The organism is Mesorhizobium sp. M1078 (assembly GCF_040318615.1).
Lineage (GTDB): Bacteria > Pseudomonadota > Alphaproteobacteria > Rhizobiales > Rhizobiaceae > Mesorhizobium.
This window is the reverse complement of sequence record NZ_JAMYMP010000033.1, coordinates 1-57,671: the sequence shown is the minus strand read 5'-3', so window position 1 is coordinate 57,671 and position 57,671 is coordinate 1. Positions and strand designations below refer to the sequence as shown.

Annotated in this window: 47 protein-coding genes and 1 pseudogene (1 of these 48 running past the window's edge); 28 read left to right on the top strand and 20 right to left on the bottom strand. The window is 59.8% G+C overall.

The genetic code is table 11. The features are described from left to right. The 4 genes from NKH38_RS27615 to NKH38_RS27600 form a co-directional block, all read right to left on the bottom strand. On the bottom strand, positions 1 to 2,379 hold the 5' portion of the coding sequence (locus NKH38_RS27615; protein ID WP_352764475.1) for a M48 family metalloprotease. The gene continues 195 nt to the left of window position 1, outside the view; the window shows 2,379 of its 2,574 coding nt (coding positions 1-2,379); it begins with the start codon at positions 2,377 to 2,379; its stop codon lies beyond the left edge, outside the window. Beyond that, complete coding sequence (locus NKH38_RS27610; RefSeq protein ID WP_352764472.1) at positions 2,376 to 4,094, bottom strand: type IV secretory system conjugative DNA transfer family protein; 1,719 nt, start codon at positions 4,092 to 4,094, stop codon at positions 2,376 to 2,378. The genes NKH38_RS27615 and NKH38_RS27610 overlap by 4 nt, the downstream gene beginning before the upstream one ends. Before the next feature lie 265 nt (positions 4,095 to 4,359). Further along, positions 4,360 to 4,662, bottom strand: a complete 303-nt coding sequence (locus NKH38_RS27605) for a type 2 periplasmic-binding domain-containing protein (RefSeq protein WP_352764469.1) — start codon at positions 4,660 to 4,662, stop codon at positions 4,360 to 4,362. Beyond that, positions 4,662 to 5,534, bottom strand: coding sequence for a phage integrase N-terminal domain-containing protein (locus NKH38_RS27600; RefSeq protein WP_352764466.1), 873 nt, complete (start codon positions 5,532 to 5,534; stop codon positions 4,662 to 4,664). Before NKH38_RS27600 ends, NKH38_RS27605 begins: the two co-directional genes overlap by 1 nt. 922 nt (positions 5,535 to 6,456) lie before the next feature. Between NKH38_RS27600 and NKH38_RS27595 the strand changes: the two genes are divergently transcribed. From NKH38_RS27595 to NKH38_RS27585, 3 genes are all read left to right on the top strand, one after another. Continuing rightward, positions 6,457 to 6,672: a hypothetical protein gene (locus tag NKH38_RS27595; protein WP_352764463.1), complete on the top strand. Its 216-nt coding sequence runs from the start codon at positions 6,457 to 6,459 to the stop codon at positions 6,670 to 6,672. Between the two features lie 9 nt (positions 6,673 to 6,681). Then, the gene (locus NKH38_RS27590; protein WP_352764460.1) at positions 6,682 to 7,038 is read left to right on the top strand and encodes a DUF2958 domain-containing protein; all 357 of its coding nucleotides are present in this window, start codon (positions 6,682 to 6,684) and stop codon (positions 7,036 to 7,038) included. A 178-nt stretch (positions 7,039 to 7,216) separates the two neighbouring features. Then, a complete protein-coding gene (locus NKH38_RS27585) occupies positions 7,217 to 8,311 on the top strand; it encodes a DUF4238 domain-containing protein (RefSeq protein ID WP_352764457.1) in 1,095 nt (364 codons plus the stop codon). 31 nt (positions 8,312 to 8,342) lie between these two features. On the opposite strand, the gene NKH38_RS27580 is transcribed toward NKH38_RS27585, so the two are convergent. From NKH38_RS27580 to NKH38_RS27570, 3 genes are all read right to left on the bottom strand, one after another. Beyond that, positions 8,343 to 9,278, bottom strand: a complete 936-nt coding sequence (locus NKH38_RS27580; RefSeq protein WP_352764454.1) for an HNH endonuclease — start codon at positions 9,276 to 9,278, stop codon at positions 8,343 to 8,345. Between the two features lie 112 nt (positions 9,279 to 9,390). Then, the gene (locus NKH38_RS27575; RefSeq protein ID WP_352764451.1) at positions 9,391 to 9,744 is read right to left on the bottom strand and encodes a hypothetical protein; all 354 of its coding nucleotides are present in this window, start codon (positions 9,742 to 9,744) and stop codon (positions 9,391 to 9,393) included. Then, positions 9,698 to 10,468 (bottom strand): hypothetical protein, encoded by a 771-nt coding sequence (locus NKH38_RS27570; protein WP_352764449.1) that lies wholly within the window; start codon positions 10,466 to 10,468, stop codon positions 9,698 to 9,700. The genes NKH38_RS27575 and NKH38_RS27570 overlap by 47 nt, the downstream gene beginning before the upstream one ends. A gap of 386 nt (positions 10,469 to 10,854) precedes the next feature. Between NKH38_RS27570 and NKH38_RS27565 the strand changes: the two genes are divergently transcribed. After that, positions 10,855 to 11,118, top strand: coding sequence for a Y4lK-related protein (locus tag NKH38_RS27565; protein ID WP_352764446.1), 264 nt, complete (start codon positions 10,855 to 10,857; stop codon positions 11,116 to 11,118). Between the two features lie 199 nt (positions 11,119 to 11,317). On the opposite strand, the gene NKH38_RS27560 is transcribed toward NKH38_RS27565, so the two are convergent. Then, entirely contained in the window at positions 11,318 to 12,058 is a 741-nt protein-coding gene (locus NKH38_RS27560; RefSeq protein WP_352764443.1) for a DUF4760 domain-containing protein, read from the bottom strand. 738 nt (positions 12,059 to 12,796) lie between these two features. Here NKH38_RS27560 and NKH38_RS27555 point away from each other — a divergent pair. Then, a complete protein-coding gene (locus NKH38_RS27555) occupies positions 12,797 to 14,737 on the top strand; it encodes a ParB/RepB/Spo0J family partition protein (protein WP_352764441.1) in 1,941 nt (646 codons plus the stop codon). Positions 14,738 to 14,879: 142 nt separating this feature from the next. On the opposite strand, the gene NKH38_RS27550 is transcribed toward NKH38_RS27555, so the two are convergent. From NKH38_RS27550 to NKH38_RS27540, 3 genes are all read right to left on the bottom strand, one after another. Beyond that, positions 14,880 to 15,632 carry a hypothetical protein gene (locus tag NKH38_RS27550; protein ID WP_352764438.1) on the bottom strand — a complete coding sequence of 251 codons (753 nt, stop codon included), beginning with the start codon at positions 15,630 to 15,632 and terminating at the stop codon, positions 14,880 to 14,882. Between the two features lie 208 nt (positions 15,633 to 15,840). Next, positions 15,841 to 16,269 carry a hypothetical protein gene (locus NKH38_RS27545; RefSeq protein ID WP_352764435.1) on the bottom strand — a complete coding sequence of 143 codons (429 nt, stop codon included), beginning with the start codon at positions 16,267 to 16,269 and terminating at the stop codon, positions 15,841 to 15,843. Then, positions 16,269 to 17,153 (bottom strand): hypothetical protein, encoded by an 885-nt coding sequence (locus NKH38_RS27540; protein ID WP_352764432.1) that lies wholly within the window; start codon positions 17,151 to 17,153, stop codon positions 16,269 to 16,271. Before NKH38_RS27540 ends, NKH38_RS27545 begins: the two co-directional genes overlap by 1 nt. A gap of 327 nt (positions 17,154 to 17,480) precedes the next feature. On the opposite strand from NKH38_RS27540, the gene NKH38_RS27535 reads away from it, so the two are divergent. Continuing rightward, positions 17,481 to 18,026, top strand: coding sequence for a recombinase family protein (locus NKH38_RS27535; protein ID WP_352764429.1), 546 nt, complete (start codon positions 17,481 to 17,483; stop codon positions 18,024 to 18,026). A 35-nt stretch (positions 18,027 to 18,061) separates the two neighbouring features. On the opposite strand, the gene NKH38_RS27530 is transcribed toward NKH38_RS27535, so the two are convergent. The 3 genes from NKH38_RS27530 to NKH38_RS27520 form a co-directional block, all read right to left on the bottom strand. Next, entirely contained in the window at positions 18,062 to 18,928 is an 867-nt protein-coding gene (locus tag NKH38_RS27530) for a DUF5677 domain-containing protein (protein ID WP_352764426.1), read from the bottom strand. Positions 18,929 to 19,057: 129 nt separating this feature from the next. Next, on the bottom strand, positions 19,058 to 19,453 hold the full coding sequence (locus NKH38_RS27525; protein ID WP_352764424.1) for a hypothetical protein: 396 nt from the start codon (positions 19,451 to 19,453) through the stop codon (positions 19,058 to 19,060). Positions 19,454 to 19,534: 81 nt separating this feature from the next. Next, entirely contained in the window at positions 19,535 to 20,908 is a 1,374-nt protein-coding gene (locus tag NKH38_RS27520; protein WP_352764421.1) for a tyrosine-type recombinase/integrase, read from the bottom strand. A 377-nt stretch (positions 20,909 to 21,285) separates the two neighbouring features. Here NKH38_RS27520 and NKH38_RS27515 point away from each other — a divergent pair, with 377 nt between their 5' ends. Genes NKH38_RS27515 through NKH38_RS27505 form a run of 3 tightly spaced genes read left to right on the top strand, consistent with a single transcriptional unit; the run spans position 21,286 to position 26,171 of the window. Continuing rightward, a complete protein-coding gene (locus NKH38_RS27515) occupies positions 21,286 to 21,849 on the top strand; it encodes a hypothetical protein (protein ID WP_352764418.1) in 564 nt (187 codons plus the stop codon). Between the two features lie 50 nt (positions 21,850 to 21,899). Continuing rightward, positions 21,900 to 24,872, top strand: coding sequence for a TrlF family AAA-like ATPase (locus NKH38_RS27510; RefSeq protein ID WP_352764497.1), 2,973 nt, complete (start codon positions 21,900 to 21,902; stop codon positions 24,870 to 24,872). 33 nt (positions 24,873 to 24,905) lie between these two features. Next, positions 24,906 to 26,171, top strand: a complete 1,266-nt coding sequence (locus NKH38_RS27505; protein WP_352764415.1) for a YiiX/YebB-like N1pC/P60 family cysteine hydrolase — start codon at positions 24,906 to 24,908, stop codon at positions 26,169 to 26,171. Positions 26,172 to 26,203: 32 nt separating this feature from the next. On the opposite strand, the gene NKH38_RS27500 is transcribed toward NKH38_RS27505, so the two are convergent. Genes NKH38_RS27500 through NKH38_RS27490 form a run of 3 tightly spaced genes read right to left on the bottom strand, consistent with a single transcriptional unit; the run spans position 26,204 to position 30,428 of the window. Beyond that, positions 26,204 to 26,857 carry a hypothetical protein gene (locus NKH38_RS27500; RefSeq protein ID WP_352764412.1) on the bottom strand — a complete coding sequence of 218 codons (654 nt, stop codon included), beginning with the start codon at positions 26,855 to 26,857 and terminating at the stop codon, positions 26,204 to 26,206. Next, entirely contained in the window at positions 26,857 to 29,955 is a 3,099-nt protein-coding gene (locus tag NKH38_RS27495) for an HsdM family class I SAM-dependent methyltransferase (protein WP_352764410.1), read from the bottom strand. Before NKH38_RS27495 ends, NKH38_RS27500 begins: the two co-directional genes overlap by 1 nt. Beyond that, positions 29,952 to 30,428 (bottom strand): hypothetical protein, encoded by a 477-nt coding sequence (locus NKH38_RS27490; RefSeq protein ID WP_352764407.1) that lies wholly within the window; start codon positions 30,426 to 30,428, stop codon positions 29,952 to 29,954. The genes NKH38_RS27495 and NKH38_RS27490 overlap by 4 nt, the downstream gene beginning before the upstream one ends. Positions 30,429 to 30,743: 315 nt before the next feature. Here NKH38_RS27490 and NKH38_RS27485 point away from each other — a divergent pair, with 315 nt between their 5' ends. The 4 genes from NKH38_RS27485 (at position 30,744) to NKH38_RS27470 (ending at position 36,646) form a co-directional block, all read left to right on the top strand. Then, positions 30,744 to 32,810: an N-6 DNA methylase gene (locus NKH38_RS27485; protein ID WP_352764405.1), complete on the top strand. Its 2,067-nt coding sequence runs from the start codon at positions 30,744 to 30,746 to the stop codon at positions 32,808 to 32,810. Beyond that, positions 32,807 to 34,366, top strand: coding sequence for a hypothetical protein (locus NKH38_RS27480; RefSeq protein ID WP_352764403.1), 1,560 nt, complete (start codon positions 32,807 to 32,809; stop codon positions 34,364 to 34,366). Before NKH38_RS27485 ends, NKH38_RS27480 begins: the two co-directional genes overlap by 4 nt. A 12-nt stretch (positions 34,367 to 34,378) precedes the next feature. Next, positions 34,379 to 35,470 (top strand): hypothetical protein, encoded by a 1,092-nt coding sequence (locus NKH38_RS27475; protein ID WP_352764400.1) that lies wholly within the window; start codon positions 34,379 to 34,381, stop codon positions 35,468 to 35,470. A 282-nt stretch (positions 35,471 to 35,752) separates the two neighbouring features. Next, a complete protein-coding gene (locus NKH38_RS27470) occupies positions 35,753 to 36,646 on the top strand; it encodes an ArdC family protein (RefSeq protein ID WP_352764398.1) in 894 nt (297 codons plus the stop codon). Between the two features lie 116 nt (positions 36,647 to 36,762). Here the strand turns inward: NKH38_RS27470 and NKH38_RS27465 are convergent, their stop codons facing one another. Further along, the gene (locus NKH38_RS27465) at positions 36,763 to 37,020 is read right to left on the bottom strand and encodes a hypothetical protein (protein WP_352764395.1); all 258 of its coding nucleotides are present in this window, start codon (positions 37,018 to 37,020) and stop codon (positions 36,763 to 36,765) included. Between the two features lie 634 nt (positions 37,021 to 37,654). Here NKH38_RS27465 and NKH38_RS27460 point away from each other — a divergent pair. The 11 genes and pseudogenes from NKH38_RS27460 to NKH38_RS27410 all read left to right on the top strand — a co-directional run bounded on the left by NKH38_RS27460 (position 37,655) and on the right by NKH38_RS27410 (position 52,010). Then, positions 37,655 to 38,119, top strand: a pseudogene (locus NKH38_RS27460) (Hsp20 family protein). Between the two features lie 73 nt (positions 38,120 to 38,192). Further along, the gene (locus NKH38_RS27455; RefSeq protein WP_352764393.1) at positions 38,193 to 38,660 is read left to right on the top strand and encodes a hypothetical protein; all 468 of its coding nucleotides are present in this window, start codon (positions 38,193 to 38,195) and stop codon (positions 38,658 to 38,660) included. A 489-nt stretch (positions 38,661 to 39,149) separates the two neighbouring features. Further along, positions 39,150 to 39,353, top strand: coding sequence for a preprotein translocase subunit SecE (gene secE / locus NKH38_RS27450; protein ID WP_023667439.1), 204 nt, complete (start codon positions 39,150 to 39,152; stop codon positions 39,351 to 39,353). Positions 39,354 to 39,380: 27 nt separating this feature from the next. After that, on the top strand, positions 39,381 to 39,908 hold the full coding sequence (nusG, locus tag NKH38_RS27445) for a transcription termination/antitermination protein NusG (RefSeq protein WP_006333333.1): 528 nt from the start codon (positions 39,381 to 39,383) through the stop codon (positions 39,906 to 39,908). 171 nt (positions 39,909 to 40,079) lie between these two features. Then, positions 40,080 to 40,508, top strand: a complete 429-nt coding sequence (gene rplK, locus NKH38_RS27440) for a 50S ribosomal protein L11 (RefSeq protein ID WP_006333334.1) — start codon at positions 40,080 to 40,082, stop codon at positions 40,506 to 40,508. Between the two features lie 4 nt (positions 40,509 to 40,512). Further along, the gene (rplA, locus tag NKH38_RS27435; protein ID WP_023667438.1) at positions 40,513 to 41,211 is read left to right on the top strand and encodes a 50S ribosomal protein L1; all 699 of its coding nucleotides are present in this window, start codon (positions 40,513 to 40,515) and stop codon (positions 41,209 to 41,211) included. A gap of 374 nt (positions 41,212 to 41,585) precedes the next feature. Beyond that, complete coding sequence (rplJ, locus tag NKH38_RS27430) at positions 41,586 to 42,104, top strand: 50S ribosomal protein L10 (RefSeq protein WP_023667437.1); 519 nt, start codon at positions 41,586 to 41,588, stop codon at positions 42,102 to 42,104. A gap of 54 nt (positions 42,105 to 42,158) precedes the next feature. Continuing rightward, entirely contained in the window at positions 42,159 to 42,536 is a 378-nt protein-coding gene (gene rplL / locus NKH38_RS27425; RefSeq protein ID WP_023667436.1) for a 50S ribosomal protein L7/L12, read from the top strand. A 248-nt stretch (positions 42,537 to 42,784) separates the two neighbouring features. Then, positions 42,785 to 46,921 (top strand): DNA-directed RNA polymerase subunit beta, encoded by a 4,137-nt coding sequence (rpoB, locus tag NKH38_RS27420; protein ID WP_023748781.1) that lies wholly within the window; start codon positions 42,785 to 42,787, stop codon positions 46,919 to 46,921. Between the two features lie 147 nt (positions 46,922 to 47,068). After that, on the top strand, positions 47,069 to 51,265 hold the full coding sequence (gene rpoC, locus NKH38_RS27415; RefSeq protein WP_023667434.1) for a DNA-directed RNA polymerase subunit beta': 4,197 nt from the start codon (positions 47,069 to 47,071) through the stop codon (positions 51,263 to 51,265). 79 nt (positions 51,266 to 51,344) lie between these two features. Next, positions 51,345 to 52,010 (top strand): O-methyltransferase, encoded by a 666-nt coding sequence (locus NKH38_RS27410; RefSeq protein WP_023667433.1) that lies wholly within the window; start codon positions 51,345 to 51,347, stop codon positions 52,008 to 52,010. 46 nt (positions 52,011 to 52,056) lie between these two features. On the opposite strand, the gene NKH38_RS27405 is transcribed toward NKH38_RS27410, so the two are convergent. Both NKH38_RS27405 and NKH38_RS27400 read right to left on the bottom strand, forming a co-directional pair. Further along, a complete protein-coding gene (locus NKH38_RS27405; RefSeq protein ID WP_352764387.1) occupies positions 52,057 to 52,992 on the bottom strand; it encodes a Gfo/Idh/MocA family protein in 936 nt (311 codons plus the stop codon). A 106-nt stretch (positions 52,993 to 53,098) separates the two neighbouring features. After that, positions 53,099 to 53,380, bottom strand: a complete 282-nt coding sequence (locus NKH38_RS27400) for a transcriptional regulator (protein ID WP_352764385.1) — start codon at positions 53,378 to 53,380, stop codon at positions 53,099 to 53,101. Between the two features lie 495 nt (positions 53,381 to 53,875). Here NKH38_RS27400 and rpsL point away from each other — a divergent pair, with 495 nt between their 5' ends. The 4 genes from rpsL to NKH38_RS27380 all read left to right on the top strand — a co-directional run. Beyond that, on the top strand, positions 53,876 to 54,247 hold the full coding sequence (rpsL, locus tag NKH38_RS27395; RefSeq protein ID WP_006333356.1) for a 30S ribosomal protein S12: 372 nt from the start codon (positions 53,876 to 53,878) through the stop codon (positions 54,245 to 54,247). Positions 54,248 to 54,323: 76 nt separating this feature from the next. Beyond that, positions 54,324 to 54,794: a 30S ribosomal protein S7 gene (gene rpsG / locus NKH38_RS27390; protein ID WP_008875664.1), complete on the top strand. Its 471-nt coding sequence runs from the start codon at positions 54,324 to 54,326 to the stop codon at positions 54,792 to 54,794. 30 nt (positions 54,795 to 54,824) lie between these two features. Continuing rightward, a complete protein-coding gene (gene fusA, locus NKH38_RS27385; RefSeq protein WP_023667430.1) occupies positions 54,825 to 56,915 on the top strand; it encodes an elongation factor G in 2,091 nt (696 codons plus the stop codon). A 65-nt stretch (positions 56,916 to 56,980) separates the two neighbouring features. After that, positions 56,981 to 57,671 (top strand): GTP-binding protein (locus NKH38_RS27380; protein WP_352538176.1); only part of this gene is annotated, 691 nt, incomplete at its 3' end.

Sequence of the window (57,671 nt, the reverse complement as noted above, 5' to 3'; positions counted from 1 at the left end):
GCCGCCGCTGAACTGGCCGCACTCGGCCAGCGCTGCATCCGCCGCCTCCTGTTCGGTCTGGAAGCTCCGGTCGGTCAGGATCACGGTACCGTTGCCTGCCACCGCGAGTGCCCCGTAGCCCCCTGTCGGACCTGACGGGGCAGCCTGGACGACCGACAGCTCGTCACCCGCCCCGGCACCGGGCTGGCCGGCGCTCAGACTGTCGATCCGGCTTTTGAAGTCGTCCAGCTGCTTCTGGATTTCGAGCCGCGCCATGTCGCCGGTGGCGATCTGCCCTTTCAGCTCCAGGTTCATGCTGCGAAGTACATCGTTGCGGCGGGTCATCTCATCGCGGTCGGCCGTCATTTTGGCCAACTGGTCGGTGAGGGACGCGATTTGATCTGGCAGGGTCGTCTGGTTTTGCTGCTGTGCAAGCTGTGCTCTCAGCCTCTCGCGGTCGGCATTGGCTGCATCAAGTTGCAAGAGCAAGTTGTTGGTGCTGGCGGGGGCCGGGCTTTGTTGCAGTGCCAGCTGGCGCTTGAGGTCAAGGATCGTATTTCGAAGGTCATCCCTCTCTGACGTGAGGGCTGCCACCTTCCTGTTTAGCGGGTCGATCTGTGCCCGCAGCGAATCGGCGAGCGGGTCGGTGGCAACCGGTGAGGCCGCATGTGTACGTGACGCTTCGTTCGCAAGGGCCGCGCGATCGGCTGCAAGCCCCTGGCGATCCGCGCCTAACTGGGCCTCGGCCACTTTGAGGGCCTGCTCGCGCTGCTCCAGTTGTGAGACGCGGGCCTTATCATCAGCATGGCCCATCCATGCCCCCGTCCTGCCAGCTACCCAGGACCAGGACGATGACAGCGCGTGACCCGTCGAGGCCGTGGCGTCGTTGAACCGGCGATCGAGCGCGTAATAATTGATAATCGCGGGTGCCACCAGCAGCAGGACCACGCATGCGATGACCCCCATCCCGACACGCCGCATATTCACTTTGGACACCAGCTTCACACCGGCTCGCCGCGTTGCGCGGAGGAGGCGGGATGTTACGGCACCCAGCTTCGACCAGAGTGGTGATGGCGCTGACGGGGTTGAAAACCCCAAGCTGCGGGAACCTGCAACGGGTTCGTTGACTGCCGTACCCGCTGCGGGTTCCAAGATCGCCGCCTTTGCGGGTTCGGATGCACGTGCATCCAAGGCCCTGAGCCGCGCCTGGAGCGTGGGGTGAGTGGAAAAGAGGTTGCCGAAAGCGGCGCCCCGGAACATCAGGTAGCCATAGTGGTGCTCCTGCGCGGTCGGCTTGGCCGACATGCCATGGATGCGCCGGAGGGCGCCGGCCATTGCCTCTGTGGACGTGACGTGCGCCCCGACCGCGTCGGCATGGAACTCGCGGTTGCGGGAAATGCCCTTGGCGACAAGCTCGGAGGCAACAAAGACGGTTTTGCGGACAACGACGCCGCTGCCCCAGGCGAGGTGTGCGTTCACGCGGCCCTTGGCGCGTTTCCTGGAGGCGGATGCGGCCATGAACATCCCGAACACGGTCAGGACGTTGACCACGCCGACCAGCATGCGCTGGAAGCCCTCGGCAAACTGCATCCGCGCCACATCGTTATGTAGGATATGGCCGAGTTCGTGCCCGATGATGGCGTCCAGCTCATCCTTCTCGAATTCGAACAGCGGTTTGCCGATGACCACCATGGACGACTTCCTGCTCGCGCCCATAGCGAAGGCGTTCATGACGTTCGTGATCCCGACCGCAGGCCTGGGCAGTTTCAGCTGGTCGGCGAATCCATGCACCCGCAGGGCCAGCCAGTGGTCATCCGCCACGGGGACCACCCCGAAACTGGTGCTGACATCGCCGGAGGCCCGGGCGATGTAGCGGCCGCCGAACATCAGGCCGAGCAACGACAGGCCCAAGCCGACCAGCAGCGGTGGGTTGGCGTACGGGCTCCACATCAAAAAGTCGAAGGGTGCCCATTCCCTGAACCAGACCATCACCGCGAGCCACGTCAGCATGCAGCAGCTCAAGATCAGGATTGCGGAAAGCTGAAGCGCTGTTGGCAACCAGGACCGGTTGCGGGGTGTCGGGTGCTCCCCGGTCTCGATGGGGGCCGCGGAAAGCCCCAGAAAGGCAGCAGGCCCCGGCGCGTATCTTAACAGCAGCAGTCGGCCGGTGCGTATGCCTGCGCGTAATTGGTAGAACACCAGCGTGAGGTCGGCACCCCAGACGATCCATGAATGCATGGGCCATGGCCACGGGATCACAGCCCACCCCAGGGAAAGGATGTCGGGATAGCGGATGTTGATTGCCAGCCATCCGGCACGCAGGGCCGTCAGGACCAGCACGGCCTTGACCAGCGGACGCAACCGGGTTTCCGTGCCAAAGACCGAAGCTGCCAGCGTCATGGTTGAGGCTCCGCAATGGTGCCGATCCGCTTCATGCAGGTCTCGCTCTCGGTGTAGGACACCATCCGTGTTTTAAACGGGCGCGCGCCGCGCGCGTAGTTGATGCCCCAGCGCCAGCCGTTGCGCTGCCAGCCGGAGAGCAACTCCATAATTTCGTCGGGGGTCATCAGCGGCCGCCCAAGGAACTGGACGCTTTCGCTGCCGGAGGTGCCCGTGTTCACCGAGGCGTCCCCGTACCAGCGTCCCAGATGGGACGAGCCAGTGTGGCCGCTGGAGCGGCTCAGGTAGGCGAGCGTTTCATGGCCGAGGTACTTGCCGATCAGCTCGCCGGTGATGGGGTCGTCGATGCCATAGAACTGTTTGACGGAGCAGGTCAGGAACGGCTGCCAGCTGTTGCCCGGATATTGCTCCTGCAAGGACATGACGTCCTGGAGGAAAAACCACAGGCGGACGCCGGCGCTGGCATGGGTGCGGATCGCGGCGCGGAACTCCGGGAATGGGCCGAGGTTCAGGAACTCATCGAGGATGAAAAGCACCGGGATGTCGGGTGTGCGGCGGTTGCTCTCCATCGCATCTAGGGCCGATTTGAGGAGTATCCGCAGCCAAGGCGAAAACGGTTCCATCTTGCCGAACGGAACGTCGATGTAGACAGTGATCGGCCGGTCTTTCAGGTCTTCGAAGGAAAAGTCCGTACCGCTCAGGCTGCGCTGGATATCGCGGTCGCGCCAGAGGGCGAGCTTGCTTTCCAGCGTCGCCTCTAGAGTCTGCAGGCCTCGATCCCGCGTCTTCTCAAGGATGGCCTTGCCTGCTTCCGCCGTCGACGGGAATTCAGCGAGCTTCTTGGCAATATTGAGCAAGTCTCGCCCCTTTTGGGAGGCTAACTGGCAGACGGTCGTAAGCGTCCGCCTATCCTGCGGCGCGTTTGATTTTACGTAGATCATCGCTGCCGTCAGGAAACCCGCCGCGTCGTCATTGAAGAAGGACGAGGCATGTCGATCGCGGGGAAACATCTGTTCCGCGAGCGATCGGGCGTCTGACTGGGAGCGCACGCGCGCCAGGGGATTATAACGGTGTCTTACCCATCCTGAGCCCCTGTCGAAGGGCGCAATGCGGTAGATTTCATGGCCGATCGACTTCCGCCACGCGGATGTTTTTTCGAAATGTTCGCCCTTCGGATCGATGACGACGCAACTGCCCCGGTAGCGCAGCAGGTTCGGCACGATCGACGTCACCGCCTTGCCCGACCGGGTGGGGGCGATGGTCAGCAGGTGGCCGTCGTCATCCCAATGGACGAACTGCGGTTCGGGGTTGCTTTCGTCATCCGAGTATCCGCCGAGCAGGATGGAGGAGGGATTGTCGAAGGCGGAGCGGTCGGCAAGGTACAGCTTGCCGTTGGGGATTGTTCGCAGTTCCTGCGGCGCGGCCCAGCGTCCCGACCCGTAGAGCGGCGGCGGATTTTCCAGGAGCCGCTCGCGTTCCTCGCGCGCTTCAAGGTCGCGTCTGGCGGCCTCGATAATCGGCCCGGGATCCCGGCCGGAGCGTATCGCCGCCTCGACCTGGTCAGCAACCTCGGGACCGTAGAGCTGTTCAACCTGCTTTCGAGCACTTCTCGCGCGAATATGGCGCCCGATTTTCAGGCCATACTGGCCCCACTTCATGCCGTTCGAAATCTCCCTGGACAAATCGCCCAAGGGATCGAATTTAAAATCGCCCATAACCCAACCCCGACCCGGCGGGGAGAGTAACAAGCAAGGTGGGGAATGCAACCAGCACTGAAGCAGATATTTACTGAAGGTGACGGGTTGACGGAGCACCACAACAGTATTGCATCACCATTTCTGGCTGCATGACAGCAGAACTGCTGTCTCCCAAGCCTCCGGAAGCGGAGGCCAACCAGCATAAGAGGGGATGGACATCCCCTGCCTCTCAACGGGCAGACGCCCCGTTGTTCAGCCCTTCGACCCTTCGTGTCTGATCATTTCACCACGAAATCTCAAGTTCCGGGTATTCCGCCAGGATCGACGGGCGATACGCATCCTGTTCGAGACGCGTCGGACGCCAGACGTATTCGAACTGCTCGGAATCGAGCCATTTCTCAAGCGCCCGGGCGGCCTCCGTGTCGGAGAGATCGAACGGGAACTCCTGCACGATGCGGTAACGGCGGTGGCCCTGCATCGCCGCCTCATCGATGGCGGTGGCGACGGTCAGGGGTTTGAACAGCCTTTCGGCGTATTTCGTCCGCATGGTGGAGGCCATGAGGAAATTGCCTTCCGAACGTTTCATCAGAAGGCACTCCCGAGGTAAGTATCCGTGATCTTCAGGCGGCCATGGCCCAGTTCGGCCGATATGTGATGGCGCGCCGCGCGGTCGGCGGCACGTTCGGTGCCATCCATGTCGGCCCAGCGCTTGCCGCCCGCCAAGGGGCAGGGCTGGCCGGTCAGCACCGCATAGCGTTGCTGGGCATACGCGTGCCGGAACCCGTGGGTGTTGCGCAGGCCCGCCTTGAGGGTCTGGTATTCGAACCGCTTGAGCTGTTCGACGTAGCTCAGGTGCGCGGGGATCAGCGACCCGCCGCCGGGGACGAGGCGGATGATGTGTTCGAGAACCTGCCGCTGTTCCAGCGTGGTCACGGGCACGGTTCGCGCCCGGCCGCCCTTCGTCCAGCTCGCCTGCAAGGAGATCTGGTCCGCGCGGATGGCCGCCTGCGGCTGGAACTTCATGGCTTCCTCGCGCCGGAGGCCGAAGGCCACCTGGAGGAGCACCGAAGCCTTGATGTAGGGGCATTCGATGGTGGCGAGCTTGGCAGGGTCGAGGGTTTGCGCACGGTTGCGCGTGACCTCGCCGCGTTCGGCGACGCCGTACGTGGCGTTGTCGCGGTTGACGACGTTGACCTTGTTGATTTTCTCGGCCCACCAGCGCAGCCAGGTGAGGCGGTTGCGGATACTTGCGTCCGAGGTGTCCGTATCGAGCCATCGCTCGACGAGGGCCTCGACATGCTTGGGTTTGAGGGAGGTCGCGGACGGCAGCTTGTAGCCGAGGTCCGTGAGGTCGTTGGCCATTGCGGACAGGCCGCGCCGGCGGTTGTTCTGCGTGCCATAAGAGCCGTCCCGGTTGCGTTGGCACAGCCGCACCAGGTCCATGGTTAAATCGTCCATCTTGCTCGCTTTTTTATTTTTGGCTGAGTGTTGATGGCCGATGCACGTCCGTAGATCGTGACACCCCGCGAAGGTCATTCGCGGCAGGGCCGGAATGCGTAGTTTTCTTTACGGTATAAGCCTCCCTAGCCAGCCGGGTGGCTGGCCGAATTGGTTTGCCCTGTTGGGCGTCCGGTTACCGAGAGGTCGAAACCGGAGGTGTGCCCGCCGCGGCGGCGCACGTATTCGATGAGCTAGCATTCTGCTCTCCTTTGGTTGGGGAAATGGTCGGGTGAGATGGTTCAGGCGTTTTTTGGCCCGCCGGGATAGTGGACGGTGTCGCCCATTAATGGCCAGCGTGTTGCGCCGAAAATGATCAGCGAAGCGCAGCGTCATTTGCAGGTCGTGTGGCGGCGTTTGCGCGAACCCTGCATCCACCGTGGGTTTGGTGGCGGTCTGTCACTCCCCAATGCATTGGCGAGTGACAGACCGCCGGCCGCCCGCATTGTCGGACATTCCATGCCCGACCATGCTCGTCACGCTGCTCCGCGTTCCTGGCCACGGGTGTTGGCCGGACCCCGTATTGCGTTCGGCGCGGCAATCGGTGGCCCTGTGTCAGGGCCGGGCTCGTTTGTCCCGACCGCCCACGCCGTCGTGGGTGTGTCGGCGCGCTTGCATCCCGCCCGGGATGCCCCCGACCGCCGCCGCAGGGTGCGTGGTGTCGAACGCGTCTCGTTCGGTCCGGTTTTGCGGATGGTCCTGGGTTTTCCGTCGATGGTCTGCCCGGAGGTGATGACTGTTCCCGTCTAGCCGGCGCGGCCGTCTTGTCCCGTTCCTGCCCGCTCCTTCGCTGCGCTCCCGTGTTGGGGACAAGCCAGCCCTGCGCGCCGTCTCCTTTGGAACCGTCCTCCGGGACAGAACCCATCAACCAAAGGAAAACACCATGACCCTCAAACGCAACACCCAGACGAAGCCCGAGCCGAAGTCCCCGATCTACCACGCCTACACCGTGCGGGACGGCAAGGACGGCCAGAAGGGCTTCTGGACCCGCATCGGCGCCTTCTTCGCCCACGATGACGGCGAAGGCGGCACGCTCCTCCTCGACGCCCTGCCGCTCGACGGACGCATCGTCCTTCGCGCCCCCAAGGACGAAGAATAGGAGGCCGCCATGCAGCTCTTGACCCAAGACCTGCGGAACAAGCTGCTGGCGAACGGTCGCCAGCAGCTTCCTCTCCGCGGCACCAACGGCGAGATCGACTTTGTCCCCGTTGTTAAACTGTTCACGCCGGATGCTGGTGCGACCTGGCTTCTGACGGAGATCGATCCGGAAGACCCGGATATCGCCTTCGGCCTGTGTGACCTTGGGCTGGGATGTCCCGAGGTTGGCAGCGTCAGCCTTTCCGAACTTGCGTCGGTGCGTGGCCGTCTCGGTCTACCGGTCGAACGTGACCGGGATTTCAAGCCGACTAAGCCGCTCTCGGCCTATGCCAGCGAGGCTCGACGCGTCGGCCGCATCCGAACCTAAGGCTCTTCGTTAAGCAACGCCACCGAATGGTGGCGTTGTCTTGTCTTCCATTGAAGCCAGGAAGCGCAGGCCTGTGAGGGACATTTCCGCATTTCGCTCTGTGTGATAGGCAACGGCTTGGCGCGGGTGGGCTCGGGTGTCCCAACGGCAGTACCTGAATGGCGGATCACTCGACTGGATGGCCGAGAACAAGAACCAACATTTTGTTCCCAGGGTGCATCTAACGCCTTTCAGCGTTGGTGCGGAAGGCAACGCTATTCACCTCTTCAACCTTGACCGGAAGAAAGTAATTTTCGACGCACCGGAGAAAAACCAGTGCTCCAAGGATTACTTCTATGGGCAGGACCCCAAGCTCGAAGACGCAATCCGGGCTGTGGAGGGATACTACGGACGTTGCGTTTCCTCCCTCCACAAATCAGGCGCGATCATCAACGAGTCTCATGCCACAGTCCTCAGGCGTTTCGCGTACCTGCAGCATGTCCGCACAGAAGCTGCTGCGCGTCGATCAGCGGAGTTCATTTTCGCAGCTACATCCGTCAACGGTACCGGCATCGAACAGCCGCCCTTCAAGGAGGCGGTGAAGGCTGCCGTCATCGCGGCAATGCGCCACTACGCCAGCACGATGACTGTCGTTGACGATCTAAAGGTCCGCATCGTTCGAAACCTCACATCAGTGCCGTTCCTCACGTCAGACGATCCCGCCGTTCTTGCCAACCGCTGGCATCAACAGCGCGCGAAGGACAGATCTTTTGGCGTCTCCAGCGCTGGAGCCCTGATGTTCCTGCCGCTTACGCCGAGATTTCTAGCTATTTTCCTGGATGGGGACGTCTATCAAGCTGAGCACGCCGGCGGCTGGATCAACGTATCAAATCCGGTGGATATTCTTGCCTGCAACCACCAGCAGGTATTGAACTGCGCAGCAAATTTGTACTTTGGCGATCGGAGTTGCGGAAGCGATGTGCAGGAGATGGCGGCCTCGGTGGCGCAGTTCAGGCCGCCGACCCGGGTTGACGTGGTGATGGCTGTAGCCGACGGTGGAACCGAAACTCACACCCGCTACGCAGTCGTAGAGACACCCGACGTCCGGGAACATGACGACGTTCTTATCCATGTGAGAACTGTCAGGCCGGTTCCGCCAAAGTGGCCATCGTTTCTGAAATTTCGGAACAATCGTTTCGTCTTCACCAACGATACGGGCGCGGGCTTCCGCCGTCGAACGACTGCGACGTCGAGTCTTTCGGGCAGTCCGCCTTGGCGAAAGGTTCGAGGTTAAAGAGACCGATGCTATTCTGGCGCTTCGCGCATCAACTGCTGGCGTTTTCGGGTTGCACGGTTTCATCGAAGACCAGGAAGAGGGTGTCGTCATCCTCCTTCAGCCGGACCTCGGTTCGAGAGGACAAAGACTCGTTGGGAGTCCTGTAGACCGTGTGTGCCTTCAAACGCGGCAGGCTGTTGACAATCGCTTGGGCGGGTTCGCGTTCGCCGAAGAAGCCGACCAGGCGGCGGTTGTGGTTCCATTCGATGGCCCAGGCCCAGGTTTCAGCGGATGGGTGTTTGCGGGTAATCAGCTTAAAAAAGCCGTCAGCCGAGATCGCAAGCATGCGGCAATCCCAAGTCTCGACCGTGCGCATAAATCCGGCCATCAACGCGTTGCCCCAATCGCTGCGGACGACGGTCATGAGCGGATGATAGTCGTGAGGCCAGTAGCTGCCGCGACGGGTCTCGCGTTTGTAGGTCTGCATGTAGAAGAACGCCATTAGTTGCAGGCGCGCCAGTTCGAATGCCCGGTCGTCATCAATCTGCGGCTGGCTGGAAAACTGAAACGATAAGTTGATGCCGGGTCCGAGGTTGGCGCGGATTTTTATCTCTTCGCTACTGTCCTTGACCGCCTTCCGAGTACGACGACTGCGTGAATCCTTCGCCTTACGCTGGGCGTCCTCGATCGCGGCCACATCATCATGCCCATAATTCCCCCAAGGATCGGGTTGGAGAGTGATCGCGGAAATGTCGTCCTCAAGATCGGCCTTGCGCGAGTTGCAGCGGCGGCAGGCATTGAGAATTAGGTTCCATTGGCCGTGTAACTTGCCCTTGGGCACGAAGCGGCGCCCGATTACATGCTCACGTGAGATGTTGCTGGCTGAAAGCCCAACGCCGCAATAGACGCAGGTGCGGTTGTCGAGCGTTTTCGGACGCTCAGGCGACATCTCAATCAGGTCGGATCGAGCTTCGGATGATTCCATCTGCAAAGGATAGCGCTGAAGACCAACGGAGGCTAAATCTCTTTTCTAGTGACGGATGGCGTCGCCTTAGGCGGCGCTCTCGAGCTTCCTGGTTCAAGACTTGCCGAATGATCTATTCGTCCAACTGCCGGTTAACCTCCTTGGAAATCTTCCTCGCAGCAGCCGCAATTTTGCCTGCCCGGGCATAGCGCTCCTTGCCGTAGGCGGCGATGAAGGCAGATGGATCTCCCTTGCCTACAATGTCGATGTATTGGGTAATCTCCTCGGGTCGAACCACGTCAGGAACTTTCGCATCGCAACTTTTTTGGATTGCGTCGGCAATCTCTCCTTTGCCAAATTCCGGCTGGGGATAGAGCCAATAGTTGAAGGTAATGCAATCAAACTTCAAGTCGTCGTCCGCGATGGCCGAAGTCACAAAACTAGCGGCAATCGCTATCGTCAGGCCACATCTTGCAATAATTGACATTCGTTTCAATCGCCCTTTTATTATGGTATTCTAACGCAGTTTCACCTCTTCCTTCAATATATTTCTTACCGCGCTCTTCCTCTTTGTTCACATATAAATCGACAGAAAAGGAGGCCAAATTGTTATTCAGTAGATGTTTCGCGACTTCGGCGACGGTGTCGTCAACAATCTTCTTAAGATTGATCTCGATCCCCTTCAGTCTCCCCACCTCTTTCTTTTGTAGATCGGCAATCTGCTTCGAGGAATCGGCCTGTGGCGCCCAAGGGTTGGGCTTGGGGTCCTGAGGAGCCTTATGGTCGGGAGCAACCGATTGGGCGTCCTGATTGCCGCAGAAATTGAACCGCATCGCGTCCGTGGCTTCGCCATCAAATACATTTGTTATCTGCAAAACACGATCGTTACCGACGACAACGGCCACGTCGACCGAGTATGTGCTCTGCTGCGCTGCATAGTACAGATCAATGGAAAGTTCTGCAGTCGTATCGGTGCTGCTCTTGACGCCATATCGAACGGGTTTGATGTAAATGTTGTCAGATATGATGTTGTGAGTCTTGTAGTAATTGAAAACAGACAGCGCTATATCGTCATTTTCAAACGGAATACATGGCATGTCGCTCTCTGTCGCTATCCCGGATGTTTTCTGGGATTGAGCAAAGCCTATCGGGATCCGGGCCAAACAAGCGAAAAATATCAGTGCGCCAATGAAAACAATTGGTTTTAGCACAAATCACCCACCCTGAACGTCTATCGCATGATATCTGAGAAGCGCAGGAATTTCGCTAACAATTTGGTAAAAGCCGCAGTTCCAAATAGCGCCCTTCGCCGGGGGCGGTCGGTCCCGCATCCGCCTGATGGCGGCGCTATGCTGATGCTCCTTCGGCCACCTGTTAAACCGGTCTCAGGGCCACGAACTTTCTTCAGCACCGAACTGACTTGATCCCGCTGGCGGGCATTTCGGTACTTCCGCCTTGTGCGCCCTTGTTCGTTATGGCCGCGAGCGGCCAAGCTGGTTGAGTTGCCTGTCGGATGCGGCTACGAAGGCGTTGTAGCCACACGGCATGGTTGCAAGCTGAGAACGTTGTGGTCGGCAGTGCGAGAAGAGGCTTTGAAATGAAGCAGATGCGAGAAGGCGACATTCCCGCGTTTGTGCGGGACGTGGCCGCAACCGGCTGCGATATCTGTGCCGTTGGCCCGGGTCACTATGTCATGGGCGATGCCGACGTTCCGCGCGGCAAACGCAGGGGCCTGTACAAGAAGCTCAGCGAAATCGACGCGCGCTACGGCACACGGGATCACTTGCGTCGCAAGATCGCGGCATACCTAGTTTCGATTGGCCGTTATATCGAGGCGCCTCCATCGCAACCGGAAGTCTAGACGGTTCTCACTTCCGATCGCAGGATTGGGTGGGGGCGTGGCTTGGGACTTGGCGTCGTTTCCGCGCCAGGGGGGCAGTCCCGCGTCCCGCCTGCGGCGGCATCCCGAAAGGCGGACGAGCGGCGTAAGAGGCGTTCTTCATTGGTTTCGGCGTAGCAGGCTTTCGGATGTGATGTCCAAGGTCGGGAGCCATCCGCCATCAGAAATGATAAGGCCCAAAAAATAGAAATGCCAGAAAGAATGCAACAATGCCAAGTTCTATGAAAGACAAAATCCATATGCGTTTATTGTATAAATCGTGGGCGTCATTATTTATATAATCGATATCGGTAGGGAGACGGCGATAAGTGACCATTTCGACAAGGAAAGAAATTAAACTTTTATCCTTCGTTAGCAAATGACTTGAAAATATCGATGCAGATTTTTTGAAGTCAGGGCACACCTTAAGGTATTCAAGAACGCTTAGTATAAAAGGCCTTTTGCTGTAATGTATCCTAATGTACATCGCTTCTAAATTTTTATACAGCGTCGACGACCCTTTCTCTTTCCGCGTTTTATTGATCAGCAAGTGTGACGTAACAAATATTCGCTCAGTAAGAGTCTTGTATTTCTTATAGAAATATTCTTCCGACACGTAGCCCATATCGATGTCGATTGCGGCTCTTTCCAATGCCTGGAGGCAATCCCAAATTGCTCCCGATATTTTGTCTCGCTCTTCCTTTTCATACCGGGTTTCATCGTAGACCTCTTTCCGGTCGAGAAGAGGTCCGACTATTCGTAGCGAGGATAGATATTCAGGTTTTTCGAGAATGCCCGAATAAGCATGGCTATGTTTTGCTCTGTCACCGTGGATTTGCCCTCTTCGGGTTGCAAACCACCCGACGGCCACCGCGCATACTGAAAGTAAAGCGGCATAGTCTTTGATCCATTGTAAAAACATGAAAGGCCCCCGAAGAGGCCTTTCAATAGCAGAGTTAGCTTGGCCACGGAATATCCATCACCGGTCTCCTTTGCTCTTAAAAGATAATTTTCATGTCTCAAGATTTAGTTAGCAAAAAGAACATATCATGAACAAACGCCGCATTCCACAATTTTGCGACTCGAATGTGGTTTTCTCCCGATGGCCATCTTAGCAGGTCCAGAGCATAAGACCATTTGAGTCTTGGGATGAAAAGCTCCTTAGAAAACAAGGTTTTGAGACGTCGATACCTCTTTTAGAGGAACTGCGCCCTTCGCCGGGGGCGGTCGGTCCCGCATCCCACCTGACGGCGGCGCTCTGCTGATGCTCCTACGGCCGCCCCGTTGAACCGGCCTCAGGGCCACGAACTTTATCCAGCAACCGATCTGACTTGGTCCCGCTGGCGGGCATTTCGGTGCTTCCGCTTTGTGCGCCCTTGTTTGTTGGGGCCGCTTCGCGGCACGGCTGCGCCGAAACGGATGTGCCTGACGGCACGGTTGTTGTGTGACGGGGAAAGAGGCGCGCGGCCCTCACTCCCCGCAAGCCGCCGCGGGCGGTTTCCCCCATCTTCCTCCGCTTCGCTCCGTGCAGACCGGGGAGACCCCTCCGCCCCCGGGACTTGCCCCCTCTCTCCCCGCTGCTCGCCGCGAGGCAGGGGTCAGGTGGCCTGACCCGCAAGGGAAAGGGAACACCTGAAACGAAAATCGAAGGAGCAAGTCCATGAATACCGCTGAAATCACCATCCCGCTTGGCAAGCTGGTGCCGAGCAAGGCCAACGTCCGTCGCGTCAATGCCGAGGCAGGCAGGGCCGAACTGGCCGCCAGCATCGAGGCCCACGGCCTCATCCATAACCTTGTGACCCGAAAGGCTGCAAAAGGTGCCAAGTTTGAAGTCGTCGCCGGAGGGCGGCGGCTCGGCGCGTTGCGGCTGCTGCTGGACGAGGGCCGTACCGTGCAGGGCGTGGCTGTCACCAAGGACTATCCGGTCAGGGCCATCCTGAGCGAGGACGGCAGCGATACTGAGATTTCGCTGGCGGAGAACGACCAGCGCCAGCCGATGCACGCGGTGGATGAGGTCATTGCCTACCGCGACCTCGTGGAACAGGGCATGGCGGCCGAGGACATTGCGTCACGCTTCGGCAAATCCATTGTTACCGTGCGCCAGCGGCTGAAACTGGCCAACCTGTCGCCGCGCATCCTTGATGCCATGCGGGCTGACGAAGTGACCCTTGAGCAGGCCAAGGCGCTGGCGGTGAGCGACGACCACGCGGCACAGGAGGCGGCGTGGTTCGAGCAGGATGGCTGGAACCGCAATCCCGGCAGTATCCGCTCGTTCCTGACCAGCGCCCATGTGCGCGGCAACGACCGGCTGGCCCGCTTTGTGGGCATTGAAGCCTATGAGGCGGCTGGGGGCGGGGTGCTGCGCGACCTGTTCGCGGAGGACGAGCTTACGTTCCTGACCGACCGGCCCTTGCTGGTGAAGCTTGCGAGTGAACGGCTTGAGGCAGTGGCCGACGAGTTGCGTCCGCTGGGCTGGAAATGGGTGGAAATCAGCCTCGACAGCACCTTCATCCACGGTGGCGGGTTCGGGCGCATCCATGCGGTGCGGCGCGACCCAACGGAAGCCGAGCGGGCTGAGCTGTCGGCGCTGGGCGCGGAGTACGACGATTTGGCAGGGGCAATCGACGCCTACGCCGAAGGGGACCCGCAGATACAGGCGGATGAGGCCAAACTGGGGGCGTTGGAAGTCCGCATCGAGGCCATCCAGAGCGCGGCGGAAGCCTTCGATGCGCACGAAATGGCGCTGGCGGGTTGTGTCGTGTCGATATCCTATGAGGGGATGTTGCAGGTGACGCCGGGGCTGGTGAAGGCCGAAGACCGCAAGGCCCTTGCCGTCTTGCAGGACGGCGACGAGGCCAACCACCAAGGTGCAGACGACGAAGCAGGTCAGGAAGAACGCCCCGAAGAGGACGCTTCCGGCCTATCGACAGCGCTGACCGAGGAACTGACGGCCACTCGCACGGCGGCGCTGCGCGTGGAACTGTCGAACCGGCCCGATGTGGCCTTGGTCGCCATCCTGCATGCGCTGGTGAGCCGCGTTTTCTACGACTACCACCATGGGCGCATCGAGACTGCGGTTGAAATCACCGGCCAGCGCCGCAATCTGGTTCCGTCCATCAAGGAGCCGGATACTTGCCGGGCTTTAAGCGGGTGGAACGAGGTAGTGGAAGGTTGGGGACACCGCTTGCCCGGAGACTCTGCCGACCTGTGGCCGTGGTTGGTGACGCAGCCGCAGGACGTGCTGTTCGACCTGTTGGCGGTGGTCACAGCCGCCAACCTCAATGCCGTGGTCGCCCGCCATGATGCCGGCAAGCAGCGCGTTGCCCATGCGGACATGATGGCGGAGGCGGTGGGGCTGGACATGCGTCAGTATTGGACACCAGAGGCCGGGTTCCTGTGTCGCCTGTCAAAAGCTGATATCGCCGGAGTGATGCGCGAGGCCGGGTGCACCGAAGATGCCGCGAAGGCGGTAGAACGCGCCCCGAAACCCGAAGGCGTCTTGCAGGCTGAAAAGGAACTGGACGGCAAGGGCTGGCTCCCCGCCGCATTGCGAGTGCCGGTTAAGGTTGAAAGCGAAAGCTTGGCAACCGCAGCCGAGTAGGGACGGCGCGTAATCTAAAGCCGGGGCAGTGACGCCCCGGCTTTTTTGCGTACGGGATGACCTTCAGGCCGGTATCGCACCTGCCAAGGCCAGGCGAGGGCGCCCCTGACCCGCCCCTCGCGCTCCCAGCCCACCCACAGGATTATTCCGCTGAATCTGCCCCATCTTTCGGGTCATCTGGGGACTTGCCGAATTGCTGGTCCATCGCCTGACGAATCCGCTTGTTGAGTTCGTGGCCTGAGGGTAGGGCGTACATACCAAGGTCGCGGTAGAGTTCGCTCTCGAGATCCTTGCGGGTGGGCTCCGTATAGGGCACCTTTTCGGCTCTCATTCTGCCGAAATCGTACAGGCGGTTGGTGAGGTAGGTCAGCCGAGCGATGTCAAAGACCATCGTCTCAAAGAAGTTGAGCGCTCTCTCCGATTTTGGAGTGTCTACCCTCGATTCGAACGCCTGCGCATGGATTACCAGCAGCTGCATGCTGCGATAGGTTTGTTCATCGACAAGGACAGCCGCTTCCATCACAGTTCTAAGCGCGTCGAAGGGGGGCGGCTTTGGTCGCCTGTCGGGGTCCTTTGTCTTCCACGCCTCGAAACATGCCGCCCAGTACTTGTTCAGATCAGCAAGGGCGTGCGGGAGTCCGATCCGCGCTGCCAGATTCTCGCGTCTCCGTTCCAGCGCGATTTGTTCTCTCTCAAGGCGGGACTGTTGTTTTTGGTCTCGAATTTGGACCCAAAGCAGACAGGCGCCGATCAGGGCGAAAACCCCTGTAAGAAGGGTTTGCCAGTCATAAACAGCATTGACAAAAGGGTTCTGAAATTTGGAGCCTTTTTCGCTGCAGTGTTCCAATACGCTCTGCGCGAAGATGTTGTCGCATATGGCTTCCCGTAGGTTCATTTGTCACCGCTGGCGTCTGGCTGTTCCCTGCCTGCCTTTGTGGCACGGCGCAACTGGCGAATGCGATTCAGCCTTAGGCACATTACATGACACGCCTGATGCAATGGCAATCTCGGCTGCTCGGGCAGTTCGGGAGCGATGACGCGGCTGGAGCTTCCCGCTTTCTAGCGGCTGTCACCGGGCTATTTAAACCCCCGTGAGCGCTCCCTCAGTTTTCTGGCGGGGACTGGCGGCCGCAAATGGTGACAAAGGCTGAACCGCCCCAAAAGGCCCGAGGCGCAAACGTGATCGAATAGTCGCGGCCGCTGGCCGCCGGGCCGAACCAGAAATAGGGCGAGGCGCTTGTCCACGCCGGCAGGTCCATTGCCGGCGTTCGGTCTTCGTCAGCAGGCGGTTCCGGCATGCCGTCGCCGCCGATGGTGATCATGGAGACACCGATGTAGCTCCCGGCTTTGAAGCGGCCGACAAATTCGACCGCGTCTCCAAAATAGTGGAAGCACCCGTCACTTGGGCCGAGCTTGAATCTCTGGACCGGAATTGGCTGCGTTGGTTCTTCCTGGGCCTTTGCCGGAGCCGACAGGAGAATGGTCGCGCCGACAGCCCAGAGCAGCGCCCGCTTGGATGCAATGTACCGCATCACTTGGTCTCAGGGTCAGGCTCACCAAAATTTTTCACGAAGATAGCCCTGCCAGTGCCTGAAATCTGTTTCTGGATGTCCCAGTCGAGCTTGCTGTCCTTGATGTAGAGACTGAGGGTACAAATCTCGCCGCGGCAGGCACTCGGCGTAGACTGCTTGTCCCGGATAGAATATGAGGCGGTATATCCAACGATAACGTCCTTGCAGTCCGTGTCGGAAAGGGCATCCCCACCTCGCGTAAAGCATTTCCAGATTGCGCTCTGGGGCTCATCGGCGGTGCGGAGATCACTGGTCATGGGCAACTGGGCACCGAACCGCGCAAGGCGGACATTGACGAAGCTGGGATCGAGTCCGCGATCGTCCGTCTCCATGCCGAAACTCGGCTGCAGGAAATAGGGGATGTTGGCGACATCTGCGGGAAGCTTCCCGATCACCACGGACCAATCGTCAGTCACCCGCTCGATGCGGTCGAGGATGAGGTTCGCCTGGAATCGCTCCAGCAAATTGCGTCCGCCGCTGGAAAAGCCCTTGATGGCGGAGACAGTGGTTCGGCCCTCGGGATAGACGACGCCATGGAACCGCCCATCCACCTTGCCGAGGAACAAGGGCAGGTTCTCCTTCTTGACCTCCACCCCGAAACCCATCGCTTTCAGACGCTTTTCGAGCTCTGCGGCGGATATGCCGGCCCCGGCGGCCTTGAGAGCGTCGATGCCCGAGAACGCGGCACTGGCGTCAAGGCGGGCCTGCTCGATCACAGAAGGTGCCGGAATGGAGACGGCCGGGATCTGGGATAACTCGACGTTGACGACCTTTGGCTTGTTGTCGCTGCACCCCGCAACAGCCAGCAGGAGACAGCTCCACGCCGCAACGAATTTGGCTTTCATCTTAAAACCTATTGCTCGATGAGTTCGACGTAGGCGCCAACGTCATGGGGATTGCATTGCCGAGAGAACGTCGGCCGCGACGGCCGCAAGGATAGCGGTATGCATCAAGGAGCGCCTGTTCCTGGAAGGAGAGAAGGGCTCAACCTCTATCCAGAAATCACGAGATTTGGCGCCGATCATAAGCCATCGCTAATTAAAGCTGTGTTGGCTTTTATGCACAAGATTTAGGCAAACAATCGTGACCACCACCGGAAAAATCGGCAAATATCTGGTGACGAGAGCGTTGCAAATCTCGTGAGTTTTGAAACAGCAGGGAGGCGCCTGTGAATGAAGTACGGGTATGCGCGGGTCTCTACCGAGTCACAGGACTTGGCCTCGCAAGTTGAGCGGCTTGAGGAGGCGGGTTGCCAGAAAGTCTATTTTGAGAAGCTGAGCGGCAAGAACGCGGACCGTCGTCAATTGCGGCGGCTGCTAAAAGTGCTGAAACCGGGTGACATTGTCCATGCCGTCGTCAGCGACCGCATAGCGCGGGATCCTTTCGACATGCTGCAAATCGTCAGGACGGTCTCGTCTGCCGGCGCAGCGCTTCGATTATTGGATGAGCCCTTTATCGACACTACGTCGGAAATGTCAGACCTCATCGTGTTTCTCGTCGGGTGGGCGGCCAAATGGCAGCGGCGCAGGATCCTGGAGAACACTTCGAACGGGCGCGCTCGCGCGATGGCCAGGGGCGTTAAATTCGGGCGAAAGCCGAAACTCTCTCAACAACAGCGTCGGGAGGCACTGGCGAGGCTGGCAGATGGGGAGGCAATGCTTGCAGTCGCCCGGCGCTACAATGTGAGCAAAAGCACGATCTCGCGGTTGCACCAATAGGAGCATTTCCGTGCCGCTATGCAGGCAGGTCCCCGCTAGCCGTCCTGGGGATGATAGACCGCATCGAATGCCTCGAATAGCCGCCTGTTAAGGCCTTCGATCCAATTGAGATGACCGACCAGTTCCGGCAAGCCGACCCGGTGGCACCATCCGATGTAGGCGGGGTTGCAGAAGATCAGTACGGGACCGACGAAACGGATGTCTGCGGGCATTTCGATTGGATATGCGGCATAGGTGCCGTCCTTGTTTCGGACAAGGTCGAAGTTCTTCGAATGGCCCCAACTGGCATGAATCGATTCCGAGCCGAAGCCATAGGTTGCTCCATAAAGCGCATCCATTCCAAGCGACTCGTACATGTCCCGAACGCTCTTTCCGCCGAACTTCCATTTTAACTTCTTCTCGAGCTCGAAACTCGAGGGGGTCAAACCCTCCTCCTCGAACTGGCGTATCGTCGAAGCCTTCAGTCGTTTGCCGGCCTTGGTCTTGAAGAAGCCGGTCTCCTCTTCAGTTTCAAAGATCTTCAACCGCTCCCTGAACGAGGATTTCCTGTAGTTGGCGATTTCCTCTGCGCTGGACGCGAGAAGGGTGCGGGCAACCACGGCCGCCTCCATGGCCTGCCTATCAAGGTAGCTGACGATGTTCGCATCGCCGCTGACGTAGTATTTTACAATTTCGCGCAATAGCTTGCTGATCTTGACCAGCAAACCCAGTATCGGCGCATCGTCCAAGGAAAAGCCGGTCGGGTTGCGTTCCACATTTTTCACCCGGGTGATGACATCATAAATCTCCGCCACGTCCGCGAAGAACGCTTTTGAAAACTCATGCAAGTTTTCAAGCGGATCGCCCACCTTCGGCATTGGGCGTCCATCGTACTTGGCAAAGATATCCGTCAGTTCGTCCATATTTTGTCTCCCTAGCCGAAGTCTGACACAACGGGTGGATCGGGTCGATGCGCAGGGAGCGCACCCAAGATAAAGTCGGCGGAGGGAAGACTGACGATCGATGTTAGCCGGCTGGGATGAAATTGCCTGCTACCGTTTGCGATAGTAGCTATCCCAAGCAAGTCTAATGTCGGCGAATGACCATTCCCGTCGTCGACCGTAACCGGGGCTTGGGCGAGTGGAGCACTCGTTCAGGCGGGTCTCCCTCTGGAACTTCATGAACCATGCCGTCGATTTTGGTTTGCCGCATCCTGTTGCCTGAATCCGGCGGATGAGATCGCTATGAGCCCAATGGTCATGGGGATTGGCAAGGGAGGCGGGGTCGGCCAGGTAGCGGCGGAGTTTTTGCAGGGTTGCATCATCCGGCGCCTGGTGAAGATCCGCGCGGAGCTCTTGGACGGCGAGGGCGGCTCCCTGTCGCGCAGCTTCCGTCAGCATGTCGCGCAGTTGTGTGCTGGTCAGCACCAGCGCCTGCATGGCTTCCATGAACCCTACTTTCCTTGATGGGATTTGCGGTCGAGCTCGCCGCAGGTTCATTGCGTCACAGCGAAAAAATGACGTCAAGCACTATACGCCGAGAAGGTCGCCGAGCTTTTGGGTGACAGGACGCATCGGATCCACAAAGCCAAGATCGTAGATCATCGTCGTTTCCAGGTTTCCCTTATGGTCGACGTAGTGGGAGATGGCCTCATGCGACACGCCTTGACCGGTGAGCATCAGCGAGATCGCGATCCGCTTCAGGTCGTAAAGCTGGAAATACTCGGGGACGCCGGGCAGGGCTTTGAACCTGTCCAGCCCCTTGCGAAAGTTGTCGCGGGGCTGGGTCATGTCCGTATGGGACGGGAACAGCAGCTTGCTGTCAGGCCAGCGCTGGCGCTGGGCGTGCACCATATCGGCAACTCTGGCATGGATCGGCACCGATCGGTAGGCGTACTCATAGAGCGAACGGGAGAGTTTGATCCCCTTGGTGTTGTGTTTGTGCCAGACCAGCGTCTCCAGGTCGAAGTGGCTGAATTCGGCCTTGGTGAGATCGCTGGGGCGGGCCATGGTCAGGAACAGGATGCCCATGAAGTTGCAGAGTTCCTGCATGTGGTCGTTGGCGGTTAGTGCTCGAGCCTTGGCCAAGGCCATGTCGCGCTTGGCGAACCCTTCCAGACTGTCGGTTTCGGGCACGACTTCGAAAGCCGGGTAGAAGATGTGGGCCGCAATCTGCCGGATCTGCTCGGTGGAATAGTCCCGGCGCTGGCGTATAACCTTCTTTGCGCGGATCGGGCTGCAGGGGTTGCGCATGTCCACGAGCTGCATGCGGATGGCCCAGTTGAACAGGGCCGTAACGTGCACAAGGGCGCCGTTGTGGCTGTACGCGGAGGCAAACTGGCGCTGGAATCGTTCGATGTCCAAAGGCTTGATGGAGGAGAATGGCCGGTCGGCGAACATCGACCCGAAATCTTTATAGGGTTTGCGGATGTTCTGACCGCGGCGTGTGGCCGTTTGCGGTCGTTTCCTGAGCCATCCGGCCACGAACATGGCGAAGTTGGTCTGATACCCCGCTGAGAGCGTCTGGATATGGCTTTCCCAATAGCGGTCGATGGCTTCGCGGACGGTCAGGAGATGGGCGCGACGGGTGTCGTTGTCTTCGAAGTCAGGGTTTTCGCCCGCCTCAAGCTGGCGTTGGCGTTGTCCGACGGCCAGGCGCGCAGATGCGACGTTGAACATCACGATCGACCCGAGCGCTTTCCGGTAGCGTTTGCCGTTGAACTGGTAGGCATGGACAAAGGATTTATGCCCCAGTGCAGTGACGCGCAGGCCCAGCCCTGAAACAGACCCGTTGCGGATACGGAGGTCCTGACCAACGGGATGGTCCCAATAGATTTCCTGGTCCTTTTCAGTAGGGCAATCAGCGGTGAGGACGACGGAATCGTCCAAAAATAACTTAGGCATTTCATGTAACTTCCATGTAACGGATTTATAGCAAATGTTACATGGAAAGTGAAGTAATGATGGTGATCATGTCGAAAAAATGACCAAAAAACAAATGATTACATATTTCAATTATACCGTAATATCGGATAGTTGGCCTTCACACTGTAGGGGTCGTAGGTTCAAATCCTATACCGCCCACCATATTTTTCAAATATTTGCATGAAGCCCGCTGCTGCCGATCCCGTTCATGTAACTTTCGTGTAACGGACTTAGGCAACCATTGGAAACGCGCTTGCTCTAGCCGATGCAGGTAAAAAACGGTATTTCCCAAATATACGCTAGAGACGACAGGTAAATGCTACAGTGTTACGATGGAGAGCTTGGAGGCTTGGCTAATGGCAATAGAACCTGAAATTTGGGCGGATGCCCGTCGTCCGAAGGATTTCCCTGGACCACAGGAAACGATTGCCCGCCTTGCGAAGGCCACCCATGCATTTCTTGCCAGCGAAACTGATCTCTTGGAGGTTGGTATCAACGAGCGCAGTTTGACCCACCATTTGGCAGTCCACATCGCCCCGTATTTCGATCACTGGCATACTGACTGCGAATACAACCGGTTAGGTGACAAAGTGAAAAGCCTTCCCCGACCAGAGGAATTCCGCACGTCAATGGATGATACATCGGCCATGACGATCTTTCCTGACATCATCGTCCATCGCAGGCGCACTCTTTACAACTGCGCGGTCTTAGAGGTGAAAAAGGCAGGCAATACGAGAGGGCTAGACCTCGATCGGGAAAAGCTTCGTGGCCTCACAATGGCTGGAGAGTATGACTACACAGTAGGCCTGCATTTGATCCTCGACTGCGCGTCAGCTGTGGTGGCCGATGTTGTGGCCTATCGGGGTGGGGAAGTTGATGACGACCTCACCACGTATGCAAGACGCCTTTTCATACAATAACAGCCGGTGGGGTAAGAGCAGTGCAAGTCGAAGATCAAACGGAGGCGCAGATCAGCCGCGGGTCAGAATGGCATCGATGGGAGCCGCACATTCACACGCCCGGTACCGTTCTCAATAACCAGTTCGGGGCCACCGATCCCTGGAATTTCTATCTGACGACGCTCGAAAGCGTGACACCCAAGATCGAGGCGATAGCGGTCACCGACTACTATGTTACCGACACCTACGAGCAATTTCGGACGCACAAAGCTGCCGGCCGGCTGCCCGATGTGAAGCTACTTTTCCCGAACATTGAACTGCGCCTCGATGTAGCGGCAAAGTCGGGATTCGTGAATATCCACCTGCTTGTCGGCCCTGAAGACCCGAATCATGTCGACGAGGTCAAGCGCATCCTCAAACGCCTCCAATTCAGTGCTTATAACGACAGCTACGACTGCACTCGCGAAGAGCTGATCAAACTCGGAAAGCGCGCCGACCCATCCATTATCGACGAGGTCGCGGCACTTCGGCACGGAGCGACCCAAGTCAAAGTCAATTTCAGCCTACTCCGCAACGTCATCCATGAAAGCGAATGGGCGAAGAACAATATTCTGATTGCTGTCGCTGGTAGCGCTGGTGACGGGACGTCAGGCCTTCGGCAGGCCGCCGATGCTACGATCAGGCAGGAAATCGAGAAGTTTGCCCATATTATCTTCTCGAGCAGCCCGGCCCAGAGAGAGTTTTGGCTTGGCCAGCGTGGCGTAACCGTCGAACAGCTGCGATCACGGTATGACGGCTGCAAGCCATGTCTTCACGGCAGCGATTCCCACGACCAGACAACCGTCGGCCAACCCGTCGAAAACCGATTCTCATGGATCAAAGGTGCCTTGGAGTTCGACTCGCTGCGCCAGGCCTGCATCGATCCAGAGAGCCGCGCCTATGTCGGCGAGCAGCCACCGCCCTCGGCAATGCCATCGCAGGTTATCTCACACGTCAGAGTCGACGATGCAGACTGGGCTATTTCGCCGTCAATACCCCTCAATCCCGGCCTTGTCGCCATTATAGGCGCGCGTGGTTCGGGCAAGACAGCCCTTGCAGACGTCATTGCGGCAGGTTGTGATGCAATCCCGCCTTCCGGCTGGGCTGCAGATGAGAATATCAGCCCGTCTTTCCTTGCACGAGCCCGCAAGCTCATCGGCAATGCGACGACGACACTGACTTGGGGCGGCGGCTCGGACGTCACCCGTTGCCTCGATGGCCGCGATGCTGCCGGGCATATGTCGTTTCCCCGAGCTCGCTATCTGTCCCAGCAGTTTGTTGAAGAGCTCTGCTCGGCAAAGGGTGTTTCCGATGGTCTCGTGGACGAGATCGAACGTGTGATCTTCGAATCACACTCAGAGGAGGCTCGTGACTGGGCGTCCAACTTTGCTGAATTGCGCGAACAGGAGACCGCACGATTCCAGCAGGCGCGCGAGCGCGAAGCCAACGCGATCTCCGATGTTTCCGAGCGCATTGCCACCGAGTTCGAGAAAGAGAGTCTCATCGCCACACTCACGACCCAAGCTGCGCAAAAGCGAAAAATGATCGCGGACTATACCGCCGATCGTGCCAAACTCGTTGTCAAAGGTACCGAAGCGCAGGTGGCGCGCCACACCCAACTCAGCGGTGCGGCCCAGAGCCTACGAAACAGGATACAGGCTTATGGAAACCAGCGCCGGACTTTCGTCGCGCTGCAGGACGAGGCCCGGAGCATGCGCGCTACCGGCGCCCCCGAAATGCTCCGTCAGGCCCAGACGCGACACACCAATAGTGGTCTGGATGCTAAGCAGTGGGACGACTTCCTGCTGATTTATAAGGGCGACGTCGATAAAAGCCTCGCCGGTTACATTATTTGGGCGGACGACGAAGTTCGGAAGCTCAATGGCGTCCCGCCTATGCCGGGTGATCCGAACGTCGCGCTGATTGCCGAGAATGCCGATCTATCGGCAGTGCCGCTGGCGCCGATAGTTGCTGAGATGACGCGCCTTGGCGCACTGTTCAGCGCGGACAAGCTGGTACGGGACCAATACACCGCACTCACCAGCCGTATTTCACAGGAGAATTCCGCGCTTCAGACCCTCGAAACCCGGCTTGCGGACGCTCAAGGAGCGGCGGCTCGCCGAAAGGAACTTCAAACCGAGCGAGATAGAACATACGGTCGAGTCTTCGAGGCAATCATCGACAAACAGAACGCGCTGGCCAGCCTCTACGCGCCGCTCATGGTGCGGCTTGCAGCCTCATCAGGCACTCTCAAAAAGCTCAGCTTTTCAGTCCGAAGGATCGCTGATGTCGAAGCATGGGGCTCGTTCGCGGAGGAAGAGCTGCTCGACCGGCGCAAGGCTGGTCCATTCTATGGCCGCCGGTCCCTCATTACCGTCGCGATTGAGGCCCTCAAACAAGTGTGGGAGACCGGCTCGGCGGCGGAGGTTCAGGCTGCGATGACAGCCTTTATTGGAAAATATGCCGGTGACCTCCTCTCGCACGCGCCTTACGCGCCCGCGCAACAAGCCGAATTCCGCGCTTGGTCGAAGCAGTTCGCACACTGGCTTTTCGGCACCGACCATATCACCGTTCGCTACGAGATTTCCTATGACGGCGTTGACATCCGGAAGCTGTCGCCTGGCACGCGAGGCATCGTGCTTTTGCTGCTCTATTTGGCACTGGATGATTCAGACGACCGTCCGCTGATCATCGATCAGCCCGAGGAAAACCTCGATCCAAAGTCTGTGTTCGACGAGCTGGTGGCCCTATTCGTCTCGGCCAAGTCCAAGCGCCAGGTCATCATAGTCACGCACAACGCAAATCTCGTGATCAACACCGACGCCGATCAGATCATTGTAGCCGAAGCCGGCCCCCATCCGTCGGGTGGTCTACCGCCGATTACCTATGTGGCGGGCGGGTTGGAAAACGCGGAAATCCGGAAAGCCGTGTGCGACATCCTAGAGGGCGGCGAGGCCGCTTTCCGCGAGCGCGCGCGACGCCTGCGCGTTCGTCTGGATCGTTAAGATGCCTCCGCAGCTGGTGCATTTGGGGGCGATATGAAGCGCATCAAAATCGATAGTGTTGAGCCCGGGGACATTCTGTTCACGGCTCGACCAGGCACTAGCAAAGTGATCCGCATAGCGACACACGGCATTGTCTCCCACGCCATGATTTGCGTACAGCATGGCTCTTTCATCGACTCAACGATGGATGGCGTCCAAGCGCGGAATCTGCAGCGCGAGCTGTTCGAGGACGACGAAAAGGTGTTTCACTTCCGCCTGAAGGAGCCAGTTGCTCCTGAAATCCTGTCGAATGTTATCGACTATGCCCGCGCCGAAATCGGTGCGCGCTATTCGTTGCCAGAGGCCATCCGGTCAGTAGCTGGAGTCCGTAAACCGAGATCGAAACGCCAGTTCTGTTCCCGTCTGGTTGCCCGGGTCTACAAGCAAGCCGGCATCGATCTTGTCCCGGACGCTGACTATTGCTCACCAGAAGATTTGCGGCGCAGCGCCCTGCTGATGGAGATACCAGTTGAGATCGAAACGGTATCTCCAGAGGAGGTAAAATGGCGGGCGGGCAGCAGCAATCCGATCCAGGCTACGCATCAAGCGCAGAATGCCGTGCTCGATGCAGCGCGTTCAGTTGATCCAGATGTGGAGAGCTTCAACGATCTCTATTCCCTGCTCGTCAACCGGCCTGACGCAGATCCAGTAATAGCAGCTGCACTTCGCGACAGCGGTTATCTTGATCTGTGGCGGACGGAGATAGATTTTCATCCGTGGCGCTACGTGCCGGGCCTCATCGACCAGATGACCGAGTCGTCCGAAGCGCTGCGGGACTACTGCATCGGAACAGTCAGAGAAGCCTATAGCGGCGGCGTCAGGTTCGCGGTCAATCTCATACAATTGCGGGCTCTTTACGCCGCCCATCCGCTCGAATCCCTCCGCCTGCAGGTGGAGCTCTATGAAATCCTCGTTCAGAACGACCAGCGGCGCCGGGAAGTCGCCTATACATGGCTGTCCAAACACTATCCAGATGACCTGAAACGGCACATGGAACAGATCGACCCTCATAGTACCCATTGGTACTCGATTGTTGACCGCGTCGAACCGCACCTGGCAGCGCTGTCCCGTCACGCCGTAGAGGCGGAGGGCGGGACAAACGTCTGCTCATCATGTGGAGACGAGCCAGCCTTGGACTATCGATTGGTCAACGGTGCCCAGACGATGCCAGGAGTGCCATCCCTGCGCCTCTGCGAGGACTGCATCGAAATCCGGCGAGGCATGGGCAACGTGCTGGTCCCATTTCTGGTCGCACAATGAAAGTGGATGCTGCGATGAATTGGCTCGGTTCGTTAGCCAATTGGCGCAGACAATGATGGGTAAGAAAATAGCGCGTGTCGAAGCTCAATTTCTGAACCAGCTGAACGGGTGTGCCGTGTTCGGAAGCGTTCGATGGTTTCGATGGCGGCAAGTGGCGTTGGTCCGTCGATGAGACCAAGAGGAGGATGGCTTCCTATCACGCTGGCGAGCCGCGCCCTGGCAAAAGGCATGTCCCCGTCCAGCACATAGCCCAGCATGCAGCCGACAGGCAAATGCTCCGCATACTGTTCAGTGAGAAAACGCATCATCCCTTGGGTGACGTACACGGTGGCCAAGGAGCTGCGGCTTCCGTCGTTGATCACGTTGAGCCGCTTGCACTCATAGGCCAGATATCGCTCCCGCTCCCAGTCGAAAAGGACGGCGATGTCGATGATGCCCTTGCTGTATTTCGACCCGTCCGTAGCGAGGCCAAACGGCTCGAACTGATACTCGACCCAATGGCACAGCCTACGTACGACGACATCCTTGGTGAGATGATCGACAAGGTTGATGGTGATGTCATCTTCTCCCGGCTGTTCGGGGAGTACTGCCAGGCACACCGGCCACGCCGCTGCGATCCTCTCTAGAAACCGGTCGTCAAACGATACGAAGCTGTCGACCCACTCCTGCGCATCCCCGACTAACATCAATCGGCACTCCGCCGCTGCGATACGGCTGCGGCTTGCTGGAGATCGAGCGCTATCCCATCCGCATCGGCCAGCGCTGTGGAACGTAGCCAAAAGCGCATCTGCATCGGCTTGATGAGGTAAAGGTAGCCACTGACGAAAACACGCAGGTCCGGCATCAACTGGAAATTGCCATCGAGAGGCCTCTTGATGTGAGCAGCGAGTTGCTCAAGAACCTCGCTTAGCTCGCCGCCGGCATCCTCGGCATAGTCTTCATGGCCGCCCAGATGCAGGCGCAGTATCGCTAGGTCCGATGCGCGCGCGACGAGGCGAGCATCAATTTTCTTGTCTTTGAACCAGTCTGCGAGGCTGCCCGCCAACGTGCGCGCGTATTGTGCCCGTTGCGGTTCGTCCGGTGCACACCACAGTTTCGGGATGTGGCCTTCATGGGGCTGAAGCGCGGGCAGGATCGCTTCGACGGTGTCGTCGATCAGCGCGATTTCGTCGGGCGACAGGCAAAAATATTGGTATGCTAACCGATCGATTGTCCGCAGGATCTCGCCTTCGTCGACCTGGATCGAAAGCGGCTCGTTTGACCGTCCGCGTGCGGCGTCCACAATCGCAATCAGCCCAAGAGCTGCCTGCGCGGCTGCACCTTGATCAGGAACATCGGCGGGTGATGGAAACGGCAATCGTAACAAGTCGGCTTGCTTGACCTCCGGGCGATCCGAACCGAACGAAGCGGTTCCGTGAAAGGCGTACCAGACCGCGATGCGACTATTGAGAATCGCCGTGAGGATCTTCGCTCGATCGCTTTCGCCATCCGGCACCACGATCGCCTGCAAGATATCCTGAAAGGTGAGCGCTTCATCGCAGTAGGCGGCCCGCAGGCGATTTTGCGACGTCTCCACGCCCCGCGGGACAAGGATCCGTATACCGTTGAATCCGGCTTCGAATCCACGACGGCGAACTGTCGACGAGGTGGACGGTTGCAAGCTTTCCGCAGCCTGAGCCAAGCGTGAATAGGCTGTGATCGGCAGGTCCGGCAATCGACCGACGTACTCGCTGGCGAGCGGAGGCGCGTCGCCTTCGCTATCCTCATTGAAAGGCTGATAACCTTGCCCGATCACCCATCGTCCGGCGGGCTCTTCGCGGCGACGGCTCAGGCTGCCGAAATCGCTGACAAAGGCACCTAACTTGGGGAGCCTCGCAAGGTAGCCGAAGAGCTTGGCGTCTGGCTCCCGCATCCAAAGCCGCTGCTTAAATATGAGTGGGTTATCCAGAACCGCGCCAACCCCTAGCACGGCCTTGTCGGCGCTGCTCAAAGTAATGACACGTTTGATGCGGAGATTAAGATCGGCCTTTGGCGCCCAATAATCGAAATGATATGGGAAGTTAACTGTCGTCGCGCTGCCGTAGATGATCAGAGTGGTGGGGCGATGAGCTTTCTCGAAAAGCTGAAATCGAAGGTCCGCGAAGTTGATAATGCGGCGGACCTGAGATTTCCGGAAGAACGTGTCACGTGCTTCCACCGTATTTTGGGCGTGGTTGTGCAAGAATCCCATCGCCGGCAACAGAAACGCAATCACGCCGCCATCGGCGAGATGTGAGAGGGCTTTCCAACTGAATGCCCAGGCGTCCTCGCCACCGGGCATGGGATGCCCCGTCTTCTTGCTCCATTGCACGGATGAACGCGCCGGTCCACGACGGCTGGTCCATGGCGGATTGCCGATGATGACCTCGTATCGAGCGCTGTCCGGCGACACCTCGAAAAAGTCGCGGCAGACAAGCGTCTTGCCCCAAAGTTCCGGGAGGAGTTTTCCTCGGGTGATGAGCTTGAGGATGTCGCGCGGCGACACCTCTTCCAGCAGAGCGACGTAGAGCGAAAATACGGCAACGCGAACCGCACCGCCATTGAGATCCCAGCCATGAATTTGGCTCAGCAGAGATAACAGCGTCTTCCAGGAAATCGTCTGCGTCTTGTGCTTGGCGCGCCAATGCTCACAAAGCCGCTGAAACGATCGAACCAGGAAAACGCCTGAACCGCAGGCGGGATCGAGAAAGTTTCCAGTCGTGCGTGTCGCCTCCGGCAACATCTCCCAGACTTGGGAAACGACGGTGTCTGCAAGGAACATGGGCGTGTAGTAGGCGCCGTTGGCACGGCGTTCGGCCTCGCGCTCCCCCAGAAAGCGATCATAGACGGCGCTGACAAGTTCGATCGGGATATAGCGAAAGTCATAACCCCAGAACCGCTGCTGGCCCGAATGCGCCATCTCTTCCCGCCCCGATCGAAAGCGGGCCAGGATGGCAAGATGGGTAGCCGTGACTTCTGGCGCCTCGCCTTTCGGCTCGAACGAGCAGGGCGCAACGAACAGGTCACCATTGAAATCTTTATGGAGAGTTAGGAAGAGCGATCGAAAGAAATCGACGTCGCCGGTTTCCAGCAGCGCGGAGAAACTCTCAGCGCTCTTCTCGGTAACGGCGGCAAAATAGGCAGGCGTTACGATCTCACGATCTTCAAGATAGGCGATAAACATTGCCTGTATCAGCAACGCTTGCGCCGCATCGGGGGAAAGTTCGGCAGATTGCAGGAGTTCGTGGGACGCATTCAAATTATCGAGAAGAACTTGATCGATACGCTCCTTCAGCGGGAAGTAATCGCCGTAGTCTTTCCAAAGGCGCCCGGATTCCGCCCCATAGATGAGATTTTGAAACCTTAGGGCTTCGGCCGTCAGGCTGAGGCTATCAATGAGGCAGCGGGTCTCGAATGCATCACCAGGATCGGTGAACGGAGTACGCGCGAGCGAAAAGGCTCTAAGAGTGTCATCAGCGATAACCAGCAATAGGCTTGCCAAGCCTTGGTTCCAGAGCGCGCCGTGAAGATCGATAATTTTGGCACGATCGTAAACATCGGCTTCGAGAATGGCGACCGTGGGAACTCCTTGGACACAGAAGATCGCTGAAACGCCCATTTCATTGAGTGCGGCGCGGATCGCTGGTGCATGCGGCACGTCGCTAACGGCGTCGGCTGACTCGTAAAGTTCGGGCGAATGCCGATGAGTAAGTCCCAACCGGTCTTTCCACTCCGGCGCCAATGCGGAGGCTAGGACCGTGGTCATGCTCGTTTTCCGCGCTGCTCAGGCTGCGTGGTTACAGAAGTCGGGGGAAATTGTAGGTAGCCTTGCACTTCATCGGTTTCGGTGGCTATCAGCGCGGAGCGAAGCCGAGCTATGATCCGCCCACAAGGAACGTGAATACTCGAGGCGTCCAGCGACGGGCGATGCGGCGCGTTCACGTCCACAAGGCGAAGGTTGTCGACCTCGATCAGAGCAATGCAGTTTTCAAGCGACAGCCATGACCTTCCCCGACACTCCATAAAGAGTTGATCGAAACGCTCCCCGACAGTTCCAACACGGACACCAAAATCCTTGACGAGTTCGGCGACAATTGCCATCGCAACAACGTCCCCAGGTGTGAAGCTAGGTGCATGCCCCTTATGGGTTGCCAGCGCAGGAATGGCATCGCGCCACGTGCGAAACGCATCTACCGAAATGGACAGCAGCTCGCGGATCTGACTTTGAGTGTAACGCATTCGCTCATGCTAGTATGGAAAACGGCCCAGATCAACGCGGGATGAACCCCCGATGCGTTCCCTGTGTGTTCTTCTGCCATTTTTTTTGGCGAAGCTGCTTCGGTTGACCGCGCACGGCGTCTTCATATCCGGCTTGTTGAGAACCATTCTGATGACCGCGCCACACGGGGGGCTACGCATTGGAGCGCTCATAGTGTAGGCGTTCGGGTAGCCGCTAGTCCGCAAAGCGTTTAATATCAGGTGATTGACTTGGGCAGAGCTGAACGCGGTGTGTGTGACGCTTAAATCGTTTATTATCAAGGGATTAAATCTAGAATGCCAATTGCCACCATGAATGAGCTTACTTTTGCCGGGTGGTTGGCAGAGTTCACGGCAGTGAGGACCGCAGCGAGAGATGCGGCGGGAGAAATCACGCTCGTCGCCGCAGCCGCAATCGAGGAACGTCAGGTTGATGAAAAAGGGACTGTCCGGCGCTGCGATATCAGGTTCAACAGCCCCCGAGGTCGGAAACTCGCAAGCGGAGAGCTCAAGCGACCGGAAGTTCCCGAGGGCCGGGACGTTCGTAGCGAGGCACTCCGGGCTGACGCGCGGCGAAAAGCGCTAGCCCGTGGGCTGCCCTATTACTTCACTTGCAATATTGCTCAGGTCGCACTGTACGAGGTCGCTGCTACACCTAGCGAGGAAGACCAAGAAGTCGATTTCGTTGAGCTCGCCCCGATAAAGAATTCTTCCGAGGCTCCGGCTTACCGGGAAAAAATCCGGGAGGAATGGACACGCTTTCTGGACCGCCTGGAGAACAGGTTGGCGGCCGTCGAGCGAAGGAGGCCGTCGGTCACTTCGGGTGACGTGGTGGCATTGAGGGATGGCATTTTCGCAATATCGTCGGAAGCTGCCCAGAGGGTCATGCGGCGTCTAGCGGCGGATCCAGCCTTGATCGAGGAAGTGCGAACCGAGGCAACTGCTTCCTTTAACTTCCCCGCCACCCTCAACCCGGCCCTGTCTGCACGCTTCATGGAAGAAGTGGTTCAAATTTTGAGATTTGGCGCTTTTGTGGTCGCGCAGAAGCTAGTTCTCTACCGTGTGCTCGAAGACTCCGGCCCCCGGCGAACGGAACCCTTCACACTCGACGCACTGACGCTGTCCGCGAACTCTACTGACCCACAGGCCATCCGAGCCCAGCTCGACAGTGCGTTTTCGCTAGCGATCAGGCGGTCGGGCGACTTCGAGACCGCATTCCTGCCTGAGCCATTTGTCGACCTGCTGTTTACCGACCCGGAGGGCCTGGTTGAAGCCAGAGAGTGTTGGGTCGGCAAGGCATGGAGCGAGCTGCTTGATGCAGTCTCCGGCGCCTCTTGGCTGAGTATTTCCCAGAACATTGTGGGCCTTTTGTACGAGGTAATCGTCGAAGAGCGGTTCCGCCATCAACTGGGCCAATTCTATACGCCCGAGGACGTCGTAGACATTCTGACCACTTTCGGTGTCAGAGGTCCTGGTGATCTTGTGCTGGACCCGGCTACCGGCGGGGGAAGTTTCCTCCGTTCGGCCTACGCAAGGAAGCGAGCTCTTGGCGCTTCGCACGAACGAACTCTCTCAGACATCTGGGGCAGTGAAATCACAGCATTCGCAGCGGAATTAAGCACGGTCACCCTGGCAACCAGCGACACCCACGAAGCTGCCGCTTACCCGCGCGTGCTACTCAAGGACTTCTTCGAGCTACGCCCAGGACTGAAGACCCATCTCGAAATCCCTGGCATTTTGGGCCGACTCTCGATCCCCGATGCCTTTGATGCCGTGGTAGGAAACCCACCGTATATCTCTTACAGGCATCTCACCAATCTCGACACCATCGTCAATGCTTTGGCAAAAGACGCCACGCTGCTCCTTCCTAAATTTAGCGGGAAAAGCGATGCCTACCTTTGGTTCATCGTCCACGCCACCAGCTTTCTTCGGCAAGGCGGCCGGCTGGCCTTCGTGGTCTCATCGGGGATGCTGTTTTCCGACTACGGCATTCCGCTGATCAGGTTTCTGGGGCGCCACTATCGGATAAGGGGCGTGGTGGATTCCATCGTTGAACGATGGTTTCCAGAAGCCGACACAAATACCATCCTTCTTCTCCTTGAACGCGAAAACGACGCCGCGACGCGCGAAGCCAACGAAATACGTTTCGTTCGTCTGCGTCGCCCCTTGGCGCAGATCATGCCGAGTCCAGGCGCGGCAGATCGCCGTGACGCGATTGAGAGTTTCCTTGATGACATGTTGGATGGACCCGTTGATGTGCTCGACCCGCGAATGCAAATCAACCGGGTTGCTCAGGGCGTGGACGGGGGTCTGACACTCACGGAGGCGGATGAAGGCCCGGACCTATTGGAGGAGGACGAATGAGCACTGCAACTATCCTAGAGCGGCTTGTTGACAAGGCCTCCTACGCCCCGGGCGCCGTCAGCGTGCGGTGGGGACAATTGCTTCGGTCGAATCCGACCTTGAAGGATGAGCTTGCAGCTCTGGCGGCTGGTCAACAACTGAGTTCGCTCGGCGAAATGGGCAAGTTGCACAGCGGCGTGGTCCCTAGGGCGAACGCCTACTTTATCGTTCGAGAGCTTCCATTCGACCAGGTTCCGGCCCGACTTCACCTGACCCGGTCGGATATGAAACGGGTAGCCGCAGTGGTCGATGGCATGGACTTCGTCTGTAAGATCGAGCGCGAGTTCCTTAAGCCTATTCTTAAAGGCCCAGATAGCCTGGAAAGCGCGTTTTCACTGCGGCGCTCGCAGATGCGCCTTTTCGATGTCAAAGATTCGAAAGAAGCGCTCGACGCGAAGTCGGCAACCGGCGCGTTGGCGTACCTGAAGCGCGGTGAAACCGTGGCCTATAACAACTCTAACGACCCGCTCAAAGGAGGCATCCCGGCGAAGCGGAGCCAGGTCAAAAACAGAAAACCATATTGGTACTCGCTCCAATCGGACGCCGCGCCTGCTGCCACGCGGATTGTTCTTCCCGAACACCATGACCGGCGTTACGTTTTCACTATGGTTGATGCGGCTGACACCAGCGTGATTATCGACACTTTGTATTCTTTCGCTCCAACTGATGACCAAGACGCGGCGTTCATACATGCCGGCCTGAATAGCTTGCTCGGATGGTACCAAGTCGAACTGAGAGGACGCTCGCAGCACGGCGATGGCGTTCTCAAGGTCAAGATACCCGATTACCGAGGTATCCTGCTGGCGAACCCTTCGACGGTTAGCGCTCAAAGGAAGGCCGAGGCCTTAAAAGCTTTCGCCGAGCTAGCCGGATGCGGTTCAGGGCCAAGCCTTGAGGAACTCGGCACAGCCGAGAGGCTTGCATTCGATACCGCTTATCTGCGCGCTTGCGGATTTTCCGATCCGGCCAACGCTGTTTTGCTCTTGGAGCAGGAACTTCGTGCCCTTGCGGGCGAACGGGTTGAACGCAAGCTCTCTGTCGCGGATGCCAAAATCAGTCGCCGCAAGGCAACCAACGTCGCCGCTAGCGTCGAAGCCTATGCATCTCGCATAGTTGGCGCAATGCCCGCTTATCCGGATCCGCGCACCTTTAGAAATGCCGGGGAGGCGACTTCTAAGATCTCTATAATCGCGCCTGTAGACGGGCCCTTGCTGATCGGGACTGGGCTGTTTGACCTTGGGGAAGTTTCCGTAGGAGGCACGCTTGTGGCGAGGACCGGAAGCCTTGAGGCGGCCAGCTTGGTGAGGGCCATACTTTTGTTGGAACCCACCGCGAAAGAGATTGAACTTCCTGTCGGACAACGACTGCAGCGCTTAACGGCAGAATGGCAGAGCGCCGTGCAGCGTTGGGATGGCGAGTTCAAGCGAGCGGCAGAGCGTTTCCTTACTGGAGTCTCTGACCGGCGCACCCGAGATGCAGTTGTGAATATCGCCCTAGAGACCTTGCGAGCCAAATAAGGTCGCCCACCAATGGCCGGTACAAAGAGTACGCGCAGACGCAATCTATCGGACCCGCTGACCGAAGATATCTGGCCTCCCATGCCTGTGGGGCGCCTGGCCTGTTACACGAAGCTTTGGCAGCTCGAATTGTGGTTGCGGGAAATCGTCTACGTAGAGCTAAGCGCGCGGTATGGAACAGCCTGGGCGGACCAGATTGATGTTCAATCAACTAAGCGCTCGCAGAGGCCTCCCAAAAAACGTCCGCAATTAGCCGGGACTCGTTCGATACAAGCCGATAGCCGACTAACGCATATGCCGACGCGCGAGCGCAGCCCGCTGAGCTATATCGCCTTCGACGCGCTCCTGAAGATTATCAGCAGACATCGACGGCTGTTCGCACCTTACCTACCGGTCAAATCTGTATGGGACGCCCGTCTCGAAGAAATCCGTCAAATTCGCAATCGGGTAGCTCATTTTCGAAATGGACACCCGGCGGATCTCCAGCGGGTGACCCAGATGCTTGACGATATCGACAAAGGCGTCTGGAGATTTGTTACAACCTACAATGAGACCCACCCGATTTATCCGGCCAAGCGAGACCCGGTAGCTAGGCAGTTCACCACACTTGACCCATTTCCTTGGTCCGCCGCAGGCGACGGAATCGCTCGGTTTGGCATCGCCCCTCCCGACATGCGTTTTGGCGTGACAATAGAGGCCTTGCGTCGGCCGTGGCTGCTTGCCAAGCCGACAGGGCAGATTGCGGGCAGGTACGGCTATCTCTACGATGTGCATATTACCGCACGGCAGGGGCGTGGGCTCGACTATCTCCGCTTTCTTCAAGCCACAAAGCGTTACCATCCCCTCTGCTGCCACATCGTTCTCGACCGGATGGGTAATGGTGTGCGTCTTACGATGCCGGCGGTCAACGGAGCCGCGCAAATAGTAGACGGCATCGATAAATTCCTCACCGCGACCCAGCACGCACTTCTGCCTTCCCCTAATGCCCAAGACGTCCAGTTGATCGTCGACGACTGGCCCGAATACGTATTGGCCTCTGACAATCCGATGGCGTTTCTTAGCCCAGCCATGCCATCCCGCATGACACGTGGTTCAGAAGGCTAATCCGACCAGCCTCTGGCAGCAATTTTTTGGCCGCCAGGTTGGCCGTGACGGCACCCCAATCCTCGCATCGAAGGCAGACGGCCTCGGCATGATCCGGTGACGCGTGCATGGGTGCGGCCCTTTCTGGACCGTGCGGCAATGGGGAGCAGGCTGCTACAGGCCGCGCCGCAGGCAAGGGCAAGCCCTCCTTCTCTTCGTTCCGGCCCTTCGGGTGCATGCGCCGCCTTGGCCCTCCGCCGCTGGAGGCTCCCGCCGCAACGGCGGTCCAGAAAGGAGCCAACCATGCCAACGAAGCGCGACACCTATCAGATCATTACCGACACCATTCTCGAAGCCCTCGAAACCTGCGGGCCTTGCGAACGACCTTGGGTCGGCCCGTCGCTGACCATGCCGGTCAACGCCGTGTCTGGCCACGAATATCGCGGCACCAACGTGGTCATGCTGTGGCTCGCCGCCCGAGAGGCCGGCTACCCGGCAAATGCCTGGGCGACCTTCAAGCAATGGTCGGAGAGGGGCGCGACCGTCCGCAAGGGCGAGAAAGGCACGCCGATCATCTGGTTCCAGATGCTCGAACGCAAGGACGCCGATGACGCCGACACCGACGAGGATGGCCGCCGCATTCCCTGCGCCCGCCTCAGCTGGGTGTTCAACGCCGGGCAGGTCGATGGCTACCAGCCCGAGCAAGCCCGCATGTCGGAAGACAACCAAGTGTCCCCGATTGCGCAGGCCGATGCCTTGGTCGCTGCAAGCCGAGCCAAGATCACCCATGAGGGCGCACAGGCTTTCTATAGGCCCGGCACCGACGAAATCGTCCTGCCGCCCCAGCATCTGTTCACCGGCACGTCGACCAGCAGCGCCACTGAGGCCTACTATGGAGTCATGCTCCACGAACTGACCCACTGGACGGCGCCGCGCCTCCAGCGCGAATTTGGTATGCGCTTCGGCGATAACGCCTACGCGGCCGAAGAACTGGTTGCCGAGCTGGGAGCCGCTTTCCTTGGCGCAAAGCTGGGCATCGAGGCGGAGCCACGCGCTGACCACGCCAAGTACCTGGCCAGCTGGATCAAGCTCCTGAAGGGCGACCGCAGGGCGTTTATCACCGCCGCCAGCAAGGCCTCTGAAGCCAGCGATTACCTGCTGGCCTTCAGAGCCCGGGAGGTGGAGGACGCGGCCTGATGGTCGCCTTTCTCCAACCTACGCCCGTCACTGCTCCGAGAGATGGCTCGACCGATTTGACCTGAGCCGCCCACAATAAAGGCGTGGCGTGTCATGGGCGGCGCGTTCATCGCGTGCTACCGAGCCTTGCCGATCGGCCTACGTTTTGGAGGGCCGACGTTGCTCCCGCGCTCCCACATCCCTCCGCCCACGGCAGCTGAAATTAAGCGCGGATGCTCGTTAAGAAGCCGGGCAATGCGCGCCTTATCATCCAGGGCAATGCCTGCATGTTCATCCAGCCAGCGCACGACATCAGCCACCTCGAACGTCGATTGCACGGTGAGGATCGCCGCCTGCGCCTCGTCAACCAATTTGCGTAGTTCGTCGTCGTCCATTTTGCTCCGTCCTATCTATGATAAAGGACATTATCACAGATGCCGGTGCCGCAATCCGTTGAAAAGACAGGATTGCCTTACACAAATCCTTGCACATCAATTCATAACCGGCTATAAGTGTTGTATTAACAACGAGATGCGCAAAGGCTAGTCGGTCTCCAAAACCGCAGGTCGTAGGTTCGAGCCCTGCTGCCCGTGCCATTTTCCTCGCTGGAATCCGGCATTTTAGAAACGTTGTTTTGGCTCCTCGTTTGGTTGGGCTGAAGCCGCGTACTCGACGAGCCCATCCGACGTTCCGAAGGCATGCGCAGAGCGAGAGCGCTGATGCGCAATGCCGAAGTCGGCGTATTTCCACGAACCGATTTCGTTGATTCAACTGCCATTGGCGAGCCAATTGCCATTTGCGTTCACAATTCAGAATAGGCCTATTTTGCTGCCGCCGGCTGCTTTTCAGCGGCTGCGAATTATTGGAAGCGGGATGCTGGCCTGGCTTCTGGAATTTTTTTGAATAGGGCTCTTGAACCGGTTTTCAGCCCTTCCTAATTCGTTTCCCGCCGAGGCCGATTGGCTTGGCAAAAGGCGGCGCTGCTGGGCGGCGCTCTTGTACCCATGTTGCTTCAAGGAGAATGTGGCTATGAGAACCTTTGACTCTCTCTATCGCAGCACCGTCGGTTTTGACCGTCTTTTCGACATGCTCGACAATGGTACGCGGCCCGACTGGCCGCCCTATAACATCGAGAAGGTCGACGAGAACGGCTACCGTATCTAGATGGCCATCGCGGGCTTCAGCCAGGATGAGGTTGAGCTGACCCAGCATGGACCCGAACTGGTCGTGGTAGGCAAGAAGGTTGATGACCAGAGCGGACGCCAGCTGCTGCACCAGGGCATCGCCTACCGCAGTTTCAGCCAGACGTTCAAGCTTGCCGACCACATGAAGATCAAGGCAGCAAACCTTGAGAACGGTCTCCTGACCATCGACATCGTCCGTGAGATTCCCGAAGAGCTGAAGCCGCGCCGCATCAGCATCGGGGCCGGCGACGCCCAGGTGGGCGGCAAGCAGATCGCCCAGGATACGGAACGCACCCGCAAAGCGGCCTGATCGTATCGATTCAGTTATCCCTGCGGTCCGCCTCCCGGCTTCGGCCGGGAGGCCCAGATTGCGGAGAATGGAGATGGACAACTTCTACGAGACACCGACACTTTCTGCGGCACGCTCGGGCAAAATTGAAACTTCTTTGTGCCTGCTCGACAATCCAGACAACGTCATCAACCATCCACGCCTCAGCCGTGGAGAAAAGCGGGCACTGCTTTCCTCGTGGGCGTCCGATGCCTGCGCGGTGGAAAACCAGCCTGCCTTGCGCCGCCTGGACAACGGCACGGTAATCCCTGTCGACCAGATTCTGAGGGCGTTGAAGGCTCTGGATGAGAAACCCACGCTGGGGAAAGAGACTTCAGGCCGGGTGCTGCCTTGGCGACCCTCCTCGCGCCGCAGCGTTCTCAAAGCTTGGCGGCATAGTGGCCGTTCTTTCGGCCCCGACGATGACGACGACCCGCCCCCGTGCCCGGCAGTGATCGCGCCGCGCCCACGCCCACCACGCGGAATGGGCGCAGTGGCCGGGGTCGAACTCGCCTGCGCCTGAGCTAACCCTGGGTTGATCCAGCTGCCTCGGCATGGGCAGCTGGATTCCAATCTTGCGTGCGCTTCATTTGGTTTCCAAAACAGCAGGTCGCAGGTTCGTCCGCAACGCCATTTCCTCGAACTTGTAATCACGTGCCTGATTTCCGGATGCACCCCTGGAATGGGGTCTGGCATTGAAAAACGGCAGGTGGCTTGCCATATTGGGCGAACTGAGGCATAAGGCCCCGATAGCCGGGACGGGACGACTGGATGGTTCCGAGGCGGCGTTTGGTCATAAAGCGGACACTTGCCACTTGCGTGGATCAAGAATCGGTTTTATGTAGACACAACAGACACGCGACGCGTGGAGCTGGGAAGCCGGCTTTACGCGTCCGATTTGCATGGGCGAAAATGGCGCTGATTCGGCGCCGACTTGAACCCAGGCGGCACGTCCCGGCCAGCGGGATCATCCAGGAGACCCGGCCAACGGGTCTTGAAGACAGAGCGGCATATGGCTTCGAAAACCACAAATCCTTTCGTCTTTCTCCAGCAGGTCCGCGCGGAGACCGCCAAGGTGACTTGGCCGTCGCGCCGGGAGACGATGATCTCGACGGTGATGGTGCTCGTATTCGCGGTCATCGCGATGATCTTTTTCTTCACCGCCGACGTGGCCATGGGCTACGCGATCGAGCGGTTACTGAGCCTCGGCCATTAAGTCCGGCGATTACGGAGAAGTCTTGAAATGACCGCGCGCTGGTACATCGTCCACGCCTATTCGAACTTCGAAAAGAAGGTCGCTGAGGACATTGAGAACAAGGCCAAGCAGAAGGGCCTGTCCGCCGATATCGAACAGATCGTGGTGCCGACCGAGAAGGTCGTCGAAATCCGCCGCGGCCGCAAGGTCGATGCCGAGCGCAAGTTCTTTCCGGGCTATGTGCTGCTCAAGGCCAATCTGACCGATGCGGTGTTCTCGCTGGTCAAGAACACGCCGAAGGTCACCGGCTTCCTCGGTGACTCCAAGCCGGTGCCGATCACCGAAGCCGAGGCGCAGCGCATCCTGAACCAGGTTCAGGAAGGCGTCGAGCGGCCGAAGCCCTCGGTCACCTTCGAGATCGGCGAGGCGATCCGCGTTTCGGATGGTCCGTTCGCCTCCTTCAACGGTTTCGTCCAGGAAGTGGACGAGGAGCGGGCGCGGCTCAAGGTGGAAGTTTCGATCTTCGGGCGCGCCGTGCCGGTCGATCTGGAATTCGGACAGGTCGAAAAGGGCTGATCCGAAAACCTGCGCCGGTTCGCCGGCAAGGGGAGGCGGCGCGGAAAGTGCGCGGCCATGAGCGGGTGGGAGGCGAATGCGGCTTTAGCCGGCCGCGCGGACCGCACCACCAGACTGCAACCGCCGGTGTTCCCGATACTGGGGCCGGCATGAGACAAAGGCAGGAAAGAGATGGCTAAGAAAATTGCAGGCCAGCTCAAGCTCCAGGTCAAAGCGGGATCGGCTACGCCGTCTCCGCCGATCGGCCCGGCACTTGGTCAGCGCGGCATCAACATCATGGAATTCTGCAAGGCGTTCAACGCGCAGACCCAGGAAATGGAAAAGGGATCGCCGATCCCGGTCGTCATCACCTATTACCAGGACAAGTCCTTCACCTTCGTCATGAAGACGCCGCCGGTGAGCTACTTCCTGAAAAAGGCGGCGAACTTGACGTCAGGTTCGAAAGAGCCGGGCAAGATCAAGGCCGGCACGATCGGTCGCGACAAGGTGCGCGCCATCGCCGAACAGAAGATGAAGGATCTGAACGCAAACGACGTCGAGGCGGCCATGCGCATGGTCGAGGGCTCCGCCCGCTCGATGGGCCTGGAAGTGGTGGGCTGAGATCATGGCAAAGATTGCAAAGCGTGTATCGAAGTCCCGCGACGGCATCGACCCCAACAAGGCCTATGCCCTTGGTGAGGCGCTGAAGCTGCTCAAGGACCGTTCGACGGTGAAGTTCGACGAGACCATCGAAGTTGCGATGAACCTCGGCGTCGACCCGCGCCATGCCGACCAGATGGTCCGCGGCGTGGTCAACCTGCCGAACGGCACCGGCCGCTCTGTCCGCGTCGCCGTGTTCGCACGTGGCGGCAAGGCCGATGAGGCTCGCGCCGCCGGCGCCGACATCGTCGGTGCCGAGGATCTGGTCGACATCGTCCAGAAGGGCACGATCGACTTCGATCGCTGCATCGCCACGCCGGACATGATGCCGCTGGTCGGCCGTCTGGGCAAGGTGCTGGGCCCGCGCGGCATGATGCCGAACCCGAAGGTCGGCACCGTCACCACCGACGTCGCCGCCGCCGTCAAGGCATCGAAGGGCGGCGCTGTCGAGTTCCGCGTCGAGAAGGCCGGCATCGTTCATGCCGGCGTCGGCAAGGTCTCGTTCGACGTCAAGGCGCTGGAAGAAAACGTCCGCGCCTTCGCCGATGCCGTGACCAAGGCAAAGCCGGCTGGCGCCAAGGGCAACTACGTCAAGAAGGTGTCGGTCACCTCGACGATGGGCCCGGGCCTCAAGCTCGACGTCTCGACGCTCGCAGCGTCTTGATACGAACATCTGGATCGGCTGCCAAGGCGCTGATCCGCAAGTGAATTCCGGGCCTCCGACTTGTCGGCGGCCCGGTACCGGAAGTCGAGAGGCTTCCGGACATCCTGTCCGAGATTGCAGGCGGCCCAGAAGCCTTAATTGAATTGGGCCTGCATGAGACGGGTGAAAACCGGACAACGGAGCGACAAGCTCCAATGAAAGGTTCGAACCGTGTTTGCCTTTTGTCTGCGCATCTCCGGCTTGCCGTCGATGTGGCGAAAGGGGGCAGGATCCTCGAGCGTCGTTCGGGAGATCTGTAATGGATGGCCCGGCCGGCAAAAAGGCAACCCGACGCCTGTCCCACTAGCGGGGCAGGGGTCAACTGGAGATAGGCAGTGGACAGAGCGGAAAAACGCGAACTCGTCACGGGCCTGAATGGTGCTTTTGCAGGCGCTGGTTCAGTCGTCGTGGCCCACTACGCCGGTATCACCGTCGCGCAAATGAACGACCTTCGGTCGAAAATGCGCGCTGCCGGTGGCACCGTCAAAGTCGCGAAGAACCGTCTCGCCAAAATCGCTCTTCAGGGCACGGACTCCGCATCGATCATCGACCTGTTCAAGGGACAGACGCTGATCGCTTATTCGGAGGATCCGATTGCGGCGCCGAAGGTCGCGTCCGATTTCGCCAAGGGAAATGACAAGTTGGTCATTCTCGGCGGCGCAATGGGCACCACCTCGCTCAACGCCGACGGTGTGAAGGCACTCGCCACACTTCCGTCGCTCGATGAGCTGCGCGCCAGGCTGGTTGGCATGATCGCCACGCCGGCAACCCGGATCGCCCAGATCGTCAATGCGCCAGCGGCTTCGGTCGCGCGCGTCATCGGCGCTTACGCCCGGAAGGACGAGGCGGCATGAGGCCGTTCCTCGCTATCACAAACACACGTTCGAACCTGATGAAGGAATACAACAATGGCTGATCTGGCAAAGATCGTAGACGACCTTTCGAAGCTGACCGTCCTCGAGGCGGCCGAGTTGTCGAAGCTTCTGGAAGAAAAGTGGGGCGTTTCGGCTGCTGCTCCGGTGGCGGTCGCCGCTGCCGGCGGCGCTGCCGCTGCTGCTGCTCCGGCTGAGGAAAAGACGGAATTCGACGTCGTCCTCACCGAGGCAGGCGCTCAGAAGATCAACGTCATCAAGGAAGTCCGCGCCATCACCGGCCTGGGCCTCAAGGAAGCCAAGGATCTGGTCGAAGCAGCTCCGAAGCCGGTCAAGGAAGCCGTTTCCAAGGCTGACGCTGAGAAGTTCAAGGCCCAGCTGGAAGCAGCCGGCGCCAAGGTCGACCTGAAGTAAGCGTAAAAGCGGCGGGCGGCCTCGCGCCGTCCGCCACTCCCTTCATCAGAGGGGAGGATGCGTAGCGCGAGATGTACGAGAACCTCTTTCCTGAGGGCCGAAACCGGCCTTCAGGAAACGGGTTTTCTCCCGTTTTAGCCGTCGCCGCCAGGCGGCGGGAAACAGATCAGGGGCCGCCGCCGAGGTGGCCGCGCATGCAAGGTGAGCCGCGGCGAGGCTCGCCCCGAGTTTATAGCTAAGGAGCGACGATGGCCCAGACCCAGACTTTCAATGGCCGCAGACGCGTACGCAAGTTCTTCGGAAAGATTCCGGAAGTTGCGGAGATGCCGAACCTGATCGAGGTTCAAAAAGCATCCTATGACCAGTTCCTGATGGTGGCGGAGCCCAAGGGTGGGCGTCCGGACGAGGGACTGCAGGCCGTTTTCAAGTCGGTTTTCCCGATCTCCGATTTCTCCGGCTCCTCGATGCTGGAGTTCGTGAAGTACGAGTTCGAAGGACCGAAATTCGACGTTGACGAATGCCGTCAGCGCGACCTGACCTATGCCGCGCCACTCAAGGTGACGCTGCGCCTCATCGTGTTCGATATCGACGAGGATACCGGCGCAAAGTCGATCAAGGACATCAAGGAGCAGGACGTCTATATGGGCGACATGCCGCTCATGACGCTCAACGGCACCTTCATCGTCAATGGCACGGAGCGCGTCATCGTCTCGCAGATGCACCGTTCGCCGGGCGTCTTCTTCGACCATGACAAGGGCAAGTCGCACTCCTCGGGCAAGCTTTTGTTTGCGGCGCGCGTCATTCCCTATCGCGGTTCGTGGCTCGACATCGAGTTCGATTCCAAGGACGTCGTGCACGCCCGCATCGACCGCCGCCGCAAGATTCCGGTGACGTCGCTCTTGATGGCGCTCGGCATGGACGGCGAAGAAATCCTGTCGACCTTCTACAACAAGATCACCTACAAGCGCGCCGGCGACCACTGGCGCATCCCGTTCAACGTCGAGCGTTTCCGCGGCCTGAAGGCCGTTGGCGACCTCGTCGATGCCGACACCGGCGAAGTTGTCGTCGAGGCCGGCAAGAAGATCACCGCCCGCCAGGCAAGAGGGCTTGGCGAAAAGGGTCTGAAGGCGATCAAGGCGACCGACGAGGATCTGCTCGGCAATTACCTGGCCGAGGACATCGTCAACTACGGCACCGGGGAGATTTTCCTCGAAGCCGGCGACGAGATCGACGAAAAGACGCTGAAGGTGCTGCTCGGCACGGGCGAAAGCGAGATCAAGGTTCTCGACATCGACCACGTCAATGTCGGCGCCTACATCCGCAATACGCTCAACGTCGACAAGAACGAGAGCCGCCAGGACGCACTGTTCGACATCTACCGTGTCATGCGCCCGGGCGAGCCGCCGACGCTTGAAACCGCCGAAGCCATGTTCAACTCGCTATTCTTCGACTCGGAGCGCTACGACCTGTCGGCCGTCGGCCGCGTCAAGATGAACATGCGCCTCGAGCTCAAGGCTGAGGATACCGTGCGCGTGCTGCGCAAGGACGACATCCTGGCGGTGGTCAAGACGCTGGTCGAACTGCGCGACGGCAAGGGCGAGATCGACGACATCGACAATCTCGGCAACCGCCGCGTGCGTTCCGTCGGCGAGCTGATGGAGAACCAGTACCGCGTCGGCCTGCTGCGCATGGAGCGCGCGATCAAGGAACGTATGTCCTCGATCGAGATCGACACGGTGATGCCGCAGGACCTGATCAACGCCAAGCCGGCGGCTGCCGCCGTACGCGAGTTCTTCGGTTCCTCGCAGCTGTCGCAGTTCATGGATCAGACCAACCCGCTGTCGGAGATCACCCACAAGCGCCGCCTGTCGGCACTTGGACCGGGCGGTCTGACCCGCGAGCGCGCCGGCTTCGAAGTGCGGGACGTGCACCCGACGCATTACGGCCGCATCTGCCCGATCGAGACGCCGGAAGGCCCGAACATCGGTCTGATCAACTCGCTGGCGACCTTCGCGCGCGTCAACAAGTACGGCTTCATCGAAAGCCCGTACCGCAAGATCGTCAACGGCAAGCTGACCAATGAGGTCGTCTATCTCTCCGCTATGGAAGAGTCCAAGCACCACGTCGCGCAGGCCAATGCCGAGCTCGACAAGAATGGTGGTTTCGTCGACGAATTCGTCATTTGCCGCAGCGCCGGCGAAGTGATGATGGCGCCGCGCGAAAACGTCGATCTGATGGACGTGTCGCCCAAGCAGATGGTGTCCGTGGCCGCGGCGCTGATCCCGTTCCTCGAGAACGACGACGCCAACCGCGCGCTGATGGGCTCCAACATGCAGCGTCAGGCCGTGCCGCTGGTGCGCGCCGAAGCGCCGTTCGTAGGCACCGGCATGGAGCCGATCGTTGCCCGTGACTCGGGCGCCGCCATCGGCGCCCGCCGCGGCGGCATCGTCGACCAGGTGGACGCGACGCGTATCGTCATCCGCGCCACGGAAGATCTCGATCCCGGCAAGTCGGGCGTCGACATCTACCGGCTGATGAAGTTCCAGCGTTCGAACCAGAACACCTGCATCAACCAGCGTCCGCTGGTGCGCATGGGCGACCGCGTCAACAAGGGCGACATCATCGCCGACGGTCCGTCGACCGAGCTCGGCGATCTGGCGCTCGGCCGCAACGTGCTGGTCGCGTTCATGCCGTGGAACGGCTACAACTACGAGGACTCGATCCTGCTCTCCGAGCGCATCGTGGCCGACGACGTCTTCACCTCGATCCACATCGAGGAATTCGAGGTCATGGCCCGCGACACCAAGCTTGGACCGGAGGAAATCACACGCGACATTCCGAACGTTTCGGAAGAAGCGCTGAAGAACCTCGACGAAGCCGGCATCGTCTATATCGGCGCGGAAGTGCAGCCGGGCGACATCCTGGTCGGCAAGATCACGCCGAAGGGCGAAAGCCCGATGACGCCGGAAGAAAAGCTCCTGCGCGCCATCTTCGGTGAAAAGGCGTCCGACGTTCGCGACACTTCGATGCGCATGCCTCCGGGCACCTTCGGCACCGTCGTCGAAGTGCGCGTCTTCAACCGCCACGGCGTCGAGAAGGACGAGCGCGCCATGGCGATCGAACGCGAGGAGATCGAACGCCTCGCCAAGGACCGCGACGACGAGCAGGCGATCCTCGACCGCAACGTCTATTCGCGCCTTTCCGACGTTCTCGTCGGCAAGGAAGCGATTGCCGGGCCGAAGGGCTTCAAGAAGGGCTCGAAGCTGTCGAAGGACACGCTGGACGAGTATCCGCGTTCGCAGTGGTGGCAGTTTGCGGTGGAGAACGAAAAGCTCCAGAGCGAACTGGAAGCCCTGCGTGGCCAGTACGACGATTCCAAGAAGGCGCTCGAGCAGCGCTTCATGGACAAGGTCGAGAAGGTCCAGCGCGGCGACGAAATGCCTCCGGGCGTCATGAAGATGGTCAAGGTCTTCGTGGCCGTGAAGCGCAAGATGCAGCCGGGCGACAAGATGGCCGGACGTCACGGCAACAAGGGTGTCGTGTCGCGCATCGTTCCGGTCGAGGACATGCCTTTCCTCGAGGACGGCACGCATGCCGATATCGTGCTCAACCCGCTGGGTGTGCCGAGCCGCATGAATGTCGGCCAGATCCTGGAAACGCATCTGGGCTGGGCATGCGCGGGCATGGGCAAGAAGATCGGCGAGCTGATCGACGCGTACAAGACGGCTGGAGACATCAAGCCGTTGCGCAAGACGCTCGAGAGCTTCATCCCAGCCAACGACCGCAACGAGCCGGTCCGCGAATATGACGACGAGAGCATCGTTCGCCTCAGCGAGCAGATGCGCCGCGGCGTCTCTATCGCGACACCGGTGTTCGACGGCGCGCATGAAGTCGACATCAACATCATGCTGGAGCAGGCGGGCCTGCACACCAGCGGTCAGTCGCAGCTCTATGACGGACGCACCGGCGAGCCGTTCGATCGCAAGGTGACGATGGGCTATATCTATATGCTCAAGCTTCACCACCTGGTGGACGACAAGATCCACGCGCGTTCGATCGGTCCGTACTCGCTCGTTACCCAGCAGCCGCTGGGCGGCAAGGCGCAGTTCGGTGGCCAGCGCTTCGGCGAAATGGAGGTCTGGGCGCTGGAAGCCTATGGCGCCGCCTACACGCTGCAGGAAATGCTGACGGTGAAGTCGGACGATGTCGCCGGCCGCACCAAGGTCTACGAGGCGATCGTGCGCGGCGACGACACGTTCGAGGCCGGCATTCCCGAGAGCTTCAACGTGCTCGTCAAGGAAATGCGGTCTCTCGGCCTCAATGTCGAGCTGGAGAATACCAAGCTCGACGACAACCCTGTCCGGCTGCCAGATGCTGCCGAATAGGGGCGCGGCCGAGTAAGCAAGACATCCGGTCGCGGAACGCCGCGACCGGATGCAACAAATTCTACGGCCAGTGGGCCGACCACTCAGCGGGCATTTGGCCCGCGTTAGATGCAAGGGGTTTTCGAGGACCCCGAAAAGGAGAACGGCATGAACCAAGAGGTCATGAATCTCTTCAATCCGCAGGCGCCGGCGCAGGTGTTCGATTCCATCCGGATATCGCTCGCCAGCCCTGAGAAGATTCTGTCCTGGTCGTTCGGCGAGATCAAGAAGCCGGAGACCATCAACTACCGCACCTTCAAGCCGGAGCGTGACGGTCTGTTCTGCGCGCGCATTTTTGGCCCGATCAAGGACTATGAATGCCTGTGCGGCAAGTACAAGCGCATGAAGTACAAGGGCGTCATCTGCGAAAAGTGCGGCGTCGAAGTCACGCTGTCGCGCGTTCGCCGCGAACGCATGGGCCACATCGAGCTGGCGGCACCTGTCGCTCACATCTGGTTCCTGAAGTCGCTGCCGTCGCGCATCGGCACACTGCTCGACATGACGCTGAAGGACATCGAGCGCGTCCTCTACTTCGAGAACTACATCGTCACCGAGCCTGGCCTCACCGCGCTGAAGGAGCACCAGCTGCTCAGCGAGGAAGAGTACATGATCGCCGTCGACGAATATGGCGAGGATTCGTTCACCGCCATGATCGGTGCCGAGGCCATTCATGACCTTCTGGCCGGCATGGACCTGGAGAAGATCGCCGGCGACCTGCGTTCGGAACTGGCTTCTACCACGTCCGAGCTGAAGCAGAAGAAGTATCTGAAGCGGCTCAAGGTCGTCGAGAACTTCATGGAGTCCGGCAACCGTCCGGAATGGATGATCATGAAGGTGGTTCCGGTGATCCCGCCGGACCTGCGCCCGCTGGTCCCTCTGGATGGTGGACGTTTCGCGACGTCCGACCTGAACGATCTCTATCGCCGCGTCATCAACCGCAACAACCGTCTGAAGCGGCTGATCGAGCTGCGCGCCCCCGGCATCATCGTGCGCAATGAAAAGCGCATGCTGCAGGAAGCCGTCGATGCGCTGTTCGACAACGGCCGTCGCGGCCGCGTCATCACCGGCGCCAACAAGCGTCCGCTGAAGTCGCTGTCCGACATGTTGAAGGGCAAGCAGGGCCGGTTCCGCCAGAACCTGCTCGGCAAGCGCGTCGACTATTCGGGCCGTTCGGTCATCGTCACCGGTCCGGAGCTCAAGCTGCACCAGTGCGGCCTGCCGAAGAAGATGGCGCTCGAACTGTTCAAGCCGTTCATCTACGCCCGCCTCGACGCCAAGGGGTTCTCCTCGACCGTCAAGCAGGCCAAGAAGCTGGTCGAGAAGGAGCGTCCGGAAGTCTGGGATATCCTCGACGAGGTCATCCGCGAGCATCCGGTGCTCTTGAACCGTGCACCGACGCTGCACCGCCTCGGCATCCAGGCGTTCGAGCCGATCCTGATCGAAGGCAAGGCGATCCAGCTGCATCCGCTGGTCTGCACGGCCTTCAACGCCGACTTCGACGGCGACCAGATGGCCGTTCACGTGCCGCTCTCGTTGGAAGCGCAGCTTGAAGCCCGCGTGCTGATGATGTCGACCAACAACATCCTGCACCCGGCTTCCGGCGCGCCGATCATCGTGCCTTCGCAGGACATGGTCCTGGGTCTCTACTATCTCTCGATCGTCAATCAGAACGAGCCGGGCGAAGGCATGGTGTTTGCCGACATGGGCGAACTCCAGCACGCGCTCGAGACCAAGGCGGTGACGCTGCACTCCAAGATCAAGGGTCGTTTCCGCACGGTCGACGCCGAAGGCAAGGTCGTGTCGAAAATCTACGACACCACGCCTGGCCGCATGATCATCGGCGAGCTGCTGCCGAAGAACGTCAATGTGCCTTACGAGACGGCCAACCAGGAGATGACCAAGAAGAACATCTCCAAGATGATCGACACCGTCTACCGCCACTGCGGTCAGAAGGAGACGGTCATTTTCTGCGACCGCATCATGGCCCTCGGCTTCAGCCACGCCTGCCGCGCCGGCATTTCGTTCGGCAAGGACGACATGTTGATCCCGGACGCCAAGATCAAGCTGGTTTCCGACACCGAGGCTTTGGCCAAGGAATACGAGCAGCAGTACAATGACGGCCTGATCACGCAGGGCGAGAAGTACAACAAGGTCGTCGACGCCTGGGCGAAGTGCTCGGAAAAGGTCGCCGACGAGATGATGGCCCGCATCAAGGCCGTCGAGTTCGAGGACAGTGGCCGTCAAAAGCCGATGAACTCGATCTACATGATGTCGCATTCGGGTGCGCGTGGTTCGCCCACCCAGATGCGTCAGCTCGCCGGCATGCGCGGCCTGATGGCAAAGCCCTCGGGTGAAATCATCGAGACGCCGATCATCTCGAACTTCAAGGAAGGCCTGACCGTGCTCGAGTACTTCAACTCGACCCACGGCGCCCGCAAGGGTCTGGCCGACACCGCCTTGAAGACGGCGAACTCGGGCTACCTCACCCGTCGTCTGGTCGACGTGGCGCAGGACTGCATCGTCAACTCCGTGGATTGCGGCACCGACAAGGGCCTCACCATGCAGCCGATCGTCGATGCCGGTCAGGTCGTCGCTTCGGTCGGCCAGCGCGTGCTGGGCCGCACCTCGCTCGACGACATCACGCATCCGGTTTCGGGTGAGGTTCTGGTCAAGGCCGGAACGCTGATGGACGAACGTGACGTGGAAAAGATCGAAAAGGCCGGCGTGCAGTCGGTCCGCATTCGCTCGGCACTGACCTGCGAGGTCAGGATAGGCGTCTGTGCGGTCTGCTACGGACGCGATCTGGCCCGCGGCACCCCGGTCAACCAGGGCGAAGCCGTCGGCGTTATCGCGGCGCAGTCGATCGGCGAGCCGGGGACCCAGCTCACCATGCGTACCTTCCACATGGGCGGTACGGCGCAGGTGGTGGACAGCTCGTTCCTTGAAGCCTCGTATGAGGGCAAGGTCGAGATCCGCAACCGCAACGTGGTGCGCAACTCGGACGGCCAGCAGATGGTCATGGGCCGCAACATGGCGGTGCTGATCCTCGACGAAGCCGGCAAGGAGCGTGCCTCGCATCGCCTTACCTATGGTTCGCGCATCTTCGTGGACGATGGCGACAAGGTGAAGCGCGGCCAGCGTATCGCCGAATGGGATCCCTATACCCGCCCCGTCCTCACCGAAATCGAGGGCAAGGTGTCGTACGAGGATCTGGTCGACGGCATTTCCGTTCAGGAAACGGCCGACGAATCGACCGGCATCACCAAGCGCGAGGTTATCGACTGGCGCTCGACGCCACGCGGCAACGACCTCAAGCCGGCGATCGCCATCCTTGACCCCAAGGGCAAGGTCGGCAAGCTGTCGAAGGGCGGCGACGCCCGCTTCCTGCTCTCGGTAGAGGCCATTCTTTCGGTCGAGCCGGGTTCGCAGGTTCGTCCCGGCGACGTTTTGGCGCGTATCCCAATGGAAAGCGCCAAGACCAAGGACATCACCGGCGGTCTGCCGCGTGTTGCCGAACTGTTCGAGGCACGTCGTCCGAAGGATCACGCCATTATCGCCGAGATCGATGGCACGATCCGCTTCGGCCGCGACTACAAGAACAAGCGCCGCATCATCATCGAGCCGCATGACTCGACGCTTGAGCCGGTCGAATACCTGATCCCGAAGGGCAAGCCGTTCCATCTCCAGGACGGCGACGTCATCGAGAAGGGCGACTACATCCTCGACGGCAATCCGGCGCCGCACGACATCCTGGCGATCAAGGGCGTGGAAGCACTTGCTTCCTACCTCGTGAACGAAATCCAGGAAGTCTACCGTCTGCAGGGCGTGTCGATCAACGACAAGCATATCGAGGTGATCGTTCGCCAGATGCTGCAGAAGGTCGAGATCACGGTGCAGGGCGACTCGACCTACATTCCGGGCGACCACGTCGACGTGATCGAACTGGAAGAGGTCAACGAGCGCCTGGTCGAGGACGGCAAGAAGCCGGCCGAAGGCCAGCCAGTGCTGCTGGGCATAACCAAGGCCTCGCTGCAGACGCCTTCCTTCATCTCGGCCGCCTCCTTCCAGGAGACGACCAGGGTGCTGACCGAAGCTGCGGTTGCCGGCAAGACCGACATGCTGCAGGGCCTGAAGGAAAACGTCATCGTCGGCCGGCTGATCCCGGCCGGTACCGGCGGCACGATGAGCCAGATCCGGCGCATCGCCACCTCGCGCGACGAACTGATCATCGACGAGCGCCGCAAGGCCTCCGGTGTCGAGGTCGCCGAGCCGATGCTGACCGACATGGTCAACGCCGCGCAGTAAGCGCGGTAGGACGAGAAGAAGGAAGGGGGCCCCAGTGGCCCCTTTTCGCGTTTTGACCCCCAATCGAATCGAGGAAAACATGAGCAAGAAGGTTTGGACTGACGTCGACGACTACATCGTTTCCTCTCTCTTCGAAGCAGATCCCATCCTCGAAGCGGTGCTTGCGGCCAACCGCGACCAGGGCCTGCCGGCCATCGACGTATCGCCGGCGCAGGGCAAGCTGCTGTCGCTGCTGGTCCGCATCAGCGGCGCCAGGAAGGTGCTGGAGATCGGCACGCTTGGCGGCTACTCGACCATCTGGATGGCAAGGGGATTGCCCGTCGGCGGCAAGATCGTGACGCTCGAACTCGAGCCGCATCATGCAAAAGTCGCGCACTCGAATCTCGAGCGGGCAGGGGTGCCGGACAAGGTCGAGCTCAGGATCGGCCCCGCGCTTCAGTCGCTTGAGACGCTGGCTGCCGAAAATGCCGGTCCGTTCGATCTGATCTTCATCGACGCGGACAAGCCGAACAACCCGAATTATCTGTCATGGGCCATGCGCCTGTCGCGGCCGGGGACGGTCATCATCTGCGACAACGTCATCCGCGACGGCACCGTGCTCAACGACGATGGCCGTGACGCGTATGTCGAAGGCGCACGCGGTGCGTTTTCCTTCATCGGCGGCGACAAGCGCCTGGACGGCACCGCCATCCAGACCGTCGGCGCCAAAGGCTATGACGGGTTTGCGATTGCGATCGTCGAGTAAGGCTGCATGATGAGTGTCCGGACTGCGGTCCGGCAGAACTCATCGCTCAATCGAAGAACGCTTCCACCACATTGCGCTTGCCGAGCATGAAGGCGTCGGCCACGTGCTGCAGGGGTGCCAAATCGACATCGGAGACGCCGGCGGGTACGATTTCAGCGAAGCGCCGGTAAAGCTGGGGATATTCGGCTTCCGGCTCGTCGTGAACCACCTTGCCGTCGATGGCGAGCTTGGTGCCGCCGCCGGACAGCACCATCTTGCCCTTGTCGGTGTCGGCCAGGATGTCCCAGCTCTGTGGTCCCGTCTGCAGCCAGTCGAGCTCCATGGTCACCGGCAACCCATCCGAGGTACGGAAGGTCACGTGGGCCGCCACAGGCGAGGCGCGGTTTTCCGGGAAGTCGAGGACGGCCGAGGTGATGAACATCGCCGGCAGGATGTGGGTTGCGATCGACAGTGCGTTGATGCCGGGATCGAAGACACCGAAGCCGCCCGGCGCCCAGATCCAATCCTGGTTCGGATGCCAGCGGCGGACATCTTCCTTCCAGACGATGGCGGCCGAGTTGACCTTGGCCGACGCCAGGAAGGCACGCGCGGCTTCCACCGCCGGCGCGTAGCGCGAATGCCAGCTGGCGAACAGTGAGACGCCATTGGCTGCCGCCAGCCGCTTCAGGTCCTCGACCTCACTGACAGTGGCGCCCGGCGGCTTCTCCAGGAAAACATGCTTCTTCGCAATCAGCGCCGTGCGTGCCGCGTCGTAGCGGAACTGCGGCGGCATGCACAGCGACACGGCCTCGAGTTCCGGCACCGCGTCGAGCATCGCCTCAATGGTCGGAAAATTCGGGATGCCGTCCACCTTGCCGTGCCGGCTGGCGGCGGCGATGAGGCGGTAGTCCGCATCCTTGGCCACTGCCGGCAGATGCTGGTCGCGCACGATCTTGCCGACGCCGACGATGCCGAGCTTGATGGGACCATTGTTCGAGGGCATGGGAACTCCGCGGATTCGAATTTGGCTGGTTAAGTCGCCCGGTTCTTAGCAGAGAACCGGTGCCGGGCAAGCCGGCGCGGTGACAGGCGCAAGCAGCCGGCGACGCTCAGAGCGGAACCTCGAACGTAACGATCGACACTTCGCCTTCGAGCGCGCCCTGGAAGGCCGACAGATGCGGCTCCTCGTCGGGTACGCCCTCCATATCGCCGATCTGGTCGAGCTCAGCTTCGGCATAGCCTTCGGCGGCGAGCGATTCGAGCGCCCGGCGCACGGCCGAATCGTCGTCGGGCGCGACCAGCATCACATGCACGCCTTCCGGCTTGCCGCCCTTCTTTTTCCAGACCCGGCCGGTGACGATGGTGACCGGGCGTTCCTCATTGTCGTTCACGGGCTGATTCCTCTTGAGACGGGGGCGGGCGAGGGGTTTTGGGCTGTCCATGGCGCCTTTTGCCATGAAGAACCCGCGCATGACAGCCAAAAGCCGGTCACTTTCTTGTCTGCCCCGGTCACTTTCTTCCTCTGCCTTGCAAAACGAAGAAAGAAAATTACATGCGTTTTTCGCATGGCTGCCAAGCCGTCGTCAGCGCGCAATATTTGGCGTGCCGGGGTTGACGGTTCACGGTCTTGCGAGTAGAAGCCGCCCAGTCAGAACCGATGTGAGGCTCTCCCTTCCGAAGCGACACGCTTTGGAGTTTGCCTCAAACAGGGTTCGTTTTACGAGCGAAAAGACATTTCCGGCGCGCATGAAGCGGTTCCCGCTTCCTCTGCATTTTGTTCGGGCAGGACCGCGAGGCGCGGTTTATGGCCCGAATTTGCGTATGGAATTGGCGCTTTGAGCGGCCCTGACCGGGCGAGACACGGAATTGAGAGACAAGAGGGTTTAATGCCTACCGTCAACCAGCTGATCCGCAAGCCGCGCATTGCGCCGGTGAAGCGCAACAAGGTCCCGGCCATGCAGCAGAACCCGCAGAAGCGGGGCGTCTGCACGCGCGTCTATACAACGACGCCGAAGAAGCCGAACTCGGCACTGCGCAAGGTGGCCAAGATCCGCCTGACCAACGGCTTTGAAGTGATCGGCTACATCCCCGGCGAAGGCCACAACCTTCAGGAACACTCCGTGGTCATGATCCGCGGCGGCCGCGTCAAGGATCTTCCGGGCGTGCGCTACCACATCATCCGCGGCGTGCTCGACACGCAGGGCGTGAAGAACCGCAAGCAGCGTCGTTCGAAGTACGGCGCCAAGCGTCCGAAGTAAGGGGCGTCCGAAGTAAGATTTTCCGGCCCTGGCGCTGCTTCAATGCGTCGGGCTACGAGATTGAGAGACAAAAGCCATGTCGCGTCGTCACAGTGCAGAAAAGCGTGAGATCAATCCGGACCCGAAGTTCGGCGATCTGATCGTTACCAAGTTCATGAACGCCGTTATGTATGACGGCAAGAAGTCGGTTGCCGAGACCATCGTCTACGGTGCGCTCGACCAGGTTCAGTCGAAGACCAAGCAGGAGCCGGTCACCGTCTTCCATCAGGCGCTCGACAATGTCGCGCCGCATGTGGAAGTCCGGTCGCGCCGCGTCGGCGGCGCTACCTACCAGGTTCCGGTCGATGTGCGCCCCGAGCGCCGTCAGGCCCTGGCGATCCGCTGGCTGATCGCCGCGGCCCGCAACCGCAACGAGACCACCATGGTCGACCGCCTCTCCGGCGAGCTGATGGACGCGGCCAATAACCGCGGCACCGCCGTGAAGAAGCGTGAAGACACCCACAAGATGGCAGAAGCCAACCGCGCTTTCGCGCACTACCGCTGGTAAAGCGCGAACGAGACTGAGAAGGCATCCACGATGGCCCGCGAATACAAAATCGAAGACTACCGCAATTTCGGTATCATGGCGCATATTGACGCCGGCAAGACGACGACCACCGAGCGCGTCCTCTATTACACGGGCAAGTCGCACAAGATCGGCGAAGTCCACGACGGCGCTGCCACCATGGATTGGATGGAGCAGGAGCAGGAACGCGGCATCACCATCACGTCCGCCGCCACCACGACCTTCTGGAAGGGTCGCAGCGGCAAGATGTACCGCTTCAACATCATCGACACTCCCGGACACGTCGACTTCACCATCGAAGTCGAGCGTTCGCTGCGCGTGCTCGACGGCGCCATTGCGCTGCTCGATGCCAATGCCGGTGTCGAGCCGCAGACGGAAACCGTCTGGCGCCAGGCCGACAAGTATAAAGTTCCGCGCATGATCTTCTGCAACAAGATGGACAAGATCGGCGCCGACTTCTACCGCTCGGTCGAGATGATCGGCTCGCGTCTTGGTGCGCATGCCGTCGTCATGCAGCTGCCGATCGGCGCCGAGACCGAGTTCAAGGGTGTCGTCGATCTCGTCGAGATGAACGCGCTGGTCTGGCGCGACGAGACGCTGGGCGCTGCCTGGGACGTCGTCGAGATCCCGGCCGACCTGCAGGCTCGCGCCGAAGAATACCGCGAGAAGATGATCGAAGCCGCTGTCGAAATGGACGAGACGGCACTCGAGAATTACCTCGAAGGCAAGATGCCGTCGAATGACGAGATCCGCGCGCTGATCCGCAAGGGCACCATCGCGGTCAAGTTCTACCCGATGTTCTGTGGCTCGGCCTTCAAGAACAAGGGCGTGCAGCCGCTGCTCGACGCAGTCGTCGAATACCTGCCGTCGCCGGCCGATGTTCCCGCCATCAAGGGCGTCGACGCCAAGACCGACGCCGAGATCGAGCGTCATGCCGACGACAACGAGCCGCTGTCGATGCTGGCCTTCAAGATCATGAACGACCCGTTCGTCGGCTCACTGACCTTTGCCCGCATCTATTCGGGCAAGCTGACCAAGGGCATCTCGGTCGACAACACCGTCAAGGGCAAGAAAGAGCGCATCGGCCGCATGCTGCAGATGCATGCGAATTCGCGCGCCGACGTCGAAGAAGCCTTTGCCGGCGACATCGTCGCTCTGGCTGGCCTCAAGGACACGACCACCGGCGACACGCTCAGCGATCCGCTGCACCCGGTCATCCTCGAACGCATGGAATTCCCCGATCCGGTCATCCAGATCGCCATCGAGCCGAAGACCAAGAACGACCAGGAAAAGATGGGCCTCGCCCTTCACCGCCTGGCCGCCGAGGATCCGTCATTCCGCGTCAAGACCGACGAGGAAAGCGGCCAGACCATCATTTCGGGCATGGGCGAACTTCACCTCGACATCATCGTCGACCGCATGCGCCGCGAGTTCAAGGTCGAGGCCAATGTCGGCGCGCCGCAGGTGGCTTACCGCGAGACGATCACCCGAAGGCACGAGCAGGACTACACCCACAAGAAGCAGACCGGCGGTACCGGGCAGTTCGCTCGCGTCAAGATCGTGTTCGAACCGAACCCGGAAAGCTCGGAGTTCGAGTTCGAGACCAAGATCGTCGGCGGTGCGGTTCCCAAGGAATACATCCCGGGTGTCGAAAAGGGCATCAACAGCGTCATGTCGTCGGGTCCGTTCGCGGGCTTCCCGATGATCGGCGTCAAGGCGACGCTTATCGACGGCGCTTACCACGATGTGGACTCCAGCGTTCTGGCCTTCGAAATCGCCGGCCGTGCCTGCTTCCGTGAAGCCGCACCCAAGCTTGGCGTGCAGCTGCTCGAGCCGATCATGAAGGTCGAAGTCGTGACGCCGGAAGACTATGTCGGCAGCGTCATCGGCGACCTGAACGGCCGTCGCGGCCAGATCCAGGGCCAGGAAGCGCGTGGCGTGGCTGTCGTCATCAACGCGATGGTGCCGCTGGCCAACATGTTCAAGTACGTCGACAACCTGCGCTCGATGAGCCAGGGCCGCGCGGCCTACACGATGCAGTTCGATCACTATGAGCCTGTGCCGACCGCGGTCGCCCAGGAAGTCCAGAAGAAATACGCGTAACCTGAACGGGTTGCATCGGTAACTTAATTCAAGGCCCGTACGGGCGAGCAGATTGGAGACATCACATGGCAAAAGGTAAATTCGAGCGTAACAAGCCTCATGTGAACATTGGCACGATTGGCCACGTCGATCATGGCAAGACGTCGCTGACGGCGGCGATCACGAAGTATTTTGGCGAGTACAAGCGCTACGACCAGATCGATGCGGCGCCCGAAGAGAAGGCCCGCGGCATCACCATTTCGACGGCGCACGTCGAATACGAGACGGCTGCGCGCCACTACGCCCATGTCGACTGCCCCGGCCACGCCGACTATGTGAAGAACATGATCACCGGCGCCGCGCAGATGGACGGCGCGATCCTGGTCGTGTCGGCCGCCGACGGCCCGATGCCGCAGACCCGCGAGCACATCCTGCTTGCCCGTCAGGTCGGCGTGCCGTCGATCGTGGTGTTCCTGAACAAGGTCGACCAGGTCGACGATGCCGAGCTGCTCGAACTGGTCGAACTCGAGGTTCGCGAGCTTCTGTCGAAGAACGAGTTCCCCGGCGACGACATTCCGATCGTCAAGGGTTCGGCGCTGGCTGCTCTGGAAGACTCCAACAAGACCATCGGCGAAGACGCGATCCGCGAGCTGATGGCTGCGGTCGATGCCTATATCCCGACGCCGGTTCGTCCGCTGGACAAGCCGTTCCTGATGCCGATCGAAGACGTGTTCTCGATCTCGGGCCGTGGCACGGTCGTGACCGGCCGCGTCGAGC

Coding starts and splice junctions, on each gene's coding strand:
- NKH38_RS27610 (WP_352764472.1), bottom strand. CDS start 4,094: ATGGGCGATTTTAAATTCGATCCCTTGGGCGATTTGTCCAGGGAGATT.
- NKH38_RS27605 (WP_352764469.1), bottom strand. CDS start 4,662: ATGAAACGTTCGGAAGGCAATTTCCTCATGGCCTCCACCATGCGGACG.
- NKH38_RS27600 (WP_352764466.1), bottom strand. CDS start 5,534: ATGGACGATTTAACCATGGACCTGGTGCGGCTGTGCCAACGCAACCGG.
- NKH38_RS27595 (WP_352764463.1), top strand. CDS start 6,457: ATGACCCTCAAACGCAACACCCAGACGAAGCCCGAGCCGAAGTCCCCG.
- NKH38_RS27590 (WP_352764460.1), top strand. CDS start 6,682: ATGCAGCTCTTGACCCAAGACCTGCGGAACAAGCTGCTGGCGAACGGT.
- NKH38_RS27585 (WP_352764457.1), top strand. CDS start 7,217: ATGGCCGAGAACAAGAACCAACATTTTGTTCCCAGGGTGCATCTAACG.
- NKH38_RS27580 (WP_352764454.1), bottom strand. CDS start 9,278: ATGGAATCATCCGAAGCTCGATCCGACCTGATTGAGATGTCGCCTGAG.
- NKH38_RS27575 (WP_352764451.1), bottom strand. CDS start 9,744: ATGTCAATTATTGCAAGATGTGGCCTGACGATAGCGATTGCCGCTAGT.
- NKH38_RS27565 (WP_352764446.1), top strand. CDS start 10,855: ATGAAGCAGATGCGAGAAGGCGACATTCCCGCGTTTGTGCGGGACGTG.
- NKH38_RS27560 (WP_352764443.1), bottom strand. CDS start 12,058: ATGTTTTTACAATGGATCAAAGACTATGCCGCTTTACTTTCAGTATGC.
- NKH38_RS27555 (WP_352764441.1), top strand. CDS start 12,797: ATGAATACCGCTGAAATCACCATCCCGCTTGGCAAGCTGGTGCCGAGC.
- NKH38_RS27550 (WP_352764438.1), bottom strand. CDS start 15,632: ATGAACCTACGGGAAGCCATATGCGACAACATCTTCGCGCAGAGCGTA.
- NKH38_RS27545 (WP_352764435.1), bottom strand. CDS start 16,269: ATGCGGTACATTGCATCCAAGCGGGCGCTGCTCTGGGCTGTCGGCGCG.
- NKH38_RS27540 (WP_352764432.1), bottom strand. CDS start 17,153: ATGAAAGCCAAATTCGTTGCGGCGTGGAGCTGTCTCCTGCTGGCTGTT.
- NKH38_RS27535 (WP_352764429.1), top strand. CDS start 17,481: ATGAAGTACGGGTATGCGCGGGTCTCTACCGAGTCACAGGACTTGGCC.
- NKH38_RS27530 (WP_352764426.1), bottom strand. CDS start 18,928: ATGGACGAACTGACGGATATCTTTGCCAAGTACGATGGACGCCCAATG.
- NKH38_RS27525 (WP_352764424.1), bottom strand. CDS start 19,453: ATGGAAGCCATGCAGGCGCTGGTGCTGACCAGCACACAACTGCGCGAC.
- NKH38_RS27520 (WP_352764421.1), bottom strand. CDS start 20,908: ATGCCTAAGTTATTTTTGGACGATTCCGTCGTCCTCACCGCTGATTGC.
- NKH38_RS27515 (WP_352764418.1), top strand. CDS start 21,286: ATGGCAATAGAACCTGAAATTTGGGCGGATGCCCGTCGTCCGAAGGAT.
- NKH38_RS27505 (WP_352764415.1), top strand. CDS start 24,906: ATGAAGCGCATCAAAATCGATAGTGTTGAGCCCGGGGACATTCTGTTC.
- NKH38_RS27500 (WP_352764412.1), bottom strand. CDS start 26,857: ATGTTAGTCGGGGATGCGCAGGAGTGGGTCGACAGCTTCGTATCGTTT.
- NKH38_RS27495 (WP_352764410.1), bottom strand. CDS start 29,955: ATGACCACGGTCCTAGCCTCCGCATTGGCGCCGGAGTGGAAAGACCGG.
- NKH38_RS27490 (WP_352764407.1), bottom strand. CDS start 30,428: ATGCGTTACACTCAAAGTCAGATCCGCGAGCTGCTGTCCATTTCGGTA.
- NKH38_RS27485 (WP_352764405.1), top strand. CDS start 30,744: ATGCCAATTGCCACCATGAATGAGCTTACTTTTGCCGGGTGGTTGGCA.
- NKH38_RS27480 (WP_352764403.1), top strand. CDS start 32,807: ATGAGCACTGCAACTATCCTAGAGCGGCTTGTTGACAAGGCCTCCTAC.
- NKH38_RS27475 (WP_352764400.1), top strand. CDS start 34,379: ATGGCCGGTACAAAGAGTACGCGCAGACGCAATCTATCGGACCCGCTG.
- NKH38_RS27470 (WP_352764398.1), top strand. CDS start 35,753: ATGCCAACGAAGCGCGACACCTATCAGATCATTACCGACACCATTCTC.
- NKH38_RS27465 (WP_352764395.1), bottom strand. CDS start 37,020: ATGGACGACGACGAACTACGCAAATTGGTTGACGAGGCGCAGGCGGCG.
- NKH38_RS27455 (WP_352764393.1), top strand. CDS start 38,193: ATGGACAACTTCTACGAGACACCGACACTTTCTGCGGCACGCTCGGGC.
- secE (WP_023667439.1), top strand. CDS start 39,150: ATGGCTTCGAAAACCACAAATCCTTTCGTCTTTCTCCAGCAGGTCCGC.
- nusG (WP_006333333.1), top strand. CDS start 39,381: ATGACCGCGCGCTGGTACATCGTCCACGCCTATTCGAACTTCGAAAAG.
- rplK (WP_006333334.1), top strand. CDS start 40,080: ATGGCTAAGAAAATTGCAGGCCAGCTCAAGCTCCAGGTCAAAGCGGGA.
- rplA (WP_023667438.1), top strand. CDS start 40,513: ATGGCAAAGATTGCAAAGCGTGTATCGAAGTCCCGCGACGGCATCGAC.
- rplL (WP_023667436.1), top strand. CDS start 42,159: ATGGCTGATCTGGCAAAGATCGTAGACGACCTTTCGAAGCTGACCGTC.
- rpoB (WP_023748781.1), top strand. CDS start 42,785: ATGGCCCAGACCCAGACTTTCAATGGCCGCAGACGCGTACGCAAGTTC.
- rpoC (WP_023667434.1), top strand. CDS start 47,069: ATGAACCAAGAGGTCATGAATCTCTTCAATCCGCAGGCGCCGGCGCAG.
- NKH38_RS27410 (WP_023667433.1), top strand. CDS start 51,345: ATGAGCAAGAAGGTTTGGACTGACGTCGACGACTACATCGTTTCCTCT.
- NKH38_RS27405 (WP_352764387.1), bottom strand. CDS start 52,992: ATGCCCTCGAACAATGGTCCCATCAAGCTCGGCATCGTCGGCGTCGGC.
- rpsL (WP_006333356.1), top strand. CDS start 53,876: ATGCCTACCGTCAACCAGCTGATCCGCAAGCCGCGCATTGCGCCGGTG.
- rpsG (WP_008875664.1), top strand. CDS start 54,324: ATGTCGCGTCGTCACAGTGCAGAAAAGCGTGAGATCAATCCGGACCCG.
- fusA (WP_023667430.1), top strand. CDS start 54,825: ATGGCCCGCGAATACAAAATCGAAGACTACCGCAATTTCGGTATCATG.